This is a genomic window from Microbacterium sp. A84, from assembly GCF_051842815.1.
Classification (GTDB): Bacteria; Actinomycetota; Actinomycetes; order Actinomycetales; family Microbacteriaceae; genus Microbacterium.
Genome location: NZ_JBPXMS010000005.1, coordinates 55747 through 112952, shown reverse-complemented (window position 1 = coordinate 112952; position 57206 = coordinate 55747). Strand labels below are relative to the sequence as shown.

General features: G+C 64.1%; 55 protein-coding genes (2 of these 55 only partly in view). 29 read left to right on the top strand and 26 right to left on the bottom strand.

Translation table 11 applies throughout. The features are described from left to right. Positions 1-1934, bottom strand: the 5' portion of a protein-coding gene (locus ACSU04_RS17375) for an adenylate/guanylate cyclase domain-containing protein (RefSeq protein ID WP_439290440.1). 214 nt of this gene lie to the left of the window's left edge; the window shows 1934 of its 2148 coding nt (coding positions 1-1934); its start codon is at positions 1932-1934; its stop codon lies beyond the left edge, outside the window. Between the two features lie 121 nt (positions 1935-2055). Beyond that, the gene (locus ACSU04_RS17370) at positions 2056-2739 is read right to left on the bottom strand and encodes a GntR family transcriptional regulator (protein ID WP_439290439.1); all 684 of its coding nucleotides are present in this window, start codon (positions 2737-2739) and stop codon (positions 2056-2058) included. A gap of 87 nt (positions 2740-2826) precedes the next feature. On the opposite strand from ACSU04_RS17370, the gene ACSU04_RS17365 reads away from it, so the two are divergent. The 10 genes from ACSU04_RS17365 (at position 2827) to ACSU04_RS17320 (ending at position 14606) form a co-directional block, all read left to right on the top strand. Then, entirely contained in the window at positions 2827-3516 is a 690-nt protein-coding gene (locus ACSU04_RS17365; protein WP_439290438.1) for a Pr6Pr family membrane protein, read from the top strand. Between the two features lie 191 nt (positions 3517-3707). After that, a complete protein-coding gene (locus ACSU04_RS17360; RefSeq protein ID WP_439290490.1) occupies positions 3708-4736 on the top strand; it encodes an AAA family ATPase in 1029 nt (342 codons plus the stop codon). Between the two features lie 35 nt (positions 4737-4771). After that, a complete protein-coding gene (locus ACSU04_RS17355; RefSeq protein WP_439290437.1) occupies positions 4772-5638 on the top strand; it encodes a DUF58 domain-containing protein in 867 nt (288 codons plus the stop codon). After that, on the top strand, positions 5625-6116 hold the full coding sequence (locus ACSU04_RS17350) for a hypothetical protein (protein WP_439290436.1): 492 nt from the start codon (positions 5625-5627) through the stop codon (positions 6114-6116). Before ACSU04_RS17355 ends, ACSU04_RS17350 begins: the two co-directional genes overlap by 14 nt. Further along, on the top strand, positions 6107-7093 hold the full coding sequence (locus ACSU04_RS17345) for a VWA domain-containing protein (RefSeq protein ID WP_439283500.1): 987 nt from the start codon (positions 6107-6109) through the stop codon (positions 7091-7093). The genes ACSU04_RS17350 and ACSU04_RS17345 overlap by 10 nt, the downstream gene beginning before the upstream one ends. Then, positions 7090-8136: a vWA domain-containing protein gene (locus ACSU04_RS17340; RefSeq protein ID WP_439290435.1), complete on the top strand. Its 1047-nt coding sequence runs from the start codon at positions 7090-7092 to the stop codon at positions 8134-8136. The genes ACSU04_RS17345 and ACSU04_RS17340 overlap by 4 nt, the downstream gene beginning before the upstream one ends. Next, positions 8133-8906 carry a hypothetical protein gene (locus tag ACSU04_RS17335; protein ID WP_439290434.1) on the top strand — a complete coding sequence of 258 codons (774 nt, stop codon included), beginning with the start codon at positions 8133-8135 and terminating at the stop codon, positions 8904-8906. Before ACSU04_RS17340 ends, ACSU04_RS17335 begins: the two co-directional genes overlap by 4 nt. Further along, positions 8900-10033: a hypothetical protein gene (locus ACSU04_RS17330; protein ID WP_439290433.1), complete on the top strand. Its 1134-nt coding sequence runs from the start codon at positions 8900-8902 to the stop codon at positions 10031-10033. The genes ACSU04_RS17335 and ACSU04_RS17330 overlap by 7 nt, the downstream gene beginning before the upstream one ends. 168 nt (positions 10034-10201) lie before the next feature. Next, positions 10202-11638, top strand: a complete 1437-nt coding sequence (argG, locus tag ACSU04_RS17325; protein WP_439290432.1) for an argininosuccinate synthase — start codon at positions 10202-10204, stop codon at positions 11636-11638. A 319-nt stretch (positions 11639-11957) separates the two neighbouring features. Further along, entirely contained in the window at positions 11958-14606 is a 2649-nt protein-coding gene (locus ACSU04_RS17320) for a penicillin acylase family protein (protein ID WP_439290431.1), read from the top strand. A gap of 17 nt (positions 14607-14623) precedes the next feature. Here ACSU04_RS17320 and ACSU04_RS17315 read toward each other — a convergent pair whose 3' ends face one another. After that, a complete protein-coding gene (locus ACSU04_RS17315) occupies positions 14624-15385 on the bottom strand; it encodes a GntR family transcriptional regulator (protein ID WP_439290430.1) in 762 nt (253 codons plus the stop codon). A gap of 237 nt (positions 15386-15622) precedes the next feature. Here ACSU04_RS17315 and ACSU04_RS17310 point away from each other — a divergent pair, with 237 nt between their 5' ends. From ACSU04_RS17310 to ACSU04_RS17290, 5 genes are read left to right on the top strand one after another with little or no spacing between them, the layout of a single operon-like run. Next, positions 15623-16540: a transporter substrate-binding domain-containing protein gene (locus ACSU04_RS17310; RefSeq protein ID WP_439290429.1), complete on the top strand. Its 918-nt coding sequence runs from the start codon at positions 15623-15625 to the stop codon at positions 16538-16540. Positions 16541-16550: 10 nt separating this feature from the next. After that, complete coding sequence (locus tag ACSU04_RS17305) at positions 16551-17285, top strand: amino acid ABC transporter permease (RefSeq protein WP_439283485.1); 735 nt, start codon at positions 16551-16553, stop codon at positions 17283-17285. Then, positions 17282-17947 (top strand): ectoine/hydroxyectoine ABC transporter permease subunit EhuD, encoded by a 666-nt coding sequence (gene ehuD, locus ACSU04_RS17300; RefSeq protein ID WP_439283483.1) that lies wholly within the window; start codon positions 17282-17284, stop codon positions 17945-17947. The genes ACSU04_RS17305 and ehuD overlap by 4 nt, the downstream gene beginning before the upstream one ends. A 16-nt stretch (positions 17948-17963) precedes the next feature. Continuing rightward, positions 17964-18746, top strand: a complete 783-nt coding sequence (gene ehuA, locus ACSU04_RS17295; RefSeq protein WP_439283647.1) for an ectoine/hydroxyectoine ABC transporter ATP-binding protein EhuA — start codon at positions 17964-17966, stop codon at positions 18744-18746. 56 nt (positions 18747-18802) lie between these two features. Beyond that, on the top strand, positions 18803-19564 hold the full coding sequence (locus ACSU04_RS17290) for an alpha/beta fold hydrolase (protein ID WP_439283481.1): 762 nt from the start codon (positions 18803-18805) through the stop codon (positions 19562-19564). Positions 19565-19678: 114 nt separating this feature from the next. On the opposite strand, the gene ACSU04_RS17285 is transcribed toward ACSU04_RS17290, so the two are convergent. From ACSU04_RS17285 to ACSU04_RS17250, 8 genes are all read right to left on the bottom strand, one after another. Then, positions 19679-20551 carry an endonuclease domain-containing protein gene (locus ACSU04_RS17285; protein ID WP_439290428.1) on the bottom strand — a complete coding sequence of 291 codons (873 nt, stop codon included), beginning with the start codon at positions 20549-20551 and terminating at the stop codon, positions 19679-19681. A 239-nt stretch (positions 20552-20790) separates the two neighbouring features. Beyond that, on the bottom strand, positions 20791-21594 hold the full coding sequence (locus tag ACSU04_RS17280; RefSeq protein ID WP_439290427.1) for a DUF2510 domain-containing protein: 804 nt from the start codon (positions 21592-21594) through the stop codon (positions 20791-20793). 23 nt (positions 21595-21617) lie between these two features. Further along, complete coding sequence (gene mnhG, locus ACSU04_RS17275; protein ID WP_439290426.1) at positions 21618-22007, bottom strand: monovalent cation/H(+) antiporter subunit G; 390 nt, start codon at positions 22005-22007, stop codon at positions 21618-21620. Next, positions 22004-22273, bottom strand: coding sequence for a monovalent cation/H+ antiporter complex subunit F (locus ACSU04_RS17270; RefSeq protein WP_439283475.1), 270 nt, complete (start codon positions 22271-22273; stop codon positions 22004-22006). The genes mnhG and ACSU04_RS17270 overlap by 4 nt, the downstream gene beginning before the upstream one ends. Then, positions 22270-22839, bottom strand: a complete 570-nt coding sequence (locus ACSU04_RS17265; protein WP_439290425.1) for a Na+/H+ antiporter subunit E — start codon at positions 22837-22839, stop codon at positions 22270-22272. The genes ACSU04_RS17270 and ACSU04_RS17265 overlap by 4 nt, the downstream gene beginning before the upstream one ends. After that, positions 22836-24395 (bottom strand): Na+/H+ antiporter subunit D, encoded by a 1560-nt coding sequence (locus tag ACSU04_RS17260; RefSeq protein WP_439283471.1) that lies wholly within the window; start codon positions 24393-24395, stop codon positions 22836-22838. Before ACSU04_RS17260 ends, ACSU04_RS17265 begins: the two co-directional genes overlap by 4 nt. Next, the gene (locus ACSU04_RS17255) at positions 24392-24973 is read right to left on the bottom strand and encodes a Na(+)/H(+) antiporter subunit C (RefSeq protein WP_439290424.1); all 582 of its coding nucleotides are present in this window, start codon (positions 24971-24973) and stop codon (positions 24392-24394) included. The genes ACSU04_RS17260 and ACSU04_RS17255 overlap by 4 nt, the downstream gene beginning before the upstream one ends. After that, positions 24973-27918 (bottom strand): Na+/H+ antiporter subunit A, encoded by a 2946-nt coding sequence (locus tag ACSU04_RS17250; protein ID WP_439283468.1) that lies wholly within the window; start codon positions 27916-27918, stop codon positions 24973-24975. Before ACSU04_RS17250 ends, ACSU04_RS17255 begins: the two co-directional genes overlap by 1 nt. A 138-nt stretch (positions 27919-28056) precedes the next feature. Between ACSU04_RS17250 and ACSU04_RS17245 the strand changes: the two genes are divergently transcribed. Further along, positions 28057-29565, top strand: coding sequence for a hypothetical protein (locus ACSU04_RS17245; RefSeq protein WP_439290423.1), 1509 nt, complete (start codon positions 28057-28059; stop codon positions 29563-29565). 60 nt (positions 29566-29625) lie between these two features. Here the strand turns inward: ACSU04_RS17245 and ACSU04_RS17240 are convergent, their stop codons facing one another. The 8 genes from ACSU04_RS17240 to ACSU04_RS17205 form a co-directional block, all read right to left on the bottom strand. Further along, complete coding sequence (locus ACSU04_RS17240) at positions 29626-30411, bottom strand: DeoR/GlpR family DNA-binding transcription regulator (RefSeq protein WP_439283464.1); 786 nt, start codon at positions 30409-30411, stop codon at positions 29626-29628. A 4-nt stretch (positions 30412-30415) separates the two neighbouring features. After that, entirely contained in the window at positions 30416-31504 is a 1089-nt protein-coding gene (locus ACSU04_RS17235; protein WP_439290422.1) for a galactitol-1-phosphate 5-dehydrogenase, read from the bottom strand. After that, positions 31501-32241, bottom strand: coding sequence for a glycerophosphodiester phosphodiesterase (locus ACSU04_RS17230; protein WP_439283462.1), 741 nt, complete (start codon positions 32239-32241; stop codon positions 31501-31503). Before ACSU04_RS17230 ends, ACSU04_RS17235 begins: the two co-directional genes overlap by 4 nt. 67 nt (positions 32242-32308) lie before the next feature. Then, positions 32309-33604, bottom strand: coding sequence for an ABC transporter substrate-binding protein (locus tag ACSU04_RS17225; protein ID WP_439283460.1), 1296 nt, complete (start codon positions 33602-33604; stop codon positions 32309-32311). 79 nt (positions 33605-33683) lie between these two features. Next, positions 33684-34589 (bottom strand): carbohydrate ABC transporter permease, encoded by a 906-nt coding sequence (locus tag ACSU04_RS17220; RefSeq protein ID WP_439283458.1) that lies wholly within the window; start codon positions 34587-34589, stop codon positions 33684-33686. Then, positions 34586-35536 carry a carbohydrate ABC transporter permease gene (locus ACSU04_RS17215; protein WP_439290421.1) on the bottom strand — a complete coding sequence of 317 codons (951 nt, stop codon included), beginning with the start codon at positions 35534-35536 and terminating at the stop codon, positions 34586-34588. The genes ACSU04_RS17220 and ACSU04_RS17215 overlap by 4 nt, the downstream gene beginning before the upstream one ends. Then, complete coding sequence (locus ACSU04_RS17210; protein WP_439290420.1) at positions 35529-36548, bottom strand: ABC transporter ATP-binding protein; 1020 nt, start codon at positions 36546-36548, stop codon at positions 35529-35531. Before ACSU04_RS17210 ends, ACSU04_RS17215 begins: the two co-directional genes overlap by 8 nt. Before the next feature lie 198 nt (positions 36549-36746). Continuing rightward, positions 36747-37808, bottom strand: coding sequence for a LacI family DNA-binding transcriptional regulator (locus ACSU04_RS17205; protein WP_439283452.1), 1062 nt, complete (start codon positions 37806-37808; stop codon positions 36747-36749). Positions 37809-37867: 59 nt separating this feature from the next. Between ACSU04_RS17205 and ACSU04_RS17200 the strand changes: the two genes are divergently transcribed. From ACSU04_RS17200 to nucS, 4 genes are all read left to right on the top strand, one after another. Beyond that, positions 37868-39100 (top strand): MFS transporter, encoded by a 1233-nt coding sequence (locus ACSU04_RS17200; protein WP_439290419.1) that lies wholly within the window; start codon positions 37868-37870, stop codon positions 39098-39100. A gap of 182 nt (positions 39101-39282) precedes the next feature. Beyond that, positions 39283-40314, top strand: a complete 1032-nt coding sequence (locus ACSU04_RS17195; protein WP_439283432.1) for a LacI family DNA-binding transcriptional regulator — start codon at positions 39283-39285, stop codon at positions 40312-40314. Positions 40315-40343: 29 nt separating this feature from the next. Then, a complete protein-coding gene (locus tag ACSU04_RS17190) occupies positions 40344-41678 on the top strand; it encodes a serine hydrolase domain-containing protein (protein ID WP_439290418.1) in 1335 nt (444 codons plus the stop codon). A gap of 96 nt (positions 41679-41774) precedes the next feature. Then, positions 41775-42470 (top strand): endonuclease NucS, encoded by a 696-nt coding sequence (nucS, locus tag ACSU04_RS17185; protein WP_439283427.1) that lies wholly within the window; start codon positions 41775-41777, stop codon positions 42468-42470. A gap of 6 nt (positions 42471-42476) precedes the next feature. On the opposite strand, the gene ACSU04_RS17180 is transcribed toward nucS, so the two are convergent. Then, on the bottom strand, positions 42477-42755 hold the full coding sequence (locus ACSU04_RS17180) for a response regulator (protein WP_439283643.1): 279 nt from the start codon (positions 42753-42755) through the stop codon (positions 42477-42479). 178 nt (positions 42756-42933) lie between these two features. On the opposite strand from ACSU04_RS17180, the gene ACSU04_RS17175 reads away from it, so the two are divergent. Then, entirely contained in the window at positions 42934-43626 is a 693-nt protein-coding gene (locus ACSU04_RS17175) for an HAD hydrolase-like protein (protein WP_439283425.1), read from the top strand. A 69-nt stretch (positions 43627-43695) separates the two neighbouring features. Here the strand turns inward: ACSU04_RS17175 and ACSU04_RS17170 are convergent, their stop codons facing one another. The 3 genes from ACSU04_RS17170 to ACSU04_RS17160 form a co-directional block, all read right to left on the bottom strand. Then, entirely contained in the window at positions 43696-43902 is a 207-nt protein-coding gene (locus ACSU04_RS17170; RefSeq protein WP_439283423.1) for a cold-shock protein, read from the bottom strand. A 137-nt stretch (positions 43903-44039) separates the two neighbouring features. After that, positions 44040-45977, bottom strand: coding sequence for an AMP-binding protein (locus tag ACSU04_RS17165; protein WP_439290417.1), 1938 nt, complete (start codon positions 45975-45977; stop codon positions 44040-44042). A 564-nt stretch (positions 45978-46541) separates the two neighbouring features. Further along, positions 46542-48590: an MMPL family transporter gene (locus ACSU04_RS17160; protein WP_439290416.1), complete on the bottom strand. Its 2049-nt coding sequence runs from the start codon at positions 48588-48590 to the stop codon at positions 46542-46544. 95 nt (positions 48591-48685) lie between these two features. On the opposite strand from ACSU04_RS17160, the gene ACSU04_RS17155 reads away from it, so the two are divergent. Both ACSU04_RS17155 and ACSU04_RS17150 read left to right on the top strand, forming a co-directional pair. Beyond that, a complete protein-coding gene (locus ACSU04_RS17155) occupies positions 48686-49177 on the top strand; it encodes a hypothetical protein (protein ID WP_439290415.1) in 492 nt (163 codons plus the stop codon). A 114-nt stretch (positions 49178-49291) separates the two neighbouring features. After that, positions 49292-49465: a CsbD family protein gene (locus tag ACSU04_RS17150; RefSeq protein ID WP_439283641.1), complete on the top strand. Its 174-nt coding sequence runs from the start codon at positions 49292-49294 to the stop codon at positions 49463-49465. Between the two features lie 78 nt (positions 49466-49543). Here the strand turns inward: ACSU04_RS17150 and ACSU04_RS17145 are convergent, their stop codons facing one another. Further along, entirely contained in the window at positions 49544-50098 is a 555-nt protein-coding gene (locus ACSU04_RS17145) for a small multidrug efflux protein (RefSeq protein WP_439290414.1), read from the bottom strand. A gap of 147 nt (positions 50099-50245) precedes the next feature. Here ACSU04_RS17145 and ACSU04_RS17140 point away from each other — a divergent pair, with 147 nt between their 5' ends. From ACSU04_RS17140 to ACSU04_RS17130, 3 genes are read left to right on the top strand one after another with little or no spacing between them, the layout of a single operon-like run. Continuing rightward, positions 50246-51490 carry a sensor histidine kinase gene (locus ACSU04_RS17140; protein WP_439290413.1) on the top strand — a complete coding sequence of 415 codons (1245 nt, stop codon included), beginning with the start codon at positions 50246-50248 and terminating at the stop codon, positions 51488-51490. Beyond that, positions 51487-52092, top strand: a complete 606-nt coding sequence (locus ACSU04_RS17135; RefSeq protein ID WP_439290412.1) for a response regulator — start codon at positions 51487-51489, stop codon at positions 52090-52092. Before ACSU04_RS17140 ends, ACSU04_RS17135 begins: the two co-directional genes overlap by 4 nt. 16 nt (positions 52093-52108) lie before the next feature. Next, positions 52109-52801 (top strand): aspartate/glutamate racemase family protein, encoded by a 693-nt coding sequence (locus ACSU04_RS17130; protein WP_439290411.1) that lies wholly within the window; start codon positions 52109-52111, stop codon positions 52799-52801. Positions 52802-52903: 102 nt separating this feature from the next. Here ACSU04_RS17130 and rarD read toward each other — a convergent pair whose 3' ends face one another. Together rarD and ACSU04_RS17120 are read right to left on the bottom strand one after the other, a co-directional pair. Next, on the bottom strand, positions 52904-53863 hold the full coding sequence (gene rarD / locus ACSU04_RS17125; RefSeq protein WP_439290410.1) for an EamA family transporter RarD: 960 nt from the start codon (positions 53861-53863) through the stop codon (positions 52904-52906). Positions 53864-53876: 13 nt separating this feature from the next. Next, positions 53877-54806, bottom strand: a complete 930-nt coding sequence (locus ACSU04_RS17120) for a DMT family transporter (protein ID WP_439290409.1) — start codon at positions 54804-54806, stop codon at positions 53877-53879. Here ACSU04_RS17120 and ACSU04_RS17115 point away from each other — a divergent pair. The 3 genes in view from ACSU04_RS17115 to ACSU04_RS17105 are tightly spaced (at most 45 nt apart) and all read left to right on the top strand, a layout consistent with a single transcriptional unit that may run on beyond the window. Next, positions 54805-56211: a PLP-dependent aminotransferase family protein gene (locus ACSU04_RS17115; RefSeq protein WP_439290408.1), complete on the top strand. Its 1407-nt coding sequence runs from the start codon at positions 54805-54807 to the stop codon at positions 56209-56211. The genes ACSU04_RS17120 and ACSU04_RS17115 overlap by 2 nt on opposite strands. A 45-nt stretch (positions 56212-56256) precedes the next feature. Beyond that, positions 56257-56502, top strand: a complete 246-nt coding sequence (locus ACSU04_RS17110; RefSeq protein WP_439290407.1) for a helix-turn-helix domain-containing protein — start codon at positions 56257-56259, stop codon at positions 56500-56502. Next, positions 56499-57206, top strand: partial view of a Clp protease N-terminal domain-containing protein gene (locus ACSU04_RS17105; protein WP_439290406.1) — the 5' portion only. Its footprint extends 255 nt past the window's final position; 708 of the gene's 963 nt are visible here — the first part of the coding sequence; its start codon is at positions 56499-56501; its stop codon lies off the right edge, out of view. Before ACSU04_RS17110 ends, ACSU04_RS17105 begins: the two co-directional genes overlap by 4 nt.

Sequence of the window (57206 nt, the reverse complement as noted above, 5' to 3'; positions counted from 1 at the left end):
GCGCCGGTGTCAACTCCGGCGCGGAGCGAAATGTGCGTGCCGTTCTGCGCATTGAAGCGCTCAAGCACGTCCACAAGGCTTCGAGCGAACTCGACGCTGCGACGAACATTGTCGACACGGGGTACAACCAGCCCAGACGACGCGAGGTATCCACCGCGAAGCGTGCGCACCTTTTCGACGCCCGACTTCTCCGCAGCCTCGTCGAAGCCACGCATGAGCGTATTGAGCAGCCCGATCTCCTCTTCACCGCTGAGGCCTTTCGCGAGTTCATCGAAACCAACCATCTCCGCGAACACGACCGAGACGTTCTCATGGGCCTCGGTGATCGCCTCGTCGCCTTGCCTGTACTTGGCCGCGACACTTTCCGGCATGAGTGTGAGCAGCAGCTTCTCGTTCTCGATCTTCTGCTCGTCGATGAGTTCCTGCTTGATGCGCAGGCTCGAGGCCATGTCGTTGAAGGCGCTGCCGAGGTCCCCAAACTCGTCGCGAGAGCCTTGCGGCACCTGCACATCGAGATCGCCCTCGGCGACCCGACGGACAGCCCCGACGAGGCGATGGACCGGACGAGTGAACACCTGTGCGAGCAGCAGGGAGAGAAGCGAAACGACGAGCAGGATGCCCAGCATTGACAGCAGGACGTTCCTGGTGAAATCGGTGACGGGCGCAAAAGCCTCCGAGGAGTCCATCCGCGCGATGATCACCCAGTCCAGGCCATCGATCTCCAGCGGCGCATACGCGGTGACGCTGTCCGAACCGAGATAGCCGATTCCCGTGGTGATTCCACTGCGCCCGGTCTGCGCCTCCTCTACCGCGAAGGTGTTGACCGGCTGAAGAAGGACGTTTCCGTTCACCTGCGCAGCACGTTTCGCGATGCTCGGGGCAGTGCCGCCCTCGATGGCGAGCTGCGCATACTCGTCTGGGTCCTCCAAAAGCTGGCGCGAATTGCTGCGCATGAGATCGTCACGACCGACGAGATACACCTCGCCGGTTTCACCAAGACCCTGCTCGCTCCAGTTTCCGTCGCCGGTCATGACCTCGTTGATCTGATCCGTCGGAACCTGGACTGCCATCGCGCCAATGATGTCGCTGCCCTCGCCGACAGGCGACACGACCCACGAGGTGGGAAGGCCCAGAGAGGGCAGGTAACGCTCAAAATCGGTGGTGACGACCTTGTTCAGAGATCCGCTCAGCATCACCTCATCAAATGCGCCGGCAAGCGAGGAATCCGAATACGGTTCCTCATGGATGTCAACGCCAAGGTCGACACTCTTATAGGCGCTGTATACGACGTTGCCATCGCGATCGAGCAGGACCACATCCTCGTAGTTCAGCGTCTCGACCAGGCTCTGAAAATAGGGGCCGAAGGTTGCATTTGCGGCACTCCATGCGCTGCCATCTCCGGCATCGCTCAGCGCCAGGCCGGCGTCATAGTCGTCGTATGCTCGGCCAGCCGTATAGAAGGACTGCAGATAGGTTCCTGCCGCTGTCGCTGGCACAAATGTTGACGAGACGTACTCCAGTTGGGAGCGATCTTCCAGCGCGGGAACGAACTCATCCTCATAGAACGCTGCAACAGACGCTGCCTGCTCCTCGGTGACTTCGACATCCTTGAGCGCCGCAAAACCGTCGACGAACGCCTTCGTCCCCTCGACGGCACTGGCATTGCGCGAATCCAGTTCCACTCCGGTCTGCAGACTCTGGAACTCCCGTTCGATCGCATCCGCTCGCAACTCTCGAATGGTCGTGAGCTGATCGATTGCCGCGGCCTGCAGCGATTGCCGACCGTTAATGAACCCGATCGCTCCCACGACGACCGAGGAGACCAAGCTCACCCCCAGCAGCATGATGAGGAGCTTCGATTGGATGCTCAGTCCACCTCGCCACCGACTGGACCGTGCATTCGTCGCCACCGCGTCAATACCGCTGCCACTCATATGCTCTCCGCCGTTCTGCGCATCGGAAACGCAACTCAGTCACGACCCTAGCGATATACCGGTACATCGGCGAGAGAAATTATTCCGTGCGGCGCATCGCGGCGCGACAGCGGGACGTCGGTCAGGAGGACATCAAACCCGTGGCGGCGATACCGTGCTGCGCGCGGAACCAGCGCTCCGCGGCATCCGCGTCTCTGGCCAGCATCGACAGACGCATCTTTCGATAGCAATCCCCCCGGAATTCACGGGTGCCCAGCACTGGTCGCGCTTGGCGGAGGTTGCGTTCGGCCAGCAGACTGGCCTCATGCATGACCTTGCCGAGGACTGGATTGCCCGATAGCCGGGTGAGGTACCCGACGAAGATCCGAGACGCGAACATGAGGTCCGCGGCATCCTCGGCGTCGGACGCCTCGATCATGCGGTCGAGCTGAGCGATCGCCTCCGCCAGTTCTGCATCATCCATCCGCCGCACCGCGAGCTGGAGGGCGATGCCTGCTTGGAGGCCGGTGTACTCGAGGGTGCTGGCGATCATCTCCTCGGTGACCTCGGTCACGCGCGTGTACCGGCTCGGCGACATCTCGATCAGCCCTGCCCAGCTCAGTCGCTGCAGCGCCTCACGAACCGGCGTCCGCGAGACACCGAGCGCCTCAGCAAGCTCTTTGTCGCTCACCCGCTCACCGGGGGCCAGCCGCCCCTCGACGATCGCGCCGCTGATGCTCTCGTAGACCCGGTCGCCCAGCGCATGGCCTTGAGCCTCCAGTGCGCCGATTCGATCGCTCAACGGCAACCGCGTGTCCTGCTCCATGTTTTCCCCAGCCTTCCATCGCAAACTCACCCCAATGAGCCACCGATATATCGTAGGTCGTGATCGTACCCAATACAGTGGGGAACCATGACGACTTGGTGGCCATACGCACGACTTGCCGCAGCAGTACTCGGCGCAGCCGCGATCATCACTCAGCTGATGAGAACCCTGCAGAACGGTGCCATCTCGCCGACCGAGTGGGGCGCGCATGTTCCGACGCTCGCGGCGAACTTCCTCAGTTTCTTCACGATCGAATCGAATCTTCTCGCCGTGATCGTCCTCTCGATCGGCGCGATCTGGGCGTGGACCAGCGGTCGAAAGGAAGAGCGCGAACCGGGCTGGTTCGCGGTGCTGCTCACCTGCGTGAGCACGTACATGATCGTGACTGGCATCGTCTACAACCTGCTGCTGCGAAATGTCGAGCTCCCACAGGGCGTCACGGTGCCATGGTCGAACGAAGTGCTCCACGTCGTCATTCCGCTTTTTTTGCTGGCTGATGTGCTTTTCGCGCCGAAGCGGCGCGCGCTCCCGTGGAGCGCCGTGGCGATTACGGCGATCTTCCCCGTCGTCTGGGCCGGTTACACCCTGCTGCGCGCGAATGTCATCATCGCCCCCGCCACAGGTGACGCCTGGTGGTACCCGTACCCGTTCCTCGATCCGCACCTCGTGCCTGGCGGGTACCTGGGGGTCGCCGGCTACATCGTCGGAATCGCTGCCGCGATCGTCGGCGTGGCCGCACTGGTCGTGTGGATCGGCCGGCGCCGCGCGCGCTCATAGGACGCTGGGGTTAGCCTGTTCTGCGGGGGAATGCAGTGGTGTGTCTCCCTGGTGCAATCGAGGAGACACAGATGAACCAGCCCTATCCCGCGTCGAACGGCAGCTCGGCGGTTCCTCCTCCTCCCGCGCCTCCGGCTCCGCCAGCACCCGCAAGCCCGGCAGCGCCCGCAAGCCCGCCAGCACCGGCTCCGATGCCGACACCGGCACCCGCAAGCCCCACACCAGGCTCAGACGCCGGGCCCAGTGCCGCGGAGATGCAGCGTGCCGGCGAAGTACTCAAGGTCATCTCCGACGCGTACTCGGCGAAGATGGTCGGCCAGGAGCGGCTGCGCACCAGCCTTCTGGTCTCCCTCATCGCCGGCGGGCACATCCTGCTCGAGTCCGTGCCAGGGCTCGCGAAGACCACGGCCGCAAGCACGCTGGCCGACACCATCAAGGCCAGCTTCAAGCGCATCCAGTGCACGCCTGATCTTCTTCCCAGCGACATCACCGGCAACCAGATCTACGACGCCGCGACGGGCTCGTTCCGCACCATCCTGGGTCCGGTGCACGCGAACTTCGTGCTGCTCGACGAGATCAACCGCTCCAGCGCCAAGACCCAGTCGGCGATGCTCGAGGCGATGCAGGAGCACCAGACCACGATCGGCGGCGAGGTACATCACCTGCCGAAGCCCTTCCTCGTGATCGCCACACAGAACCCGATCGAGCAGGAGGGCACCTACGAGCTCCCCGAGGCACAGATGGACCGGTTCCTCCTCAAGGAGATCGTCGACTATCCGAGCCCGGCAGACGAGTTTGAGATCCTCCGACGCATCGACTCCGGCATACTCGATCCTGACCGGCACGTCACCAGCGCCGTCTCCCTCGAAGACGTGAAGATGCTGCAGGAGATCGCCAGCCGCATCTACGTCGACGACGCGATTCGCAACTACATCGTCTCGCTCGCCTACGTCACGCGTAACCCGGGCCCGTACATCGGCGAGGATCGCGCCCGCTACATCAAGTACGGTGCCAGCCCCCGTGCCAGCATCGCCTTCCTGCAGGCATCCCGCGCTCTGGCGATGCTCAACGGCCGCACGCACGTCATCCCCGAAGACATCCGCACGCTCCGTCACGTCATCCTCCGCCACCGCGTGCTGCTGACGTTCGAAGCGGATGCTGAGGGCATCCGGAGCGAGGAGATCATCGACCAGATCTTCACCTCGGTGCCGACGCCGTAACGGCATCCGCGTATATGGCAAGCCTGATCACGCAGGTGAAGAGCAAACTCTTCATCCACTCTTCGCAGAAGTCGATGCATGCGCTCGATGGCGCCTACGCGTCGCTTTTGCACGGGCGCAGCCTCGACTTCGAAGACCTGCGCAATTACGAGTACGGCGATCAGGTGCGCGACATCGACTGGCGGGCGACTGCCCGGCTCGGCACCCCACTGGTCAAACGCCATCGCGCGAACCGTATGCATACCGTGCTGTTCGTCGTCGACACCGGACGCGCGATGACCGCGCTCGCGCATGATGAGAAGCCCAAGAAGGATCTGGCCGTGCTGGCTACGGGTGTACTCGGCATCCTGGCGCTCCGCCACGGAGACGACTTCAGCGTCGTTCACGGCGATAGCGAGCGCATCCGTCGCCGCGCTCCTGGACGCAGCGAGGGCGCACTCGAACACGCCCTGCGCACGATCGATCAGACCATCTCCACCGCCACAGCACCCAGCGACCGCGATGCACTCCTTTCCTTCGTCGCGCGAACGATCGCACGACGTTGCATTGTCGTCATCATCACGGATGACGCTCCCGTCACCGACGAGAGCGAACGGATGCTGCGCCGACTCCGCGTGCAGCATGACGTGCTGTGGATCACCCTTCGCGATGCCGACCCAGTGCTCGATCACACGTCCCACGCGGCACGCGCCGATGTGTACACCCGGTGGGCTGTTCCCGACTTCGTGCACGGCGACACGGAAGTTCTCGGCGAGTTGCTCGCGCAATCGCAGGCGGATGCCGAGCACCGCACCCGCCTGCTCGACCGGCTCGAGATCAGCCACACGACCCTCGACACCCAGGACGACGCGGTCCCTCGGCTGCTGCGCATGCTGAATCGGAGGGCGCATGTCAGGAACTGACGAGCTCTACCCTCCCGCCCAGTACGGCTGGGGCTGGATGCTGCTCGCGATCGGCATCATCGCCGTGCTCATCCTCGCCGCATGGCTGTTGATCTTCTTGACCAGGCCCAGACGCGCCACGTCTGTGCAGGATCCGCCACCACAGATCACTCCGCCCACCGGCGAGGTGCTGTCCATGCTGAGAATGGAATATAACGACCGCATCAGCCAAATCGAGGCCGGTTACCGTACGGGCGCGCTCACTGCGCGCGGCGCCAATCTCGAACTCAGTCGCATGGTTCGCCTGTTCGTCAACGAGTACAGCGGCCTGGAAGCGCCAGTGCTCGCGCTCGATGACCTGCAGCGACTCGGCGTGCAACCCGCGCTGATCGACGCGATGAAGAGGCACTACTACCCGAGCATCTTCCGCAGGGAATCCGCGAACGACCCAACCGCTGGCATCGAGGCCGCGCGCACGGTGGTGGCGTCATGGCACTAGCGAACTGGTGGCTCATCCTCATCGCGGTCGCCGTCATCGTCATCGCGATCACTGTCGGTCTTCTCATCGGACTTCGTGGCGGCGCGCGACACCGCGAAACGCCCAGCGCTCCGATCGCGCGTGCCGAGCGGCTGCGCGCGTTACCGTCGTTCCAGCACGCTGTCCGCAGGCGCACAGCGGCCCTCGTCGGAGTCGTCGCGCTCGGCGTAATTGCCACCGCAATCGGCGGAGTCGTGGCCGCCCGCCCGATGTCATCCGAAACAATCCAGCCGATTAATTCGAGCCGCGACATCATGCTCTGCCTCGACGTCTCCGGGTCAATGAGTGACGTGGATGTCGAGGTGCTCGCCGTCTTCGAGGAGCTCCTCGATGGCTTCGAGGGCGAGCGCATCGGCCTGACAATCTTCAACAGTTCGCCGGTGCAGGTCTTCCCGCTGACCGACGACTATGACTTCATCCGCACCCACCTGCAGAGCATTCGGGAAAGCTTCGATTTCATGGAAGAGATCCCCGAGCACTGGGTCGGCACGCTGAATGGTCCAGGTGCCTCACTGATCGGCGATGGGCTTGCATCGTGCGCCATGCGCTTCGACCACCTCGATGAGGAACGCAGCCGCTCGATCATCCTCGCCACGGACAACGAGCTCGCCGGAGCATCCATCGTCACGCTGGAAGAAGCCGCGAACTATGCGGCATCCGTCGGAGTGCGCGTCTTCGCTCTGAACCCGGTGCAGGGCGTCAACACTGAGATCAGTGACGAGCTCGTCACTGCGGCCCAGATCACCGGCGGCGAGGCCTATGGCCTCCGCGAAACGACGACCGTCGCCGACATCATCGCGGACGTGCAGGAGCAGGATGCCGCGGAGCTGCGTGGCCAGGCACAGGTCGTGTGGACCGACACCCCGAACCTGTGGATCGCCGTGCTGCTCGTCGCCAGCCTCGGCTTCATCGTGCTGCTGTGGAGGGTGAGACTGTGATTTTTCAGCCCGTCCTCAATGTCTTCCTGCTCGTGTTGCTATTCGCGCCGGTGGTGTTCCTCGCGGGGTGGATGCTGGTGAAGTCCCTGCGCCCCGTAGCTGGAGCCTCGGCGGGGCCCGCGACCGGCGCCTCTCCGATCATGTGGGTGCTGCGACTGCTGATGCTGCTCGCCTGCTTCATGATGCTGCTGCGCCCAGGCATCCCCGGAGGCGCGACACAGACCCTCGCGACAGAAACCGACATCGTGATCGTGGTCGACACAACGGCGAGCATCGTCGCGGAGGACTGGGGCGACGGCCAGCAGCGACTCGACGGCGTCCGTCAAGACGTGCAGTCAATCGTCGACGAATACCCCGGTGCACGCTTTGCCCTGATCACGTTCGATGCATCGGCCGAGTTGCGTCTGCCATTGACCACCGACACCACCGCACTCATCTCGTCATTGGAGATTCTGCATCCTGAGGTCACCTCGCAGTCGCGCGGCAGCTCGATCGGCATCGCGAACAGGATGCTGAAGGAGACGCTGGCCTCGGCCGCTGAGTCGGCATCCGATCGCTCACGCATGGTGTTCTATCTCGGCGACGGGGAGCAGACGGACAGTCGCGACCCGGAGTCGTTCGCAGGCAGCGCGCAGTACATCGACGCCGGCTCCGTGCTCGGCTACGGCACCAGCGCGGGCGGACCGATGAAGATCACGACGGGTGGCTTCGGCTCTTCGACGGACGGTTCAGCCGGCGCTGACGGATACATCGAGTACGAGGGCCAGCCCGCCATGTCGGTGATCGACGACGCGAACCTGCAGACCATCGCCGGCGACCTCGGCGTGAGCTATCAGCTGCGCTCCGCCGACACCGCGATCGAGCTTCCGGAGGCACCGACCGCGACGAAGAACTACACCGAGTCCGGCTCAGTCGGCAACGTGATCGAGCTGTACTGGATCTTCGCGCTCGTGATGGTGGCACTGCTCGGCGTCGAGCTCGCACGCGCCACGATGCTCATCACGCAGATGCGCGGACTCGCGATTCGGGGAGGTGGCGCGTGACGAATCTCACTGCCCCCTCGCAGGCGGATGCCGCATCCGGTCTGATCCAGGCGAATCGCCGCCGCCGGCGCATCCGCCGCCTCGTCGTCATCGGCACTCTGCCCCTGACGCTGGCAGCCCTGCTGTTCGTCGGCAAGCTGCTGAGTATGTACGCGTTCGCGCACCAGGCGATCACGTCGTATGTCGTCGCGGACTACTCGGGATCCACCGCAGCCGCCGAGGGACAGGAGTTCCTGAACTGGTTCGAACCGTTCAAGGCCCCCTACAACGTCGGCACGGCGTTGGCCGGTGCCGAGGAGCTTGACGGGGCACGCACGAAATTCGAGGAAGCGCTGCCGTTGGCGACCGGGCTCGAGGTCTGCGCCGTGCGCGTGAACCTCGCCATCGTGATCGAGCGGCAGGGTGATTCTTTGGTCGATGAGGGCGATGGGGTCGGCGGCGCCGCGCTCTACGGCGAGGCTCTGCTCGTCACAGCTGAGACGCCGGAGGAGTGCAACAGCGAAGAGGCCGACTCGCAGTCACCGGATCCGGATCGCAGCATGAGTGAGACCCTCGACGAGCTGGAGGACCGCCTGCAGGAGAAGCAGCGGAACCAGCAGCCGCCCCCGCCTTCTGACGGCGAGGACGGTCAGGAAGAGCAGCCGCAGCAGCCCGATCAGGGCAAGCTCGACGAGATCCAGGAGAAGCTCGAGCAGGGCGCCAAGGAACGCGAGCAGAACCAGCAGGACGATCCAGATAGCCCAGGCTCCGGGACGGATAAGCCATGGTAGAGCCCGAGAAGCAGCGCGCACGTTATGTGGCCGGCACTGAGGGTGCACCCCCGCTGCCGCCGCCCGGCGGATATCACGGCGCCCGCCGCGCGCAGGCGCCCAGTACTTCAGACAGTGCTTCCTACGGCGGCCCCTACGGCGCCCCGACTGCACCGATCATCGGCTCGGCCACGGCCCCCGCAGACAAGCAACCGGCGAACGCGATCGGCTGGAGCGCTCTCGTGGTCGCGATCCTGTTCGCACTGACGCTGCTCGGCACGCTGCTCGCCGGCTTCACCGACACGCTCTACGGCGTCACGCTGCTGACACTGCAGCTGGTGGTGATCGGTGTCGTGATCGCGGCGCTCGTCACGCCGCGCGGACGGGCGCTCGGCGCATCCGCTCTTGTCATCACGCTGTTGCTGAACGTCGCGACCGTCGGTGCGATGAGTGCGCTGCAGACGTCGGCATCCGGTAACTATCAGGGCGAGAAGGCTGCCGAACAGAAGCATGAAGAGGCATACCCCGGCATCAAGGATGTCCCGCCGAGCACGATCCTGTCCCAGATGTCACTGGAACAGGTCCGCGCGCTCAGTGATGAGGCGCTGGCTGAGATCCGTGCGCGGCTGAGCGATGAGTTCGGGTACACGTGGACCGAGGTCGCGGAGGAAGATCTGCGCCCCGAGCGCAACGGCTACGGTGGCGAGTCGATGCTCGTGCAGTACATATCGGTGCCGTGGATGACGAACGAGCCGATCCAGGATTACAACCGCAAACGTCAGGTGATGGGCATCATCGAAGAGGTGCTGTACGACTACGACATGTACAGCCTGTACTCGTTCAACGATCCGTCATCTGGCCTGGATGACACGATCCTAGAGAAGTTCTACGGCAGCACGGACCCTCGTACGCAGAACACATGGGAGTGGTACACCGACAACTACCCCGACCCGATGCGTTTCTACGCGGTGATGTACGACCTCTCGAACGACCGCACTGGGGAGTTCCTCGGCGAGCGCGAGGCACAGAGCGCGCGTACCGGCGAGCCGCTGGAGGGTCTGCAGATCTACTTCCTGGCCCCCGAACTGCTCAACGAGGCCGATCAGGAAGAGTTCCAGACGCGACTCGAGGAGTACCCGGGGCTCTGAGCGGGGGCATCCGCGGAATCGCCGCCCGAAATCAGGAACTCAGCCCGAGATCAGGACATTTCCCGAGATTCCTCCTGATCTAGGGCGATCGTCCTGATCTCGGGCGCGCCCAGTGCGCAACCCACCCGCGAGCATGGCGACACGCCGCGCGCCGGTAGAATGGAAACCATGTCCAAGGTCCTTCAGTCTCTTCCCGTCGGCGAGCGCGTCGGCATCGCCTTCTCCGGTGGTCTTGACACCTCCGTCGCCGTCGCGTGGATGCGCGAAAAGGGGGCAGTGCCGTGCACCTATACCGGCGACCTCGGCCAGCCCGACGAAGACGACATCGACTCGATCCCCGGCCGCGCCCTGGAGTACGGCGCTGAGATCGCTCGCCTGGTCGACTGCAAGACCGCGCTCGTAGAAGAGGGCCTGATCGCGCTGCAGTGTGGCGCGTTCCACATCCGCTCCGGCGGCAAGACCTACTTCAACACGACGCCGTTGGGCCGTGCCGTCACCGGCACCATGCTCGTGCGCGCCATGAAGGATGACGGCGTCGACATCTGGGGCGACGGATCCACGTACAAGGGCAACGACATCGAGCGGTTCTACCGTTACGGTCTGCTCGCCAACCCTCGCCTGCGCGTGTACAAGCCGTGGCTCGACGCTGACTTCGTCACCGAGCTCGGCGGTCGCCAGGAGATGAGCGAATGGCTCATCGAACGCGGCTTCCCGTACCGCGATTCTGCGGAGAAGGCATACTCGACCGACGCCAACATCTGGGGTGCCACGCACGAGGCGAAGACCCTCGAGCACCTGAACGTCTCGCTCGAGACCGTCGACCCGCTCATGGGCGTCAAGTTCTGGGACCCCTCGGTTGCCATCGAGACCGAAGATGTCACCGTCACTTTCGAGGGTGGCCGCCCTGTGGCTCTCAACGGCGTCGAGTACGCCGACCCGGTTGCCCTGGTGAACGAGGCGAACACGATCGGTGGACGCCACGGCCTCGGCATGAGCGACCAGATCGAGAACCGCATCATCGAGGCGAAGTCACGCGGCATCTACGAGGCTCCGGCCATGGCGCTGCTCTTCATCGCCTACGAGCGCCTCGTCAACGGCATCCTGAACGAAGACACCCTCGCGACCTATCACGAGCAGGGTCGCCGCCTCGGCCGCCTGATGTATGAAGGCCGCTGGCTCGAGCCGCAGTCGCTCATGCTGCGCGAGTCGATCCAGCGCTGGGTCGGTCTGACGATCTCCGGCACCGTCACCATTCGCCTGCGCCGCGGCGACGACTGGACGATCCTCGACACCACCAGCGCAAACCTGTCCTACGGACCGGAGAAACTCTCGATGGAGCGCGTGGGTGACGCCGCCTTCGGACCCGTCGACCGCATCGGACAGCTCACCATGCGCAACCTCGACATCGCAGACTCGCGTGCACGCTTGGAGCAGTACGCGAGCCTCGGCCTCGTCGGTGGCGCCACCGGCGACCTCGTCGGACGCGTCACCGCAGGTGAAGCATCCGAAATTACCGAGGGCACGCTCTCGGCAGAAGACGAGAAGCTCGCGGACGCCGTCGACTCGGCATCCGAGGGCGCAGCCTTCGACTCCGGCACCGACTGACACTGCGGTTTTCTACTGACACTGCGGTTTTCTACTGACACTGCGGATTTCTGAGGGGCGGATGCTGCGGCATTCGCCCCTCACTCGTTCCATCCGGCAGCCCCTGTTGCCTGACAGCCCCTGTTGCAAATGACGGAAGCTGTTGCAAATGACGGACTAATCCCGCAGATTCCTCCGTCAGGTGCAACAACCTGCGCAATCTGGAACACGGGAAGGTTCGCAACGCAACGCGCGCCCGGATAGGCTTTCACACGCGCGCCCGAAACGCGTACCGGGGTCGGTGAAACCGAGTCCCACCGACGACCCGAAAGAACTCTCAATGACGACTGCATCCTCGGAACCTGTTTCGCGCCGGAGCCTCGGCCCGAAGATCGGCCGCATCGCGTTCGGCGTGATCGCCGGCCTGCTCGTCATCGCTGTTGCGGTCGCGTTCTTCGTCGTCTGGACGATCCAACGCTCTTTCCCGCAGACCACGGGTGAACTCGAACTTTCCGGTCTTGAAGCCCCGGCCACAGTGCAACGCGATGAGCTCGGAGTGCCGACGATCACCGCCGACTCGACGCACGATCTGTTCTATGCGCAGGGCTTCGTGCACGCGCAGGATCGCTTCTTCGAAATGGACTTCCGCCGCCATGTCACCGCTGGTCGAGTCGCCGAGATGTTTGGCGAATCACAGGCCGGCACCGACATGTTCCTGCGCACTCTCGGCTGGCGGGACGTCGCAGAGCAAGAGGTTGAGGCACTGGATGAAACCACTCGCGCGTACTACGACGCATACGCCGATGGAGTGAACGCGTATCTCGCGTCGAACGACGGCGCAGAGCTCTCATTGGAATATGCCGTTCTCGGAATACAGAATCCTGATTATGAAGTAGAACCATGGGAACCCGCGGATTCAGTCGCCTGGCTGAAGGCAATGGCCTGGGATCTGCGCACAAACATCGAGGATGAGACCGAGCGCGCCCTCCTGGTGGCGCAGGTGGGCGATGATGCCGCCCCCGCCGACAGCATGTCGATGCTCGAGCAGCTCTACCCCACGTATCCATTCGATAAAAACCCGGTCATCGTCCCCACGATCTCCACCGTTCCGGCGCTGGAACCAGAGACAGACGCCGAACCTGCATCCTTCAACCTGAGCAGCGAAGACGAGGCACAGGCGGCAGTGACCACGATCGAGTGGGAAGAGGCGGGCAGCGTCATCGAAGCTGCCAGCCTGCTGCTCGGCGACGTCGGCGAGGGCATCGGCTCGAACTCCTGGGTTGTGTCCGGTTCGCTGACCGAAAGCGGGATGCCGCTGCTCGCGAACGATCCACACCTCGGCGCCGCGCTTCCCTCCGTCTGGTATCAGGTGCAGCTGAAATGCTCCACGGTCAGCGCTGAGTGCCCGTTCGACGTGGGCGGCTTCTCCTTCTCGGGACTTCCCGGCGTCGTCATCGGGCACAACAGCCAGGTCGCCTGGGGCTTCACGAACCTCACTACCGATGTTGCAGACCTCTACATCGAGAAGGTCGACGGCGACCAATACTGGCGCGACGGTGCCCTCGTTCCTCTCGACGTGCGCGAGGAGACCGTCAAGGTCGCTGGCGGAGACGACATCGACCTCACGATCCGCTCCACCGTGCATGGTCCGATCATCTCCGGGCTCACCGATGACTTCACTGCCATGGCCGATGACCTGGTCATGGCCGACGGCGGCGCACTGGCACACGGCGAGACGGATGCCGCAGGAGCCATGTCGGGCGAGTACGCCGTAAGCCTGCGCTGGACGGCGCTGGATGCCGGCACCGCCGCCAGCGCGATCTTCGCCCTGGACACGGCCCAGAACTTCGAGGATTTCCGGCGCGCAGCATCGCTGTTCGATGTCCCCGCGCAGAACCTCATCTATGCGGATGTCGACGGCAACATCGGCTATCAGGCACCCGGCCGTTTGCCGATCCGCGGCGCCGGTGACGGATGGATGCCACAGCCGGGGTGGGACAGTGCATATGACTGGACGGGATTCATCGAGTTCGAAGAGCTCCCCGTTTCGTATAATCCGACGTCAGGATTCATCGTCACCGCGAACAACGCGATCGTTACTGACGACTACGAGTACTTTCTGTCCCGCGACTGGGACTACGGCTACCGCGCCGCACGCATCGCGCACATGATCGAGCGTCGCGCCGCGCTCGCACCGCTCACTGCGAAGGACATGCGCGACATCCAGAACGACAACGAGATGTGGATCGGCAAGAAACTGGCCACCGTGATGGGCGATGTTGAGGTGTCGGGTAAGGGTCCGCAGGAAGCCGTCGCGCTGCTACGCACCTGGGATGCCCAGAACAATGTCGACTCGGCCGGTGCCGCGTATGCGAACGTGCTGTGGTCAAACCTGGTGCTGAACGTGTTCCAGAACCGCGAGGAGCCGCTGCCTCACGGCGGTCAGGCGCGCCTTTTCACGGTCGTCTCCGCTCTGCTGGACAATCCCGACGATCCCCTCTGGATCAACGAGAGCATCGGTGTCAGCACCATGGAGGAGATGCTCGCGCTCTCCGCTGAGGACGCGTACGACGAACTGGTCTCGCTGCAGGGCAACGTCACGGCTCGATGGAACTGGGGCAGCCTGCACGCGATCACGCTGACCAGCGACACTCTCGGCTCGTCCGGCATTGCGCCGATCGAAGCACTGTTCAACCGCGGACCGTACCCGGTTGGTGGCGGCCCATCCGTCGTCAACGCCACGGGTTGGGAGCTTGGCGAGTCCTATGCGACGACGACGGTGCCCTCGATGCGCATGGTGGTCGATCTGGCAGACTTCGACACCTCAACGTGGAACAACCTGACCGGAGCATCTGGTCATGCATTCCACCCGAACTACGTCGATCAGACCGAAGACTGGGCTGCGGGCATCCAGACGCCATGGGCGTTCAGTACGGATGCCGTCGACGATGCGACCGTCGACACCCTGGTGCTGACCCCGAAGGGGTAATGCGCCGAAGGGGTGACTCAGACCTCTTCGACGAACTCGATCGGACCGATCGCGGGCGGTTCCTCGTCGGCAGGTGTCTCGACTGTCTCGACGTTCTCGTCCCGGCCGGTCAGCCGCGCGATGGCCTCGGCGAACTGACGTTCCAGCGCGACGAACGCGGCCAACACGTCACCTGCGGTGAGCGCGTCGAGGAGCGTGCGATAGGTCTCGGAGACTGAGCGACGCACGGTGTACCCGTTCGGATCGCTGAGACTGGCGATGCGTGTCTCGATCGCGAGCGTCGCCATGTAGTGAGACAACCGGCGGCTGCCTGCGGAATCGACGAGCAGCCGATGAAACTCGATATCCGCATCGCCGATGGTGCGCGCATCCGTGCCTGCACTGGCTTCGACGAGCTCGGCGTACGCGCGCTCAAGATTGTGGATGGCCGATACAGAGCCAGACTTCACGATAAGCCTGACGGCCTGACCTTCGATGGCGAGGCGCGCGTCATACACATCGGCGACATGCTCGGGTCCGATGACGCTCACGCGCATGCCGCGGCCGGGGGATGCCGTGAGCAGCCCTTCCTGCACGAGTCGCTGCGTCGATTCCCGCAGCGGGCTGCGGCTGACGCCGAGCTGGGACGACATCTCGACCTCTCCGATCGGACTGCCGACCGGCAGCGCTCCGGTGAAGATGGCCTTGCGCAACTCGGCGGTGATGAGGTCTACGGTCGACGGTCGCGCGACGCGCACCATCGAGATCGGAGATACCGCACGAGGGGTGTGTGAAGCCATTTGCATCCCTTCAAGCTGTCGCGCGAAACCGCGAACATCTCATTGTCGATCCTCCGCGCCGAGAAGCGAAGTCGACGCCGGTTTCTCAGTCTGCCGCATGATCACGTTTTTGTATACGTGTCGACAATATGCGCGTCTGACTGTACATCGCTCGACAGATTCCCTAGTCTGGGGCACGGTCAAAGGCGCCCGTGCGGAGCGCCCGAATAAGGAACCCATACGGAACGCGAGGACATCATGACGAAGAGAACGACACGAATCGGCATCGCCACAGTAGCCATCGGGGCCCTGAGCCTCGGTCTTCTCGCCGGATGCGCATCGGGCGGCGACGCTGGAGACACGGGCGGCGAGTCCACCGGTGACGCCGGCGACATGACCACGCTCGAGAAGGCGCAGGAAGACGGCACGATCACCCTTGCGATCGCTTCCGAGCAGCCTTACTCGTGGGTCGAGGGCGGCGAGCCTACCGGCGCCACCATCGCGATGCATGAGCAGATCTTCCAGAACCTCGGCATCGATGACATCAAGATCGAAGAGGTCGACTGGAACTCGTTGATCCCCGGCCTGAACGCCGGCCGATGGGATGCCGTCAGCGCCGGCATGTCGATTCTCCCTGACCGCTGTGAAGAGGCGGCGTTCAGTGACCCGGAGATCATGTACACGACCACGCTCGTCGTGGCTGCGGGCAACCCCAAGGGCCTCAGCGACCTCGACTCGGTCGCCGCCGCCGATGGCGTCACGCTCGCAGTGCAGTCGGGCGCGATCGAAGAGGGCTATGCCACAGACCTCGGCATCTCGGGCCTCGTTCAGGTCGACAGCGCACAGGCCGGCATCGAGGTTGTTCAGGCCGGTCGGGCGGATGCCTTCGCCCTCACCGCCGTCTCGCTGAACTGGATGACGGAAGACATGGACGACGTCGAGACGACTGAGGTCTTCGTGCAGGAGATCGACGGGGTCGAGCAGATCGGCGCCGGCGCCACCGTGTTCCGCCAGGCGGACACCGACCTGCTCGAGGCATACAACGCTGAGCTCGCCAAGATCACCGCCGATGAGAAGGCTTACCTCGACCTGGTCGAGCCGTTCGGCTTCACCGCCGAGAACCTGCCCCCGGCAGATCTGACCACCGAACAGCTCTGCTCCGGCGACCTGGGCTGATCACACTGCTGTGACTGAGAATTTCGAAGCGCTCTGGAGGGCGCTGCCGCAGATCATCGACGGGGTCCTGATGACCCTGCAGTTGACTGCTGGCGGCGCCCTCCTGGCGTTCGTCGCCGCCATCGGCCTCGGCCTGCTGGCACGATTCGACAACATCCTGCTGCGCGGCACCGCACGCGTCATCATCGAGCTGTTCCGCGGCACCTCGCTGCTGGTGCAGCTCTTCTTCATCTTCTTCGTGCTGCCACTGCCGCCGTTCAACATCGAGATTCCCGCCGTGCTCGCCGGCATCATCGCCCTGGGCATGAACTATGGCGCCTACGGCGCCGAGGTCGTGCGCGGATCGATCAATGCGGTATCGATCGGCCAGTGGGAGGCGACGACCGCGCTCAGCCTGTCGCGCACCCAGCGTATGTGGCGCGTGATCTTCCCGCAGGCCTGGGTGCTGATGGTGCCTTCGCTGAACAATCTGTTGATCCAGTTACTGAAGGGCACCGCAGCCGTCTACTTGATCACGATCGTCGATCTCACCGCGGAGCTGAACAAACTTCGCATCCAGACCGATGTGTTCTTCGCTTACTCGCTGGGTCTGCTCATCTATTTCGCGATCGCATACGCGCTCACCCTCGGCATGAACGCGCTCGAGACCCGCGCCAAGCACCGCCTCGGGTACGGCGGAAGGTGGCGCGACACCGCCACCACCACCCCGATCCCGGATATGAAGGGGGCGGGTACCGCCGGATGAACGACGACAATAGTTTCTGGAGCTGGGACCACGCATTCGCCGTGCTTCCCGAGCTACTGCTCAAATTCTTCACCGTCACCCTCGTGGTGACGATCATCGGCAGCATCATCGCCGCTGTGCTCGGATTGCTCATCGCGCTCGGGCGCCGCACCGCACCGCGCCCGGTGAGCGCGATCATCACCCTGCTGATGAACTTCGTGCGCATGACTCCGCTCGTGGTCCAGCTGCTGTTCGCCTACTACGTGTTCACCTCGGTGCCGCCACTCGTGCTCGGCACCGTCATCATCGGCATCCACTACGCGACCTACATGGCCGAGGTCTACCGCGCGGGCATCGACGCGGTGCCGCCCGGTCAGTGGGAGGCGTCGACCGCGCTGTCGATGTCGCGCGGACGCACCTGGACCGCGGTGATCATCCCGCAGGCGCTGCGCTCGACGCTGCCGGCGCTGGGCAACTACGTCATCTCGATGTTCAAGGACACCCCGTTCCTCATGGTCATCACCGTCGTCGAACTGGTGCGCCAGGCACAGCTCTATGGCGGAAAGAACTTCCGCTTTGTCGAGGCGATCATCCTCGCCGGCCTCATCTACCTGGTTGCGAGCTACGTGAGTTCACTGCTCACCAGGCGATTGGAGAAACGTCTTGAATACACCACCGCTTGATACGCACACCGGCGCGATCACGCTGGACGACGGCGACGTGCCCGCCATCCGTCTCGACAAGGTCGAGAAACGCTTCGGCGATCACGTCGTGCTGCACGATCTCGACTTCACGGTGCGCAAGGGTGACCGCGTCACCCTGATCGGGCCCAGCGGCTCGGGCAAGACGACGATCCTGCGCCTGGTGATGACCCTTGAGGAGGCGAATGCCGGGTATATCTTCATCGACGGCAATCCCCTCACGCACTATCTCCGTGATGGCAAGCGCGTCGAGCTGAAAGAGAAGCACAAGAACGAGATGCGCAAACGCATCGGAATGGTGTTCCAACAGTTCAACCTGTTCCCGAATATGACAGTCATCGAGAACATCATCGAGGCGCCGGTGCACGTGCTGGGGATGCCGAAGCAGGAAGCCCTGACGAAGGCACGTGCCCTGCTGGAGAAGGTCGGCTTGCCCGACAAGGAGAACGCTCATCCCACTCAGCTCTCCGGTGGTCAGCAGCAACGTGTCGCGATTGCTCGCGCACTGGCAATGGAGCCGGAGATCCTGCTGCTCGACGAGGTCACCAGCGCACTGGACCCCGAGGTAGTCGGCGAGGTGTTGAACATCCTCCGCGACGTCGCCCGCGACACTGACGTGACGATGCTGATCGTCACGCACGAAATGCAGTTCGCCAGGGACGTCTCGAACCGCGTGCTGATGTTCGACAGCGGACGCATCGTCGAAGAGGGTTCGCCGGAGCAGATCTTCAGTAATCCACAGGAACAGCGCACGCGCGATTTCCTGTCGGCGGTGCTCTGAGGGGTGCCGCGGGCGCCCGTCGGGTGCGTGCCGGCGGGGCGCTATAGGCTCGAACCGTGCCATCTCGTCTTCTCGCCCCTCAGGGCATGCCGGCATCCATCGTCGAGTTCACCCATGGCGGGGCTACCCTCGTCGCCGAGTCCTTCGGCGTCGGCCGGCGGCCATTCGTGCTGCTGCACGGCATTGGCATGGGGCGCAGCGTCTACCTCGACCTGATCGAGAAGCTGCCTGGCCGCATCATCGGCCTCGATCTGCCGGGTTTCGGCGAAGCGCCTGAGCCGACCCGCACGCTTACGATGCAGCGGCATGCCGATCTCGTGGCCGCGTATCTGCGCAGCGCCGGCGTGACCGAAGCCGTGATCATCGGGCACTCGATGGGCAGCCAGATCGGGGCGGAGCTCGCTGCGCGGCATCCGGATCTGGTCGCGGGTCTCGTGCTCGCAGGCCCTACCGTGAACAGCGCCTCGCGCAATATCCGCGCCCAGGCGTCGTACCTGCTGCGCGATCTCATCGGCGAGCGTCCGATCGTACTCTGGCGCGGTGCGCGTGAGTATCTGCGCGGTGGGCCGCATCTCATCCGCAAGATGCGCGCGACGATCGTGCATGAGCCGGAGAAGGCCTATGCGAAGGTGCACTGCCCCACGCTCGTGCTGCGCGGAGAGAGTGACCCGCTGGCACCGGAAAGCTGGTGCCAGGAGATCGTCGACGCGATCCCCGGTGCCGAACTGCGCACCATCCCTGACCACGGCCATGGCACGCTCATCAGCGACGCCGGGCTCGCCGCAGCGCTGATTGCGGGCTTCGCGGACCGGTTGTGAGCGGGGCCCGTCTCACGGTTGTGAGGCGCGCCCGCGCCGCATAACTCCGGAGATCTCGCCGGATAGCACCCGTTGGATGCCTCTTCGTGGCGTTCTGCTGTGGATATTCCGGAGTTATGCCGACCGGACACGTGAGAACCGAGGCCCAAGAGTGTCGATGATCTCGGCGATTGCCTCTCGCACCGCGATCTCACGGCCCAGGATATCGGCGGCAATGGGTCGAATCGTCACATATCCGCGGCGGGCGGCCTCGATGTCCCGCGACCGATCCTCCATCTGCTTGTCCCACCCCTCGTGGTACTCCTTGCTGTCGCACTCGATGATGAGCCACCCATCGACGAGAAAGTCGACTCGACCGACGCCTGGGATCTTCACCTGTGCTTCGAAACGCACTCCGAGAGCACGCAGCATCAGTCGCATGTATGTCTCTGGTCCGGATTCCGCGATCCCATCGACCAGCGCCAGAAGCGCACGGAACCGAAATGGAAGGTCGGCAAATACGTCCCGAAGTTCGCCGAACGACATCAACCGATGGTGGAGCACGCTATCCAGCGTCGCGATGCTCGCTCGAGGCTCCTGGCACCTGATCGCCTGGCTCAGCGCATCTCGCAGCGGAACGACGTGCCGCAACGATTTCTCTCCCGACCACGCTCCCCAGTGGAGTCTGGTGCTGTCAGATCGTCGAGGCCGGGTTCGCGATGCATGCGGCGGAAGATGCACATGCAGCCCCGTGCAGGACAGAACGAATATGCCGATCATCTGCAACAACGTCAGGCACGCCACACGACCACCAATGCGGACAGCCTCCGCCACCTGAGCATCGACGCCAGGGGCCGCGTAATGATCTCGCCGCAACCTCAGAAGACTGCGCTGTTTCACCGCACGAGTGATGTCTTCCCCCGTCGTGCCGTCAACGAGGAGTTCAGCTCTCGAGAACACCGTGGGTGCATATGTCTGCGCAAAGCGCTCGGATATCGTCTGCTTCATCCACGAAATCGTGCCTGATTCGCAGGTCGCACATGAGCGGCAGACCCACGAACAGTGAGTAACCTCGTCCATCGGTCCGCTGTGCAGAAGGAGTGCGGTCCGCACAACTCCGGAGATCTTGGCTGATTCAGCCGTCTGAACCGCGCCCAGCGTGCCTCGGCACCGGATTCTCCGGAGTTGTGCGCCGCGACAGGCTCGCACCGGCCCGGCCCGGCCCGCCCGACCCGGTCAACACCCCGTCACCGCAGCGGCGGCGGCCCGGGCGGCAGGATCATCGCGAAGCGGCGGAACCGGGTCAACAGCAGTATGAGGCCGCCCATCAGCACCATGAACACCCCGAAGATGATGATGGCGACGCCCCAGATGGCGCCCAGCGCGCCGATCAGCGTGATGCCCAGGAGCACGCCCAGCACACCGAAGCCAGCGAGGACCCCTCCCGCGATCACCGAGATGAGATACCCACGCGGGCCCGCATGCCCAGGACGCACCCCGAACTTCTGCCCGATGTACCAGCTCCACCGCGTTCCGGTCCACCACCGGGTCACCTGGCCAGCGACCGGATACCAACCGGCGCCCACGCCTTCGACCTCGCCGGGCAAAGGTCTGGCTGACGGATCGAATACGGCTGCGGTCTGCGGGACCGGCAGCTTGCGCAGCTGACTGGTGTGGACGCCGCCGATGAGCCAGATCGCGCCAGCCGCGAGGGTCAGCACCGGAAGGAATGCGGAGTTCGAACTGCTCGACACGCTATACAGACCGAACTGCATCAGCCCGAGGGCGATGAACAGAACACCGAGCATGATGCCGGTCTTCGAAGGCTCGATGGCGAGGGCATCGGGTCGGGGCCTACCCGCGCGGATGCGATACGGGGTCCATCCGGCGCCATCCCACCAGCGCACATCCGAAGTGTCGCCGACCGAGTACCATCCTGTGGGCGGGAGCCGTGCTGCCACCTCACGCTCATGTGCCGTCCACTGAAGGCCGTCCCACCAGCGCTCTCGCCCCGGAATGCCCGCGTCATACCAACCAGGCTGTGCGCCCATCTGTCCCCCGAGTGTTCCGTGGCTCAGCCCGCGCCGGGCGGGGTCTGCTTCGAGTCTGCAAGATCGTCAACGACGAGCCGACGCTCCTCAGTCGAGCCGTTTCGATACGCCTGACGTCCGACCATGTGCGCCGACAGTGGCGCGGTGGCGAACTGCATCAGCACGATCGGCGCCACCAGCGCGAGGCCGAGCAGGATGCCCCCGACCGAGCGCTGCGAGAGTGCGATCGCCAGGCAGATCAGGATGACGCCGAGCACCTGCGGCTTGGTCGCAGCGTGCAGGCGAGAGGGCACATCGCGAAAGTGCAGCAGTCCGACCGACGCCGACAGGCACAACACGGCGGCAAGCAGGATCAGTACCAGTACCGCAATGTCGATGACGGAATCCGGAATCTCAAGACCGAGCATGTTCATGATGTCGTGTTGTCCCTTCGCGCCACGTAGCGGGCAACCGAGATCGATCCGAACACACCAACAGCGGCAATGATGAGCAGCACGGGAATGTTGCGGGTGTGTCCGTTGATCGCCATCTCGGCACCCAGCACGCACATGACCTCGGTGAGGAGGACGTCGGATGCCACGGCGCGGTCAAGAATCGACGGACCGCGGATGATCCGGAACACTGCCAGAATCGCCGCGAGCCCGAACACCACCACGATCAAAGTCATCAGGATGCTCATCGCTCACCTCCTGCGCGCTCGTCCGCCTTCAGCGCGCGATACTGCGCCGGGCTGCCGAGCGCCCGCACGATTCTCTTCTCCCAGCGCAGAACACCCTCACGCTGTGCATCGGCATCGGCCCGTGTGCGCACGCCGATGATGTGCAGGTAGAGGATGCCTCGGTCACGATCCGTCTCGACCACGAGCGAACCGGGGATCAGAGAGGAGGTGACAGAGACGTGCGTCATGATCAGGTCGTCCGCGTATTTCAAGGGCACGCCGATGATCGCCGCGCCCGGCTGACGGCGGAAGTTGAACACCTGCAGGGTGACGGCGATCGCGCCGGCGAACACGGCAAACAGGAACTGCACGACGAACAGCGCCGCGTACCAGAGGTTGATGCGCCCCGAGAGCTCGATCGTCGGCAGCCGGAAGACACGGGTGACGAAGATCGCGACGACGAACCCGGTGACGAACGACAGCACCGTGAATTGGCTCCACAGCAGCATCCAGAGCAGGACGAGCCAGGCGAGGAACGGCATCTGCAGCCACACATCACGCAGCACGTGGCGGGCGTCGGGACTCACGGTGCCACCTCCTCTTCCAACTGGACGAGGTTCACGGGCTGCAACAGCGAGTCACCAATGCGGTCGCATAGCGCATAGAGAGGACCGGCGAAGATCGTCAACAGCAGTGTGACACCGACCATGCCGCCGGTGGCGACAGTCATGATCCGCGGGATCCTGCGACGCTCCTTCTGCTCGTCGGCCGCGGGAGCGTTGTCGAGGTAGGAGATGCGGCGGTCAGCATCGGTCTCCGTCGAGTCCGCCTCCTCGCGCCAGAACGCGAGGTTCCATGCGCGCATCAGCGCGTACAGAGTGAGCAGCGAGGTCAGGATGCCAGCGAAGATCAACACGATCATGAGCGGAGTACCCACGGATGCCGCGGCTTCGAACAACGCGAACTTGCCGATGAACCCTGAGAACGGTGGCAGACCGCCGAGGTTGATGGCGGGAACGAAGTACAGCACAGCGAGCAGCGGCGCCGCCTTCAGTAGTCCGTTCACTCGCAGAATCGATGTGCTGCCTGCTCTGCGCTCGATGAGACCCACGGCAAGGAACAGGGTCGTCTGCACGACGATGTGGTGCACGATGTAGTACACCGTCGCGCCGACGGCCGCAGGTGTCGCGATGGCGAGGCCGAAGATCATGTATCCGACGTGGCTCACCAGCGTGAACGAGAGTATTCGTTTCAGCTCGGCCTGCGCCACGGCGCCGAGTACGCCGATGACCATCGTCGCCAGTGCGACGATCAGCAGCAGCGTGTTGATGCTGTTGTCTGGGAACAGCTGCGTCTCGGTCCGGATCAGCGCGTAGACACCGACCTTCGTCAGCAGGCCGGCGAAGACGGCCGTGACAGGTGCAGGGGCCGTCGGGTAGGAGTCAGGCAGCCAGAACGACACCGGGAAGATGGCCGCCTTGATACCGAATGCCACGAGGAGCATCAGGTGCAGCACCAGTTGGGTCTCCTGCGGCAGCTCGGTCATGCGTTCGGCGATCTGTGCCATGTTCACGGTGCCGAGGGCGCCGTAGATCATTGCGATCGCCGCAAGGAAGATGATCGACGAGACCAATGAAACGACGATGTAGACCGCACCAGTGCGGATGCGAGACTCGGTGCTGCCGAGCGTGATCAGCACATACGACGCGACGAGCAGAATCTCGAAGCCGACGTAGAGATTGAACAGGTCACCCGCGATGAAGGCGTTGAAGATACCAGCGGCAAGAATCAGATACGACGGGTTGAAGATCGAAATCGGTGTCTCATCCGTGCCGTCTGCCGCACCCTGGCCGATGGAGAAGAACAGCACCGCGAGCAGCACGATGCTCGAGATCAGCACCAGCAGCGCGGCCAGTCGATCGACATAGAGCACGATGCCGAACGGCACCGGCCAACCGCCGACGGATACCGCCAGCGGAGTGCCGCCGTCGACCGCGATCAGCAGCACCGCGGCGATCACCGCGACGGCGACGAGGGTGGCGACGCTGACGAACACCTGCAGCCGCGGGCTGCGCCCGAACACGAGGGTGATCGCCGCGCCCAGCAGCGGGAGTGCGACCAGAAGAGGAACGAGCGCGGTCACGTGCGATCCTCCTCTCCGTCGCCGGATGCTTCGTCGTCAGGTGCTGCTACGTCGGATGCTGTGGTGGTGTCCGGCGGCGTCCACACCCTGTCCACGGGTGCGTCGTCGTGAATCGCGGGATGATCGCGCATCTGCAGCACCGTGATCGGAGAGGTGCGCACGTCGACGAAGTCGGTTGTAGCATCCTCGTCCTCGGCAAAGTCCTCGTCGTCCAGGACGTCTTCGTCGTCGTCGGTGCGCTCACGCAGGGCGATATCGGCCTCGTCGTCCTCAACGGTGTCTGCCTGGCCCAGCTGCCAGGAGCGATAGATCAGCGCCAACAGGAATGCTGAGACGGCGAATGTGATCACGATCGCTGTCAGTGTGAGGGCCTGAGGCAGCGGATCGCTGATGTCGGTCTCGCCGTAGAACGGCGCATTGCCTGGTACGCCCATCACGATCATCAGCAGCAGGTTCGTGGCGTTGCCCAGCAGCAGGAAGCCGATCAGCACCCGGGTGAGGCTGCGCTCCAGCATGGCGTAGACGCCGGCCGCGAAGAGCACCGCCATGACGAGGATGAGCGTGAGCGAGACGTCCATCAGCGGCTCACCCCCCGCATGCGCAGCTCGTGCGCCTGCTTGTCGACCTCGGCACCGAGACTGCGCAGCACATCGAGGACGAGCCCGATGACGACGAGGTAGACGCCGACGTCGAAGATCGTGGAGGTGACGAATTCCATGTGTCCGATACCGGGGATCTCCCACTCCCAGAACGAGCTCGTCAGCGGGGCCAGACCGAAGAACAGCGGCACCACTGCGGTGCCGACGGACAGAATGAGTCCGGCGCCGAGGAGGCGACCGGCATCCGCCGGTGCGGCGGCGCCCAGTTCCCAGCGTCCGCCGGCGATGTATCGCATGACGAGAGCCATGCCCGCGACCAGGCCGCCAGCGAAACCGCCGCCGGGACCGTTGTGTCCGGCGAACAGCAGATATATCGACACGACGATGATCGTATGGAACAGGATGCGCACGATCACCTCGAGCAGGATCGAGCGGTCCTCGGGCTTCATCTGCTGGCCGCCGACCAGCCAGGCCCGCGGGTTGCTGCGGTTCTCGGCGGTCTGGAATCGGATGCCTTCGGTCGTCTCGACGAGTGGTGCGATCCGCACCTTGCGCTTGACACGCTTGGGCAGCGAGGGCCGCTGGGAGAGCATGTCATCGCGATGGGTGACGAACACGAGGGATGCCACGCCTGTGGCGGCAAGGACCAGCACCGAGAGTTCGCCCATGGTGTCCCAGCCACGGAGGTCCACGAGGGCGACATTGACGACGTTCTTGCCGTGACCGAGTTCGTACGCGAGTTCTGGGAAGGAGAGCGAGATCGGGTCAGAGATGCGTGCCTGTGTCGCCACGACAGCGATGCACGCCATCGTGACGCCGACGCCGATGGCGAGAACCGCGCGCGGGATGCGCGACACCGAGGCGTTGTGCTCTCCCATGCGAGCCGGCAGTCGGCGCAGCACCAGGGCAAAGGTCACCAGCGTGACGGTCTCGACCAGGATCTGCGTGAGGGCGAGGTCTGGTGCACCGCTCGTCGCGAACAGTACGACCATGCCGAGGCCCGTGACAGAGACGAGCACGACGCCGGTGTAGCGCTTGCGCGCCTGCACGGCGACGACGGCGGCGATGGCCATGATCGGGGCGACGGCGATCTGGGTCGGGGTGTGCCACGCGGAGAGATTGATGCGGTCGAGGTCGCTGGCGAGGAGGGCAGTGGTCTCGGCGACCACGAAAACGATGAAGATCGTGCCGACATAGACGGGCAGTGAACCGCGCTGGGTGAACGTCGTGATGATGACCGAGAGTCGGTCGACGCCACGCATGACCAGGGCATACACGTCGGCGGCCGTGAACTTCAGCAGACGCGGCTTGCGATCCCATCCGGTGCGGCGGGTGAGCAGAAACAGTACGATACCGAGCAGCACCGAGAGCACCGAGATACCGAGAGCGGGCTCGAATCCGTGCCAGAGGGCGAGATGGCCCGGCCCTTCGACAGCCTGGCCGGCGGCGTCCAGGCCCGGAGTGGCGGTGACGGCGTAACCGTGCAATGCCACGTCGATCGCCGGGGCGCCGATGCCGGCGGCGAGCGTCAGACCGCCGAGGATGATCGGCGCCGACAGGAAGCCGACCGGGGGGTCAGGCCAGACCGTGTCCGGCTGAGGGGCGCCGTGCGTATCGCGCTTCTTCCAGAACGCGCCCCACAGGAATCGAACGCCATATGCCGCGGTGAGCATGGATCCCAGAATCACGCCGATCAGTGCCACCAGCGCCCACGTCGAGCCGCCCAGCGCATCGTCGAGAAGACCGGTCAGCGCTGATTCCTTGGCTACGAAGCCGATGGTCGGCGCGATACCGGCCATGGAGGCCACCGAGATGAAGGCGACCGTCGCCATCACCGGTGCCTGTCTGCCGACGCCGGAGAGTTCGTTGATATCTCGCGTAGAGAGCTGACGGTCGATGACACCGACGATGAGGAAAAGCGCCGACTTGAACAGTGCATGACCGATCACCAGTGCGAGGCCGGCGAGTGCGGTCGCCTGAGTGCCATAGCCGACCACGACGGTGAAGAACCCCAGTTGGCTCACCGTGCCGAACGCGAGGATGCGTTTGAGGTCAGTTTCGCGCAGCGCCTGGATTCCGCCGAGCAGCATCGTGAACACACCGAGCGAGACGACGATCGGTCGCCAGGGATCAGACAGCGCGAAGATCGGCGCGAACCGAGCGATGAGATAGATACCGGCCTTGACCATCGCCGCCGCATGCAGATACGCGCTGACGGGCGTGGGAGCGGCCATGGCTCCGGGGAGCCAGAAATGGAACGGGAAGATCGCCGATTTGCTCAGCGCGCCCACGAGCAGCATCACGATCGCCGCGTTCACGACGGGACCGGTCGGCGCGAGTTCGAGCATCTCGGCGATGCTCGATGTTCCCGTATCGACCACCAGCAGCACGACGCCGACGAACATCACCAGTCCACCGAGGGTCGTCACCAGAAGCGCCTGAAGCGCCGCACGACGACTGGCCGCGCGACGACGATAGTGACCGATCAGGAGGTAGGAGAGGATGCTGGTGACTTCCCAGAACATCACGAGCAGGACGAGGTCGTCGGTGAGCACCAGGCCGTACATGGCACCCGCGAAACCGAGCAGGACGCCGGCGAACTGACCGAGATCGGTGGAGTCGTCGAAGAAGTACCAACGGCAGTAGAGCAGCACGAGCGCACCGACACCGGTAACGATGAGAGTGAGCACCCACCCGAGCACATCCATGTGCATGGAGAGATTCAGCCCCAGCTGCGGGATCCACTCGATCGTCTCGAACGGCGCCGGATCAGCAGCCAGCACCTGCGGCGTCAACACCAGCGCGTGCACAAATGCCGCAGCGGGAATGAGTGCGGCGATGGCAAACGCCTGCGCTCCGAGCCAACGGACCAACACGGGAAGAAGAAGAGCCCCGAGAAGGAACACGACGAGGAGCACTAGCATCGGCGGCTCCTCAAAGGGCTCGTCGGCCTTGCGGCACAGGCGGGCAGGGGTTTTTCACAGTTTACCCGCCGCATAGTCACGCCATCCCCAAAATGGGCTTCGGCCTTCCGACCGGGACCAGCATGAAAGAGTGGACAGATGCGGCGCACGTGGACACGAGAGACCAGTGGCTGGATCGCCGCTATCCTGATCGCGATCGCCACGGTGGCTCAGATCGCGTCCACGGCGCGCGCGGAGCTGGTCTTCCGTGACGGAGACTCCATGGCCGTCGCGCTGCTAGTGCGGTCGATTGCAGATGGAGAGCGCTTCGACTGGGCGATGTCGAGCGTGCTCTTCCTTCCCGAGATTCTCGTCTTCGGTGTGCTCTGGATGCTGGGCCAGCTGCTGTCCCTCGACATCAACGTCGTGTTGGCCGCAGGCGCAGTGGTTAATCTGGTGGCGCTGTACGGCGCCGTACGCCTGGCCGCTGGGCGCCGACGCAGCGGCTATGCCCCCGTCGCGTGGTCTGTCATCGCGATCGCGACCTTCTGCCTGATCGCCGCCACTGAGACCACAAGCTCGCGTGATTCTCTCGAGCTGGCATCGCTGTTGACGACGACGACGTACTACTCGGCGACCGTGATCGCGGTCGTACTGAGTGTCGGCATCATCCGGCGCAGCTTTGACCGACCGATTCTGGGCCGGGCACTTCCCGTGTGGCTGGGCGTCGTGGCTGCCGCATCCGTGCTCTCAAATCCACTCTTTGCCGCATGGGCAACGGTGCCGCTGGGCATCATGCTCGGCGCAGCTGCCGTCTACGCCGCATCTCGGCAGCGCGCGCTGATGCTTCTTGGCTGGCTCGTCGGCGGCACAGTGCTGGGCTTCATCGGACGCATTCCACTTTCAGCATGGATCACTAAAACCGGCGCCGAGTACGCCCGACCCGCGCTCTGGCCCGAGTCTGTGCGGTACTACGGAGACCTGCTCGCCGACCGTCTCTCTTCACCGCTCGGTGCGATCAGCTGCGCCGTGCTGCTGGTGCTGTTGCTGTTCGCCGTGCGACAGACGCTGCGCGCCGAGAGTGTGGGAGCCCGGCTCGTCGCTGCATCCGCCTGGGTGATGCCGGTGCTCGTGACGGTCGGTGCAGTGGCACTGGGCACGCACGCCGCTCGATACCTTGAGCCCGCTGCCTTCGCCCCGATACTCGCGCTGGTCGCATCGCCTCGCGCCGTGCGGATGCCGCGACGCACCATGACGGCGATCACCGCGGCCGTCGGCGTCGTGCTTGTCGTTGGTGGGGGCCTCAGCGTCCCGCGTTTGGCGACAGCGGCGCAGCATCCGAACGATGACTTGGCGTGTGTAAACGACTGGATAGGCGCATCGGGCCAGACCGGCGCCGGACAGTTCTGGACCGTCCGTCTTCCGAAGCTGCACCTCGATGACCCATCGCAACTGGTGCAGGTCGACCACCAGCTGAACGCCTACGCGTGGCTCGTCAATCGCACGGACTTCGAGGTGGGCGAGGTGACGTTCCTGATCGAGGATGCGCAGAGCGTCGCCTGGGGGCTGCACACGAACGCGCTGCCGACCGACGTGATCGAGTGCGGTCAGTACACGATCTACGACTTCACGCCGGTCGCGCCGCCGCTGGGTCCGCCGCGCTCCTAGCTGCCTTAGCTCGTACTCCGTCGACCGTCATCACGAACAGGTGGGGTTTCGTTCTCCTGTTCAGACGACGCGTACCTCGATTCCGGCCGCGCGCAACCGTTCGACCTCTTCCACGGGCGCTCCGGCGTCCGTGATGATCATGTGCACACGCTCCGCCGGCGTGATGCGGTAGAACGCGGTGTGCGGGAACTTGCTGTGGTCTGCGAGCAGAACCACGCGGCGAGCGCTGTTCATCATGGCGCGCACAACACGAGCCTCGTCCATGTTCGGGGTCGTGAGCCCGCTCTCCAAGCTGATGCCGTTCGTGCCGATGAACGCGAAATCGCACATCACACCATCCAACGAACGCTCCGCCACCTCGCCGATAAGACCAAAGGTACGAGGGCGGATCGTTCCTCCGGTGAGGAAGACATCCACACCATGAGGAAGGAAGGCGGTTGCGACGTTGACGGCGTTGGTGACCACTCGCAGACCTCCACGGCCCGCCAGCATCGCCGGCAGCCGACCGACGGTCGTGCCGGTCGCGAGCGCGACGATGGAATCGTCACCGACCAAGGATGCCGCCTCGGCGGCGATCGCTGCCTTCTCTTCGGCGAGCTGATCATCCTTCTCCACGAATGAGGGTTCGATGAGAAGTCCGGCGCTGAGAACGGCCCCACCATGGCTGCGCACGATGAGCCGCTCGATCTCAAGCTTCTCGAGGTCCTTGCGAACTGTGACCTCAGAGACACCGAGCTCCTCTGAGAGAGCCGACACCTCAACGCTTCGGTGCTCGCGGAGCAGATCCAGGATCAGCTCCCGCCGTTCGATCGCCAGATAGCGACGACGTTCCTCTTTGACCATCATCCGATCACACCCTCCCGGTCGCTAAGTACCCTGCATCGCACAACAGCACTTTCCCACGAACTGGTTCATCTGCGCGAAAAAGATCAAAGGCCTGATCTGCGTCGTTCAGCGGTACACGTGCTGCGACGAAGTCTTCGCACACCAACCGTCCACTTTCGAGCTCGCTTATGGTCTCGGTCCATTCCAGTCCAGGGAACGGGTCGCTGTATGACATCCAAGAGCCGACGATCTTCGCCTCTTTGCGATTGAGGAGCTCGAACACGCTTGGTTCGAAGGAGACCGCTCGGGTAGGCGTGCCGACGAAGGCGATCTGCCCCTTCTTCGCGACCAGTTGCAGAGTCTGGGCGAATATCTCCGCAACGCCGGACGATTCGATCACAAGATCGAAGCCGTGGCCCTCCGTGGCGTTCAGCCAGAGATCGCTCTCTTGATCGGGCCGCACGACCAGATGCGCGCCCAGTTGTGTTGCCGTCTGCAACCGTAAGTCGTCGACATCGAACGCGGTGATCTGCTCGGCACCGAGAATGCGCGCCCACTGAATCGCCATGACCCCGATGTTGCCCGCCCCTACGACCGCGACACGACCGCCACCGGCATATTCGGCCAGCGAGAAGGCGTGGCGCGCGACGGAGGACGGCTCGATCATCGCAGCCGACTCGAACGAAATGCTGTCCGCGATTGGCAGCACGTTGGTCTCCGGCACGACGACGTATTGCGCCCACGCACCATTGATGCGCGATCCGAGAAAGGAGTACTGCCCGCACTGGCTGAAGTGACCGCGTTCGCAGTGCTCGCAGTCCCGACACGGCAGCAGCGGCGCACCCGCCACGCGAGTGCCGACAGCTGTCGATACGCCGGCGCCGCGCTCGGCCACGATTCCCGAGAACTCGTGGCCGAGGACGAGTGGATAGAAGTGCGCGCCGCCTGCGAGCACGCGTGGCAGGTCGGATCCGCAGATTCCGCTGACCATGACGCGGACCAATACCTCGCCGGGCCCGGGAGCTGGTCGCGGAATCTGCTCGACGCGCAGGTCGTTCGGACCGTGCAGCACAGCTGCGGTCATCATCGGCTGGTTGGCATCGACGACCGTCATGCCGTTCCCTCGCGGTGCAGCTCCGGATGAGACAGATAGAACTCAGACCAACGCTCCAGCTCGTCGGTCGTGATCAGCGTGTCGGGATAGGAAGCAGCAATGAGCTCCATGTCCGAGATCGAGTTGACCACCCACGGACCCACGATGTGTCCGCGCTCAGAGATCATACGGGCGTACTCCGGTGTCAGCATTCGCACCGGCACGCCAAGCAACTCGCACCGCGTCTCGTCCATGAAGTCAAAGACATATGGCATAGCGCAGCTGCTGGTCAGCCCGAGCGGGATGTCATCGTCGAGGCGTCGCAGTCGCTGAATGGCGAAGTGATCGAAGCTGATGACGATGCAGTCATCGGCTACCCCCGTCGAGTGCAGCAACTCGAGGGTCTTCTCCTCAAGCCTGGGATACAGGTGGCCTGCCTGCTTGATCTCCACCATCGCGGTGATCCTGCCATGGACGAGGTTGAGCGCGTCCTCCAGCGTCGCCACACGCTCACCCTCGGCAAGCTCAAATGACTGCAGCTCGGCCAGCGTCAGATCAGCTACTGCACCTGCCCCCGGGCGACCGGCGATCCTGTCGACCGTGTAGTCGTGCATCAAGACGGGGATGCCATCGCGTGTCAGCTGCACGTCGAACTCGACGTGGCTGTAGTTCAAGTCCACCGCTGCCCTCAGCGCGGTGAGTGTGTTCTCGGGGTGCTTGCCCGAGTATCCGCGGTGGGCGATGCCTCTGATCTTCATTGCTCTTCCGTTCATCCGGGCCCGGGTGGGCGGGCTCACGCCCACCCGGGCCGCCTGCGTAGACTGCTCAGTCGGCCAGGATCGCCTGTGCGCGCTGACGGAACTCGGCCAGCGACCCCTCGATGTCGGCGTCGTCGTACATGATCGCCTGGATCGTGCTGAGGAACTCTGCGTCGACCTCAGCGAAGTGTGCACTGTTGTTGGTGTCGATCGAGTTCGCGAGCTGCTCGTACGCCACCTCACGCTGCGGCTCAGCCTCGAACAGCTCCTGGAACGCATCGGACTCCGCCATCGCAGGCGTGAAGGGAACATAGCCGGTGTCCATGATGAACTGAGCGCCACCCTCTGGGTCCGTCACCAGCCATTCGAGGAACATCCACGCGGCATCCTTCTTCTCAGACGCATCTAGCATGATGAGATTCGCGCCTCCGGTGGGTGCCGCTGCACGCTCACCCTCGGGGAGGAATGCTGTCTGGTAGTCGAAATCGGCACCCTCGATATAGCCGCCGATGCTGCCACTGGAGTTGATCACCATCGCGACTCGGTCGCTCAGGAACATCTGCGACACCACCGTTCCGGAATCGGTCGTCGGCGGGTAGTACAGCGCGTCGGTCTCCTGCATGCCCTTGATGAAGTCGAATGCCTCCACCCCCTCTTCATCGAAGCCGAGGTCAGTAGCGTCCTCGTTGAAGAAGCCACCACCCTGCTGAACGATGAGCGAGATCGGCCACCAGCTTTCATAGTTCATCGTGACGCCGTATCGGGAGACCTCTTCGCCCTCCTTCACCACAAGCGCGTTGGCGACCGTCTCGAGTTCCTCCCATGTCGTCGGGATCTCAAGCCCAGCCTCGTCGAGCGCCGTCTTGTTGACATGCAGCATCGGGCTCGAGCGGTTGAACGGGATGGCATTCAACGCGCCGTCGAAGGTGACGTTGCCCATCAGCCCCTCGACGAAATCGTCTTCCGACATGCCGGACGATTCGAGGTACGGATTGATATCGGCGAGCACCTTGGACTCCGCCAGAAGCGGCACGAACGCACGCTCGAGCATTGAGATGTCCGGCGCGGTTCCTGCGGGAATCGCCTGCTGCAGCTTGGTGAGCGCCTCACCGTAGCCGCCCTGGAATGTGGCGACGACATCGACATCGTCCTGCGACTCGTTGTACGTTTCGACGACGCGATCAAGGCTCTCACCGTTCGCGCCGCCCATCGAGTGCCAAAATTGGATCGTGACAGGGCCGTCCGACGACGACTCCCCGTCATTGCCGTCATTGCCGCCGCTGCTCGAGCAACCGACGAGCGAAACCAACGAGGCCACAGCCACGAGGCCAAGGCCTGTGCGTACCGCCTTCGAGATCTTCATGGATTTCCTAACTTTCGTGATGTGCGCAAGCGCGCGGAACAGGGATGTTTCAGGGAAAGGAATGGTTCAGGGGGGACGATCATTTGATCCCGGAGTATGCGAAGGCACGGATGATGTGCTTCGCCGCGAAGAAGTAGATGATCAGGATCGGCACGACGAGGATGACGTTTCCGGCCATAATCACGTTCCACTGGCTGATGCCCTCGGTCTGGCGCAGCATCGCGATACCGATCGGCAACGGCCGCACATCTGCCGAGTCGGTCATCACCAGAGGCCAGAAGTAGTCGTTCCAATGGGAGACGAAACTGAACAGCACGACGGTTGCCAACGCGGGGATCGACATCGGGACCATGATGCGGAGCATGATCCGCCATTCGCTGGCGTTGTCTAGACGCGCAGCCTCGATGATCTCCTTGGGCACCTGCATGAAGTACTGACGAAGCAGGAAGACGCCGAATGCGTTGGTCATCGCCGGCACGATCTGCGGTATCAGGGTCTGGATCAGGCCCCAGTCAGCCATCATCAGATATACCGGAATGAAGGTCACCTGGCCCGGGATCATGAACGCCAACAGGACCACGCCGAACAGGATCTTCTTGAACCGGAATTCGTACAGGGCGAAAGAATATGCCGCCGGGATCATGAGCGCCAACTGCAACACGATGATGCTGCCGGTGACCACAACCGAGTTTCGGAAGTACGTCAAGAAGGGGCCGGCGGTCATCGCATCGACATAGTTGCTGAACTGCGGCACCTCGGGAATCAGCGTCAACGGGAACCGCATGGTCTCATCTGTCGTCTGCAGCGAAGTCGACAGCATCCAGAGGAAAGGTCCGATGAAACTCAACAGAAGAAGGACCTTGAGGATTACGGCGAGCACACGCCCGACAGCCGCCAGGACAGGCTTGCGCGGGGGGAGGATGACGTCGCGCTCAGGCTCCGCCGGCTGCGCGACGAGAACAGGTTCCTTGATGTCGATGCTCATTGGTAATGCACCTTCTTCGAGAGAACGCGGAAGTAGACCACGGTGAACACCGCCACGATGAGCATGAGAACGATGCCGGACGCCGAGGCATAGCCGATGTTGCTCGTGCGGTTTTGGAAGATGTAGTAGGCGAGCGTCGTCGTGGAGTTGTTCGGACCGCCTCCGGTCATGATGTTCACGGTGTCGAAGACCTTCAATGCGCCAATGGTTGAAATGATCAGCATGAAGAACAGCTGCGGAGACAGCATCGGCAGCGTGATGCGGAAGAAGACGCGGAAGACACCGGCGTTGTCGAGCGCGGCCGCTTCGTAGATCGAAGCGGGGATGGAATGCAACGCGGCGAGCACGATGAGCGTGAAGTACCCGGTGCTGTGCCAGACAGAGACGATGATGATCGAGAGCATCGAGGTTTCCGAACTCTGAAGCCACATCGAGGTCGGCAACCCGAGCGACTTGAGCACGGTGTTGATCAGCCCGAAGCTCGGCTCCATCATCAGCAGCCAGACCAGGGAGATCGACACGATCGAGATGATGTGGGGAGTAAAGATACCCGCCTGCACGAAGGAGTTGAACGCCCCGTGCTTCTTCAGGAACAGTGCACAGATGATCGAGAAGGCCAGAGTCAGCGTGACTGTGCCCAGGGTGTAAATCAGGGTGTTACCCAACGCGACATAGAAATCGCCGCGCGAGAATATCTCCAGGTAATTATCGAACCCGATGAACTCATTCATCGCCGGGTTGAGCAGGTTGTAGTCCTGCACGCTGAGAAGGCCCAGGTAGATGATGGGGTACAAGACGAACAAGCCGACTCCGACGAGCACCGGCGCGACCATGAGATATGGCCGCAGGCGGGAGCCCACTGTCCTCGAACTCGTGATCCGCTTCGGCGCTCTCCGGTTCGCCTGCTCCCGGTGCGCGGTTTTTTCCGTCACCACGTTCTCAGGCATGGATGCTCGCCGCATTGGATGCGATCCGGATGCCGTCCGTGCCGAACCGCACCAGGTTCGCGGCGGCCACTGCGAGGTTCACCTCTCGGTCGACGTCAAGACTCGAATCAGTCGACTTGACCATGAAGACTTGGTTCTGCGTGCGCACCTGGTAGACCGTCTCTGAACCGAGCATCTCGCGTGTCACGATGGTGCCTCGCGTCGAGAATTCCTCAGTCGCGGGGCCGTAGGAGAGCAGGGCATCCTCGGGCCGGAATCCGATGCGGATGCCGTCGACATCGGCGTCGGCGACGTTCATCGGCGGGATCCCCATGAACTGCGCGGTGAAGACATTCGCCGGATGCCGGTACATCTCCTCTGGTGCGGCCTGCTGTTGCACCGCCCCCGCGTCCATCAACACGATCGTGTCTGCCATGGACATGGCCTCACCCTGATCGTGCGTGACGTAGACAAACGTGGTGCCGAGAAGTTTGTGCAGCTCGATGAGCTCCACGCGCATCTGGAATCGGAGCTTGGCATCCAGGTTCGACAGCGGCTCGTCCATGAGGAAGACACCAGGCTTTTTGACCATCGCGCGGGCGAGCGCTACCCGCTGCCGCTGACCGCCGGAAAGTGTGCTCGGGCTGCGTTCGAGGTAGTCCGCGAGGCCGACGGTCTCGCTGATGCTTTCAACAAGCTCGCGGCGTTCAGCGCGTCCGACTTTGTTGTTCTTCAAGCCGAATTCAATGTTGCCGCGAACGGTCATGGTCGGATAGATCGCGTAGTTCTGGAAGACCATCGCGATGTCCCGCTCACCTGGGCGAGTGTGCGTCGCGTCCCGCCCGTCGATCAGAAGCTGTCCCGAGGTCTGAGTCTCGAGTCCTGCGATCATCCGCAGAAGCGTGGTCTTGCCGCACCCGGACGGACCTACGAGAACCGTGAACGAGCCATCTTCGATTTTCAGATTCAGGTCATCGATGACCGTGTTGTCACCGAAACTCTTCGTAATCCTTCGAAACTCAATCGATCCCACGCGGCGTCCTCCACCCAGATTGCTGACCTGTACCTCTCTAGAGATACCTGTCCATCCGGCCGAAAGATGCTTCGTTTGAGTGAGATTGGCTGAGACGTCATCTTGCGTTTACTTATGAAGTTGCATCTTCATGTTGCGTTTAGTTTCGAAGCTACGAATTCAACGCCATTGACACCCAAGAACGAAACATCGCGAAACTCAGGCGGGCGCCGCCGTCGTCGTGCCCGCGCGGAAACGGCATGTGAAGTGCAACGATGACGAGGGTTCGTCACGGAGCATCCGCGCGACCTGCTCCCCGGCGGCGCGCCCCTTCTCGACGGCAGGCTGCACCATCGTGGTGAGAACGTGCTCACCGATGCCGTCGACACGGATGCCGTCGAAGCCGGCCACACTGAGATCTTCTGGCACGCGCAGCCCCAACTCCTCCGCTGCGCGAATCACGCCCGCCGCAAGCAGGTCACTCTGCGCGAGTACGGCCGACGGCCTGCTGGTGGGATCGGCGAGCAACGCACGCCCGGCGATCACACCCTCGTCGATCGAACTGCCGCCGGCCGAAATCGCCTGCACATCGGGGAAGACTCCCCGTACGCCAGCGAAACGATCACGCGTGACGTCGACTGTTGCCCGCTTCCATTGATCCGGGCTGATCGGCCCGCGCACGCGATCGCTGTCGAGGGCCAGAGTCACGGTGGCGACGCGTTCATGTCCGAGGCTCTGCACGTACCGCGCGATCTCAGCGGCCGCCTCACCATTGTCCAGAGTGATGCGCGGGACGCCCTCCCCCGCGTCCCCTTCGATCACGACGACCGGCAGTCCGCGACTTCGCACGAGCTCCAGCGACTCGCGAGTTCGTCCGGAGCATCCGATCAGCACGACAGCGTCCACCGGCGCCGTCGTCAGCGCTGAGGCCTCGTCATCTTCCGGATCATCTCGCAGCAGCAGCACACCGGCCCCGAGCGAGGCAAGCCCATCCGTGAGCCCATCCATCATCGCAATGGTGACCGGATCAAGGAAGGCGGCGCGTAGTTGACCCTCAAGCACCACCGCAACAATGCCGCTGCGGCCCCTGCGCAGGGACGCAGCCCTCGGGTCAGGACCGGCGTAACCCAGCTTCGTGGCCGCGACGAGGACCCGTTCGCGCGTCGCATCCGAGACTTTCGTCTTGCCACTGAACACAACGGATGCCGTCGATGTCGACACTCCCGCCTCGCGGGCGACATCGGCGATGGTCGCACGTCGTGGTGCAGAGTCAGCGGTCATATCCCGAGGATAACCCGAATTCGTTGGCGTAGATCGAATCGATTCGATACGCTCTGTGCATGGACTTTGCCCTCACCCGCTCGCAGTACGTTCGCTGGCGCAACGCGATCTTCGCGATCTTCCTCGCCAGCGGCGTCTCGATTGCCACGTGGGCCTCACGCGTACCCGACATCAAGCTCACACTCGAGATCGATAACGCACAGATCGGCTTGCTGCTGCTGGGCATGGGTATCGCCTCGATTCTCGGCATCTCGACGAGCCCCGCCGTCATGGCGCGCACCGGCGCGCGACGAGGGATGCTCGCTCTGATGATCACGCTCTCGATCGGCATCGCCCTGATCGGTGTGGGCACGACCGTGCTCGCGTCGTTCCCCGTCGTCATCATCGGTCTCGCTCTGTTCGGTTTCGGCAACGGATGCCTGGACGTCATGATGAACGTCGAGGCCACCGCAATCGAGCAGGAGGCGGGCAAGACGATCCTGCCGCTGTTCCATGCGTTCTTCAGCTTCGGCACAGTCATCGGCGCGGGCGCGGGGTGGGCTGCGACGAACTGGCACATCAGCGTCGCCACACACGCACTCGTCGCCGCCGCGATCATCTTCGTCGGTGCGTTCGTCTGCATCGCGAACGTGCCGAACCGCGAGGCCACACTCGATCCGGCAGAGCCCGGCGAGAAGCCGCACTGGCGTGAGCGAATGCACGTCGCACTGTCGGCCTGGCGCGAGCCTCGCACCTACGCGCTCGGGGTCGTCATGCTCGGCATGGCGTTCGCCGAGGGTGGAGCGAATGACTGGCTCGCGCTCGGTGTCTCTGAAGACCATGGCGGCGGAACGGCCATGGGCGCCGCCGCACTCACCGTCTTCTCGGTGTGCATGACTGCGGTACGGATCTTCGGCGGCCCACTGGTTGACACGTTCGGCCGCGTGCTCGTGCTGCGCATCCTCGCTGTCGCCGCAGCGGGAGGCATTCTGCTGTTCATCCTCGCGCCGTCGCTCCCCCTCGTGTTCGTGGGTGCGGCGCTCTGGGGCGTCGGCGCCTCACTCGGGTTCCCGCTCGGCATGTCAGCGGCAGCCGACGAACCGGAGAAGGCGGCCGCCCGCGTGAGCGCGGCCGCGACGATCGGCTACGTTGCATTCCTCGGCGGTCCGCCGATTCTGGGCCTGATCAGCGAACACATCGGGCTGCTGAACACGCTGTTCATTCTGGTCGCGCTGGTCGTGGCATCCGGTCTCTTCACGGGAGCCGCGAAACCGCTCAACGCAGATACGAAGGTGGGCCGCGGCACGAAGTGAACGTGGTCGCGGAAGAGGGGTCGAGGAGTTCGAAAGTTTCGGCACATAGTTCGAAACATTTACATCCGTCGACACTGTGAAAACACGGCGCTGCCGTCAAGCCCTTTCGTAAAGTTGGTGAAAGACGTGACAATCACCACACGACTTGGATACGCTTTACCGATAGTTTCGAGGGGTGCACAATGGCGAATGGCCGTCCGACGATCGCCGAGATCGCCGCCGAGGTGGGCGTGTCCGCGCCCACCGTCTCTAAAGTCCTCAACGGACGCACCGATGTTGCAGACGCCACCCGCGCGCGCATCGAGGCTGCACTTTCCGCCCACGAGTACCGCAAGCCGGTTGCGACAGCGCGCGGCAACGGACGACCCCGCACGTCGGCACGACTGCTCGATCTTGTCTTCCACGAGGCGGACAATCTCTGGGCGCAGGAGATCATCGCCGGCGTCGAGCGCATCTCCGGCCCCGCCAGGGTCGGCGTCGTCCTCTCCGAGCTCGGCGGATCGCACCGTCCGACCCAGCAGTGGCTCGACGATGTGATGGCCCGCCGCCCGCTGGGTGTGCTGCTCGCCCTCTCCGATCTGGATGAGGCTCAGCGCCACCAGCTCAGTGCGCGCTCCATCCCCTTCGTCGTGCTCGACACCCAGGGCAAGCCGCCCACGGATGTCCCCACGGTCGGGTCGAACAACTGGAACGGCGGCCTCATCGCGACCCAGCATCTACTCGAACTCGGCCACACGCGCATCGCCGTGATCATGGGCCCCTCGGATGTGTTGTGCTCCCGCGCCCGCGTCGACGGATACCGCAGCGCGCACGATCAGGCCGAGGTCACGTGGGATCCGGCACTGGTGCGTTGGGGCGAGTTCGAGGCGGTGAACGGTTACCAGCACGGTCTCGATCTACTCTCACGCCCGGATCGTCCGACCGCGATCTTCGCGGGGTCCGACGAGATCTCACTCGGCGTAACCCGCGCGGCACGCGAGTGCGGCCTTCGCATCCCCGACGACCTCTCCCTGGTCGGCTACGACAATTTGCCCATCACCGCATGGCTGAATCCTGCACTGACGACCGTCAACCAGCCACTGCGGGAGATGGGCGGCCTCGCCGCACAGATGCTGCTCACCCTCGCCGACGGCCGCGCCCCGTCGTCGACCCGGGTGGATCTGATGACAGAACTCGTCGTGCGCGAATCCACAGCTGCCCCCGCGTCTCTCTGATCCCCACCACACCCGAACCCGGAGCAACGATGCCCCTGCCCACCGCGTCCCCTGAGCAGCACGGCCTGCGCTCGGCCGACCTGCTGCACCTGATCGACTCACTAGAGAACGCCGGGCTGGATCCACACGCGCTCACCGTCATCCGGGGCGGTCACGTGCTGTTCCGCGGAGCGTGGCAGCCATGGGCGATGCATCAGCCTGCCCTGGTCTACTCCGTCTCGAAGACCTTCACCGCCCTCGCGATCGGATTCCTCGAAGCGGAGGGGCTCGTCGATGTCTCCGCCCCCGTCGACCGGTATCTCGATACACCGAATCCGCATGGCATCACAGTGCGCCACCTCCTTACGATGAATACCGGGCACAGCCGCGAGCAGACGCTGGAGCTTTCGTTCGATATCGAGGCGGTGCTGACGATTCCGGCCGCACATGCGCCCGGCGCATCCTTCGCTTACAACTCCCCCGCCACCTACGCACTCTCCGCCATCGTGACGACGGTGAGCGGTCTGTCGTTGACCGAGTACCTGACGCCGCGGCTGTTCGAGCCGCTGGGAATCACACCCCGCTGGTGGATGAAGCTGGACGACCTGGAGCAGGGCTTCTCCGGGTTGCACCTGAACGTCGACGACCTCAGTCGAATCGGAATCGCCCTCGCCGATGAAGGACGCTTCGGTGGACGCCAGGTGATTCCGGAGGCGTTCATCGCGGATGCCACGCACCCGTGGTCGGATACGACCGATGAAGGCGGCGGCGACTGGGCGCTCGGCTACGGCTATCAGCTGTGGCGCAGCCGGTACGGCTTCCGCCTCGACGGGGCCTTCGGCCAGTTCGTGCTCGTGGTCCCCGAGCGCAACATCGTCATCGCTTACCAGGGCGCGACGACGGACACCGGCGCCGTCCTTGACGCATTCTGGCGACTGGTGGACGCCATCGACAACACGGCGGTCGCCGATGATGCTTCCGCGACGGCTGCGCTCGCGACGCGTGCCGCCAGGCTTGATTCCTGGGATGCGCGGGCCACTCTTTCCGTCACCACTGCCGTGGAGGATCCGACAGGGTGGGCGCTCGTCGATACCGAGTCCGGCCAGTGGGAGCTACTGACGCCCTACGGCGTCATCACGGTGCGCGCCGACGGCTGGCAGCGCACAGTGGTAGGCGACGGCGACGAGCTGCTTGTCCTTGTCACACGTGGTGAGCAGCGCGCAGACGGCAGCGTTCTCGTTCACGTCGTCGTGCCAACCTCACCGCACCGGCTCATCGTCACCCGCGACGGCGATGGCCTCCATATCGGCTGGCACATCGCACCGCTGTGGCGCGCGTCGCTGACCACCCTCCTCGTGCCGCCGCTGGTCGCCGAATCTCGCTGAGTGGAGGGACCAGGTGCGGACATATTTCTTCCGTAAGTCTGGCGTCCCTGACGCGGCAGGTCACGTGATCTACTGACGACGAAGTAGGCTCGTCGGGTGCGTCTCGTCATTGCCCGCTGCTCCGTGGATTACACCGGGCGGCTCAACGCCCACCTCCCCCTCGCCACGCGTCTGCTCGTGCACAAGGGTGACGGCAGTCTTCTGGTGCACTCCGACGGCGGCAGCTACAAGCCGCTGAACTGGATGAGCCCGCCGTGCACCCTCACCACCGAGGAGCCAGGAGAGGGCGAAGGCAGCGCAGGCGTCGTCGAGGTGTGGCGCGTCACCCACAAGAAGACCGGCGATGCGCTGCGCGTACAGATCTACGAGGTCATCCACGATTCCTCACACGAGCTCGGCATCGACCCCGGACTGCAGAAGGATGGCGTCGAAGCCGACCTTCAACGTCTGCTCGCCGAGCAGGTCGAACTGATCAGCGAGGGCGCGACGCTGGTACGGCGCGAATTTCCGACCGCGATCGGTCCGGTCGACCTGATGGTGCGGGATGCGAATGGTGCCGCCATCGCGGTGGAGATCAAGCGTCGCGGCGACATCGACGGCGTCGAGCAGCTCACGCGTTACCTCGAACTCCTCGGGCGCGATCCACACCTGGCCCCGATCACCGGCATCTTCGCCGCTCAGGAGATCAAGCCTCAAGCGCGCGTCCTGGCCGAGGACCGAGGCATCCGCTGCCTCGTGCTCGACTACGACGAGATGAAGGGCATCGAGTCCGGAGTGCCGCGCCTGTTCTGAGCCCGATCAGCGCGTCGTGACGAGACGCGGCGCGGGACCCTCCAGTCGCGCGATCGCGATCTTCACCTCTGTCAGTTCCTGCTCGACACGACCCAGTCGATCCTCGACGCGATCGAATCGGTCATCAACGCGGTCGAACCTCGCATCCATCCGCGCATCCTGCGCCGCGAACCGCGCGTCCACCCGTTCGAATCCGACGTCCATTCGGCGAATCATCCACGCGAACCCGCCGAAGAGCGCGACGAGGATTGTCGCGAGACTCGCGAGCATCGTCACCACATCCATTGACACGAACACACCTCCATTGTCTCCCTGGTTGTTCAGATTGTCACGAGGATCCGATAGCCATCGGCGCCAGAGACGTGTTCTGTGGATAACCGCAATGAGATCGAATTGGTGCAGACTAAGAGGTCCCGTCAGCCATCGGTCCGAGGGAACGACCACCCGCGCCTAGGCTGGAAGCATGCCTCACTCCCCTTATTCCTGCGTGCTGTGGGATGTCGACGGCACCATCGCCGACGCAACGCCCGGCATCTTCCCTCGACTCCTCGAGGTGCTCGCATCCTTCAATGTTCCGGCGCCGGATCCCACCGCGTTGTCACGCTGGGTCGGTCCACCGATGTACGAATCTTTCCAGCTCCTCGCGGGTCTGAGCCCAGAGCAGGCCGAGGATGCGCTCCGTCGCTACCGCGAGCTCGCGGCGCGTGATGGATACGCGGAATCCGTCGATATCTACCCCGGTGTCCCTGACGTGATCCGCGCCGTGGCAGCGGCCGGCATTCCTCAGGCAACCGCGAGCACGAAGCCCGAGAACCAGGTGCGGGCGATTCTCGATCACAACGACCTGACCGACCTGTTCACCGCGATCTCGGGCGCGCGCAGTGGCACCATCGGACGCAGCGACAGCAAGTCCGACGTCGTCGGCTGGGCCCTCGAACGCCTACAGGCCGCGGGCGCCGACACCTCGAAGCCTGTGCTCGTCGGTGATCGTCATCACGATGTCGAGGGCGCCGCACGGTTCGGCATCCCCGTCATCTTCGCCGAATGGGGATTCGGTGACTCAGCAGAAGGCGACCCGGCCGCGTTCCGCGCCACGGACGCGAAGGCACTGCGAGCGCTGTTGCTCCCGCAGAAGCAGGCGCAGTTGACCGCGTAGAAAACACAACACTCCCCGCCAGCGCACGAGGTGACGCGCGCCGGAGCGGGGAGTGCGGTGTTATCGCCCTTAGATGGGGTGAATGTTCTCGGCTTGCAGGCCCTTGGGGCCCTGCGCCACCTCGAACTCGACGCGCTGGTTCTCGTCGAGTGAGCGGTAGCCGCTTGCTTCAATGGCGGAGTAGTGCGCGAAGACGTCAGCGCCGCCGTCATCGGGGGAGATAAAGCCGAAGCCCTTCTCCGAGTTGAACCACTTAACCGTGCCTTGGGTACTCATGTACTGCCGTTCTGCTGGAATGTTGTCGACGCAGGGTGCCCCGACGAAGCCCACATTATCGGCGTAGCGCCTGAGTGGAATAGCTCTCGCAAGAAGGTAATCCAAATGTTGCACGAGCGATACGCCGCGGAAGCACGTCAGCGATTGCGGGTGGCGTTCAATCGCAGAGCGGCTTCCCGGATGTCATCAATCACGCTCATGTCCTCGATCGTGGGAGGGATCTTCACATCCTCGACCCCGTCGACGATCTCGCGAATTGTCTTACGCAGCATCTTGCCCGACCGCGTCTTCGGCAACCTGGCCACGACGACCACGTCTCGAAACGCGGCCACCGCGCCAATGTCATCCCGCACGCGCTGCACGAGCTCGCGCACCAGCTCAGCCTCGCCCTGATCGATGTTCGCCTTCGTCACGACGAAACCCACCGGAACCTGGCCTTTCAACGCATCCGCGGCGCCGACGACCGCGCATTCGGCGAGCGCAGGATGCTCCAGCAGCGCCTGCTCCATCGTCCCCGTCGACAGCCGGTGACCGGCGACATTGATGACGTCATCCGCACGACCCATCACGAACAGGTAGCCATCTTCGTCGAGGTAACCCGAGTCGCCCGTCGCGTAGTGGCCGGGGAAGGCGTTGAGGTATGACGATACGAATCGATCGTCACCACCCCACAGCGTCGACAGCGCTCCTGGTGGCAACGGGAGACGAATCGCGATGTTGCCCTCTTCGCCCGTCGGCAGCGATCGGCCGTGCTCGTCGAGGATGTCGATCTGATAGCCGGGCACCGGTACCGAGGGCGATCCTGGCTTGACCGGCATCGGGTCGAGCCCCTGCAGGTTCGCTGATATCGACCAGCCGGTCTCGGTCTGCCACCAGTGATCGATCACCGGCTTGCCGAGCAGCTCCTGCGCCCATCGCAGGGTATCGGTGTCGAGTCGTTCGCCGGCAAGGTAGAAGGTACACAGCTTCGACAGGTCGCGTCCCTTCGCGAACACGCCTTCCGGGTCGACGCGACGGATGGCGCGCAAGGCAGTCGGTGCGGTGAACAGCGCCTTGACGCCATGCTGCTCTGCCACCCGCCAGAACGCGCCCGCATCCGGGGTTCCGACCGGCTTTCCCTCGTAGAGGATCGTGGTCGCGCCGACGAGCAGAGGTGCGTAAACGATATAGCTGTGGCCAACGACCCATCCGATGTCGCTGGCGGTGAAGAAGACGTCACCGCGTCCGATGTCGTAGATGTTCTTCATCGACCATGCGAGCGCGACCGCGTGCCCACCATTGTCACGAAGTACACCCTTCGGCGTACCTGTCGTGCCAGAGGTATAGAGAACATAGAGCGGATCGGTCGCCCGCACCGGGATGGCGGGGTACGGCGTGGTCGGAATCGACCTGCTCGCCCAATCCCACCATCGGGTGCCTTCGGTGGTGCCCTCGAAATCCGCCGCGGAACCCGGAATCTCGGGTCGATCTTTCACGATGACCGTCTCGACCGTGTGTGATGCCAGGGCGAGCGCGTCGCGGATAGTGGGGAGATACTCCACGGTGCGGCTCGGCTCGATACCGCCGGATGCGGTGATGATCGCCTTGGGTCGAGCATCATCGATGCGCACAGCGAGCTCCTTGGCTGCGAACCCGCCGAACACGACGGAGTGCACGGCTCCCAGACGAGCGCACGCGAGCATCGCGACGACTGCCTGCGGGATCATCGGCATATAGAGGATGACGCGATCCCCCTTCGCGACTCCGGCATCCGCGAGCACGTGCGCGAAGCGTGCGACTCGGCCGAGCAGATTCTCATAGCTGTACTCGCGCACCTTGCCGACGACGGGGGAGTCGTAGATGAGAGCGACGTCGTCACCGTGCCCAGCCAGCACATGCCGATCAAGCGCGTTGTAGCTGGTGTTCAGCTCACCATCGGGATACCAACGCCCGTAGGGACCACTGTCAGGATCGAACGCACGGCTCGGTGCGCGGTACCAGTCGATCGCTTGTGCGGCGTCAAGCCAGTATTTCTCGGGGTCCTCGACACTTTTCCGGTAGGCCTCGCGGTAGATGTCGCCTGCTTTGTTCATCATCGAACTCTCCTTCGCGTGCGGCGATTCTGACACACCAACCCGGATCTTGTGCATACACAGAGACATGGAATCGCCGAAACTACCCACTTTCGGGGGGAGTTATCGCCTGCAATGTACACATCGTGGCGCACGACGGCAGAGAAGAGGACGGCCCTCATCGCGGGGGGAGCGATGAGGGCCAAAGACGACCGGAGGGTGCGTCAGAAAACACCCTATCCCTAAATGGTTACTCTTGTCCCCCATATGGGGGACAAATTCGAAAAAACGTGGGAGGATAACGCGAAAGCGGCCCCCTGGAATAGTCCGTTGGGGAATGAATTATTCACGAGGGCCCACTCGCATGCGCGGATCGTCGGGCTTGAGCTGGGGACGACGGTGACGGTCAAACCCCGTGCGCATGCACCTCACATTAGGGGAGGATGCATGACTCGTCCACGAAGTATTCGGGGAGTCGAGTCCGGCAGAGGTCGGGGACTGATCCCGTAGGGATCGCAGGTTTCGGGATGAGATGGGACGCACAGCACGGATCTGATCCGGCGCCTCGCCTCTCCCGAAACTGCGGGATCACCTGCGCGGCCACCAGATGCGCTCGCCCAGCAGCCCGAACAGCGCCGGTACGACCACGGTGCGCACGATCAGAGTGTCCACTACCACTCCGACCCCGACGATCAAGCCCAATTGCCCGAGCGTGACCAGTGGCAGCACTCCGAGTGCGGCGAAGACAGCGGCAAGCACGATCCCCGCGCTGGTAATGACAGCACCGGTGTGCGTGACCGCCTGCACCATGCCTTCTCGCGTGCCCAGCGTCTCGGCCTCAGCGCGCGCACGATGCACGAGGAAGATCGTGTAGTCAATCCCCAGCGCGACAAGGAAGAGGAAGGAGAGCAGCGGCACCTGCAGGTCAAGTGCAGGCTGATCGAACAGCACCCTGCTCAGCCAGGCGCCGGCGCCAATCGCTGCGACGGCGCTGACCAGGTTGACCAGCAGCAGCACGACAGGTGCGAGCACAGATCGCAGCAGCACGAGAAGCACGATGAAGCTCACGGCAAGCACCAGCGGCGCAATGAGCAGAAGGTCCTGCTCATTTCCTGCCCTGGCATCCAGATCCGTGGCGATCGCTCCGCCCACCAGAGCGTCGGCGTCCGGCACACCGTGGGCCGTCGTCCGTAGCTCTGTCACGAGCGCAAGGCTCTCGGCCGTACCGGGCGCATATTCACCGGTGACCATGATCTTGGTGAGCGAGCCATCGTCGGTCTCGCCAAGCGGATGCGCGCGCAGCACACCGTCGACATCGGCCACAGCAGCCACCACCTCGTCTGCGTGCGTGCTGTCGGCAACGATGAAGATCGGCTGAGACTCTCCCGGCGGGAAGTGGTCGGCAAGCACCTCGAGTCCGGCAGCAGATTCGGATTGCACGCGGAACTTCTCAACCTGATCGAGACCGATCGACGTCCCAAAGAGTCCGGTGGCCATGATGGCGAGGAGGGCGAGGCCACTGACCAGGCCCACCACCGGTCGCCGCATGACCCGTGTCGCGATGCCGTGCCAGATCGTGTCACGCGCGGTATCTGCTCCGGCCATAGACGTGAACGGCTTCGGCATGAAGGGCCAGAAAACCCTCCGGCCGCACAGAGCCAGCACCGGCGGAAGCGCGAACAGCACTGCGGCGAGCGCGATCAGCAGGCCGACGGCAGACGAGACACCGAGCCCTCGGGTACCGGGGATCACTGCGAGCGCGAGCGTCAGCATCGCGAGCACAACGGTGATGTTGGATGCCACGATCGCGGGCACGGTCTTGCGCCAGGCGGCGCTCAGGGCCTGGCGATGGTCTTCGTTCACTGCGAGCTCTTCCCGGTACCGGGAGATCAGCAGCAGGGCGTAGTTGGTGCCGGCACCGAAGACGAGCACGCTGATGATGCCGGCGTCGAACTGCAGATCGAGCCATGCACCGACGGCGCCAGTGACTTTGCCAGCGAGCTGATCTGCGAACGCGACCACGGTCAGCGGCAGCAGCCAGAGGATGGGGGAGCGGTAGGTGATGATCAGCAGCAGCGCGACGATGATGATCGTCACCAGCAGCAGCGTGAAGTCGGCGCCATCGAACGCGGAGGTGATGTCGGCGCCGAAGGCCGGCCCGCCAGTGACCTGCAGGATGATGCCGTCTGGAGCGAGGCCCGCGATCGAACCGCGCAGGTCCTTGATGACGGTGGCCGTCTCGGCGTTGTCGGCGCCGACAGTGATCGGGGTGACGATCACCGCTGCCTCTCCGTCATCGCTGATGCTCGGACCGGACGACGCCAGGCCGGTGTGCGCGCCCAGCACGCGAGCGACTTCCTTCAGCGCTTCGATGTCGGAATCGGTCAGGATCGTGGCATCCGCCCGTGAAGCAACCACCAGAACCGACTGCTCGTCAGCATCCGGAAATTTGTCCAGCAGCGCACTCACGCGGGAGGATTCCGAGTCGGCGGGCGCCGCCTCGTTTGCGGAGGGGGCATCGATCCGGCTGAACAGGCCGAACAGCGCGGTGAAAACGATCAGGACGATGCCGAGCGAGATCCATGCACCGCGCCGCGAGGTGAGTCGGTCGGAGAAGCGCGCGCGAGAAGTTGTCATGCCTCAAGCTCACCAAGCAGTTCACTCGATGGCATCGCTCAAAAGGTGGAGACCGCGAACTCGCCCGCAGACGAACAGCGCAATAGGCTCCGGGTATGTCGCTCGAAACTTTTCTGCTGCGGGTAGATCGACTCGCCGGCGGCCGCGGGGCCGGAATCATGATCTCCGAAGATGCACGCACCCATCCGAAGACAGCGCGCGCATTCCGCTGGATCACGTGGCTGCTCGTCGTCGAACTCGTGATCGGCGTCGGCGCCCTCGTCGTGGCCATGCTGCTGGCGACCAACGGTGAATCAGTGGGCTTCGCAGTCTGGATGCGCACGGTCGTTGTGCTCGGCATGACCGTGACGCTGTTCTACTTTGCATGGCGTGCGAAGCTCGGCTGGCGGTGGGGCTATCAGCGTCTTCGCCTGTTCGCACAGATCTTCCCCGTGATCACACTGGTGATGGCGGCGATTCCTGGCCTGTACCCGGCGTGGATGGTCACCGAGCAGATCATCTTCAGCCTGATCATGATCGGCATCGCTGACTTCCTCACGAGCGACCACATGCGCGAGGCCTACCGCAAACCCGCCCCGACGACGTAGGCGTAGTCGCAATACATTCCCCGCCACCGCACGTCAACCCCGTCGGCCTACCTCGAGATCCGTGTGACAGTCGATGGCATGGATCACCTGATCCCCGACGAAAGGAACGGATCAATGGGTATTGGAGACAAGGCGAAGCACGTCGCTGAGGACATGGCCGGTCACATGAAGGAAGCCGCCGGCAAGCTCACCGACAACGAGAAGCTGGAAGCAGAAGGCAAGACTGACCAGGCCAAGGCCGATCTCAAGAAGGCCGGCGACAACGTCAAAGACGCCTTCAAGAAGTAGGTCGACGCCTTCAAGAAGTAGATCGGCTGGGCAGCGCCATCGGTGCGGCGCTGCCCAGCGATGCTGGCCCGATGATGCTCAGCTCACCGCGTGGACGACGCCGCCGACGATCACCGCGAACACGGTCGTCCAGCCGATGATCGCAATGGCCTGCCAGATGAGGATGCGCGCCTTGCCGACGCCGACGGCAGCGAGCATGGTCGCGGTGAACTGGGTCGGCAGCAGCAGCGGGCCAAGCAGGCTCACACCGGGAACACCGTAGCGCTCCAGCGCCCGCAGGAACTTCTGGCGACGCGCCGTCTTGCGCTCGCTCCCGTCTTCGGCCGCAAGCGCCTCGGCTGCGGCATCCAGATCGACGCTGCCGTCTGATCCGGCGAGCACGCTGGCACGGCGACGGTTCACGACCGCGGTGCGTGCACCCGAACTGAGCAGCACGAGCAGTGCGACCGTGAGGAAGTTTCCGGCGATCGCCGCGATCGCCGCGATGACCGGGTTGATTCCACCGAGGATGCCGATCGAGACGGCGCCCTCTCCCTCGATAAAGGGGATCGCGCCGGCCAGCACAACGATGAGGGGCTGTACGATTTCGGGCACCTGGCCGACGAGGTTCTGGAAGATCTCGATGAGGTTCATGATTTGCTCCTGCCGTTCTGCACCGGATCTCGGTGTGAAACCAGTCCATCGCTTCTCATCGATTGCGGGAAGTGTCGTTCTGTCACCTCTTGCAGGGTGCTTTGCATGGCTGATGGGTGACATGTGTCACGCCCGTAGGCTGGAGGCATGAGCAGCAAATCCACCCCGGTGCCGGCCGGTTCATCGGCTGTGGCCGAGCGCGGCTCGCTGCGGCTCGCACGCGGTGTGTCGGCCACCTGGTGGTACACGGTCGCGGCCCTCCTCTTCTTCGAACTGGGGATCGTGCTTGCCACGCTCCTCGTCGTCGCCTCCTCCCCAGCCCAATCGCCCGTCGCGATCGCTGGAGTCGGCCTCGGCGGTCTGGCGTGGGTTGCAGCGACGGTGGCGCTGCTGATCGATTACCGGCATCGGACGGACTCCGCACCGCTGGTGCGGTGGCGCAGGCAGCTGCTGCCACTTTTGTTGTCCGCTGCATATGGAGTGACGGCCGGCGCGGTCTGCGGATTGTGGATCGTCGGTGCTTTGCCGCTGCTGCAGTCGCTCATGCTTCTCAACTGGCAGTCAGGCGTTCGGGTTCGGGCATTGCTCGCCGCAACTGGCCTGCTCGTCGCACTCGCCGTGATCGACGCGAATGCGACAGACGTCGGGACCGCGGCGTCGGGCTGGGGGCCACTCGTCTCCTTCTCCGTCATTCTTCCCGCGATGACCGTCGCCTCGTTGTGGTGGTGGGATGTGCTGGCCCGGCTCGACCGGGCACGAGCCTCCGAGAGTCGCCTCGCCGCAACCCAGGAACGTCTGCGGGTGGCGACGGACGTGCACGACCTGCAGGGACACCACCTGCAGGTGGTCGCGCTTCAGCTCGAACTCGCGGAGCGCCTGATGACGAAAGACACGGATGCTGCGCTGGAGCAGCTGCGCGCGGCGAGAGCCAGCGTGGCCGAAGCCCAACAGGGCACGCGCGACCTCGCCCTGCGCTTCCGCTCTGTACCGCTGCGGGATGAGATCGCCAACGCCGTCGATCTGCTGCGGGCGGCGGGTACGGCAGCGGAAGCGCGCGTGGATGAGGATGCAGATCGTGCACCGGCATCCGTTCTGGGGCCCGTGATCCGTGAGACGACGACGAACGTCCTCCGCCATGGCGGGGGACATTGGGCGCGTCTTTCACTCGTGCGGCAGGCGGAGTCCTGGCGCTACGAGATCTCGAACGACGCAGCATCCGACACCTCCGCGAGCGACGATGGATCCGGGCTGGACGGCATCAGCCGCCGCACCGCAGAAGTCGGCGGGTCCGTCGATGTGCAGCGAGGCAAGAATGAGTTCACTGTCGTCGTGAGCGTGCCAGCAGTGGTCGATGCAGTGGCCGATGTGACTGATCCGGGGGAGCAGCGATGATCCGCGTGCTGATTGCCGACGATGAGGCGATGATTCGCTCCGCCCTGGCGGCGCTGCTGCGGCTCGAGGACGACATCGACGTGGTCGCAGAGTGTGCCGATGGCGAGCAGGCGGTCGTCATGGCCGAGAGGCTGCAGCCCGACATCTGCCTGCTCGATCTGGATATGCCTGGGCTCGACGGTGTCGAGGTGGCCGAGCGGCTGCGCCGCACACTGCCGGCGACGCGCTGCGTAGTGGTGACGCGGCATGCGCGTCCTGGCGTCCTGCGGCGAGCGCTGGCATCCGGAGTCGCCGGCTTCCTGCCGAAGTCTCGCGGTGCGAATGAGGTGGCGGAGGTGATCCGTCGGGTCGCTGCCGGCGGGCGCTATGTCGACCCAGAGGTCGCCGCCGATGCTCTGAGTGATGAGCGAAGCCCGCTCACCGATCGCGAGCTCGACGTGCTGCGCGCAGGGCGACGTGGTGAGACGACCGGGCAGATCGCGCGCTCACTGTTACTCGCACCGGGCACCGTGCGCAATCACATCTCGGCGGTGCTCGCGAAGCTCCACGTCGCCACTCGCCAGCAGGCGGTTCTGAGGGCCGAAGAGCGTGGCTGGATCTGACTCGAAAGGTAATGCCATGAAGACGATCGGAGTGCTCGGCGGGATGAGCTGGGAGTCGTCGCTGGAGTGGTATCGCCTCGCGAACGAGCGCGTCAGGGAGCGTCTGGGCGGGCACCATTCCGCCCGAATTCTGCTGGATTCGCTGGACTTCGCGGACATCGAGGCGATGCAGGCGCGAGACGACTGGGATGCCGCCGCACAGCTGCTCGCCGGGCGCGCCCGAGCCCTCGAAGACGCGGGAGCCGAGTTGCTGGTGCTGTGCACCAACACCATGCATCTCGTGGCAGAACGGATACAGGATGCCGTCAGCATCCCGTTCCTGCACATCGTCGACGTCACGGCCGAGGCGATCCACCCCACCGGTGTGCGAACCGTCGGGTTGCTTGGCACGGCTTTCACCATGGAGCGGCCGTTCTACGCGGATCGACTCGGTGCTCACGGCATCCGCACGATCGTCCCCGACGCAGAAGGGCGACGGGTGGTGCACGACGTGATCTACGACGAACTCGTGCACGGCGTCGTCCGGGAGGAATCTCGGCAGCGCTATCAACGCGTCATGGAAGACCTCGTCGATCGCGGTGCCGAGGGGATCATTTTGGGCTGTACAGAGATCGAGTTGCTCATCGGCTCCGACGATGCGGCAGTGCCGGTCTATCCCACGACCTCGCTTCACGTCGACGCCGCGCTCACCGCCGCACTGGGGGACTGACGGCGGTGTTCGGACTCTTCGGATCGATGTGGCGCCCGATGCGCCACCGACGCCGCGGCGTGCGCGGCATCCCGTTCGCCCGACTTGACCTGTGATGCGAAGTCAGAGCGGCGGCTCTTCCAGATGGATGCGCGATCTGCCACGGTAACGACGCCCGCTCATCCCGAGCAGCGCGAGCGCGATGACGATGGGGATGTAGACGAACGCATCGTTCACCGTGAACGATTCGCCCAGAAGAAGCGCTGCGCCGAGCAGCAGCACCGGCTCGAGATATGACAACAGGCCGAACAGCGAAAGCGGCAGCAGGCGCGAGGCAAGGATGTAGAGGGTCATCGCCACGCCACTGAGCGATGCCATCAGCAACATCAACGGCCAGGTATCCGGAATTGTCCGCGCGGGATCGGACGCGTAGGAGACGACGATCACGACGACCGCCGGCACGATGAGCACGATGATCTCGATCAGGAATACCTGCATCGAATCGAGACCCGTCCAGCGGCGAAGAGCGAAGTAGATCGGGTAGAGGCCGGCGATGATGGCGACCGGCCAGTTCACGCCCCCGGCGATCAGGAACTGCGCGAGCACGCCTACGCACGCGGCCGCCACAGCGGACCACTGCATCCTGTTCAGCCGGTCCCGGAAGAACACGCGCCCCACGACGACCATCGCCAGCGGCAGCAGGAAGTAGCCAAAGGCGATGTCCTGCGCGTGCCCGTTGGCGGGCCCCCACATGAACACCCACAACTGCACCCATATGATCGCGCTGTTGACGAGAACGATCAGCAGCAGCTTCGGGCTGCGCGTGATACGCACGGTCACGGCTTTCAGTGCGGTGCGCGCCCTCGAGGACGCGTGCACCGCGAGGAGCGGGATCAGGATGAACAGCACACGCCACGCCGTCGTCTCCGCCGGCGCGAAGCCGTCGAGATGGCCGCCCAGCACGCTGATCACGCCGAACAGCACGGATGCCAGAAGCGATGCCGCGATGCCGCGACCGGCAGCCTGGGAGAGAACAGAACGAATGATGAGGCACTCCGTGTGGTGAGGGGAGGTGTGCTGCAAATCTACTGCGCGCTCATCGTCGCCTGAGAACTCTGGCTCGCACGGCGAGCAGGGCGCAGGCGATGACCGCGGCGCCACCGAGGATGGTGGGCCACCCGATCTGCTCGCCGAGCAGCAGCGCCGCCCAGCAGATGGTCATCACCGGCTGCGCGAGCTGCACCTGACTGACCTGCGCCATCGGACCGATCGCCAGCCCCCGATACCAGGCGAAAAACCCGAAGAACATGCTCACGACGGCGAGATACCCGAATGCGCCCCATTCGATCACCCCTCCGGTCGGCGGATGCTGAATGATCGCGAGGCCGGTGAGAATCAGCGTCAGGGGTGAAGCGACGACAAGGGCCCAGGAAATCGTCTGCCACGATCCCAGCTCACGGGAAAGGAGACCGCCCTCGGCGTATCCGATCGCGCACGCGATGACGGCAGCGAACAGCAGTAGGTCTGACCAGCTCAGCCCTACGATGTCACTGCTCTGGACCAGGGCGAACCCGATGGCGGCGACCGCACCGAGTGCGGCGGCGATCCAGAATGACCGGCTGGGTCGCTCTTTGCCGCGCAGCACTGTCATCACCGCGGTCGCGGCGGGCAGCAGGGCGATGACAACTGCGCTGTGACTGGCCGATGCCGTGGTGAGAGCGTACGAGGTCAGCAGGGGGAATCCGAGGACAACGCCGCCGGCGACAATCGCCAGTCGAAACCACTGGGTGCCCTGCGGCATCCGCTGACGGGTGAGGCGAAGTGCGGCGATGGCGAGCAGGGCGGCAACGACCGCGCGCCCGGCGCCGACGAACAGCGGCGACATATGACCGCCTTCGACTGCGAGGCGGGTGAACGGCACGGTGAACGAGAAGGCGGTAATTCCGAGCAGGCCCCACCAGAGCCCGGCGCGCGCGCTCGATATCGGAGGCGAGATTTGCAGAGTAGCGCTACTATGTTGCTTCATGTCCGACAGTAGCAGTGAGCGAATCGCGCAGCGACTCCGCGAGTGGGTGTCGAACGCACCTGCGGGAGCGCAGCTGCCGTCGACGCGTGCGCTGGTCGCTGAATTCGAGGCCAGTCCGGTCACCGTACAGAAGGCATTACAGACCCTGATCGGACAGGGGCTGGTGGAGACCCGGCCCGGCGTGGGCACCTTCGTGCGCAGCATCCGCGTGGCGCGCCCGCACGATTATGGCTGGCAGACCGCGGCGCTCGGTTCACCTCAGAATCGCATGCCGCACGCCTCAGCCGCACTGCGCGCGACGCCCAACGATGTGATCGCCTTGCACTCCGGTTACCCGGACAGAGAACTGCTCCCCGAACGACTTGTGCGCGCTGCGCTCACCAGGGCTGCGCGCGAGGATGCAGTGATGAGCAGGACTCCCGCCGCGGGTCTGCCCGAGCTGCAGGCCTGGTTCGCATCCGAGCTCGGCGCGCACACGCCGGCGGGACTCACACCTCCGACCGCGAGCGATGTGGTGATTCTGCCGGGGAGCCAGAGCGGCCTGAGTACCCTCTTTCGCACACTCGTCGGAGCCGGCAGACCCATGCTGATCGAGTCACCGAGCTACTGGGGCGCGATTCTCGCGGCCGCCCAGGTGGGAGTGCAGCTCGTCCCGATCCCCAGCGGACCCCACGGCCCAGACCCCGATGAGATTGATCGGGCATTCGCCCAGACCGGTGCGCGTGCCTTCTACGCCCAGCCGAACTTCGCGAACCCGAACGGGGCGCAGTGGTCTCCTGACCTCGCCGACTCAATACTGCGGATCGTGCGCGAACGAGGTGCATTCCTCATCGAGGACGACTGGGCGCACGACTTCGGCATCACCACCACAGCCGCACCGCTGGCGGCCCGCGATGACAGCGGACACGTTGTGTACCTGCGTTCACTGACCAAGAGCGTCTCACCGGCGATCCGCGTTGCAGGCCTGATCGCGCGCGGACCTGCGCATGACCGCATCCTCGCCGACACGCAGTCGCAGGCGATGTATGTCAGTGGAGTACTCCAGACCGCCGCACTCGATGTCGTCACCCAGCCCGCCTGGCGCACACATGTGAAGTCGCTACGGCAGCAATTGGCCGCACGCCGTGATCTGCTTGTCGACTCGCTGCGGGAGCATGCGCCTACCGCGCACCTGGAGTCCGTGCCCGCCGGCGGCCTGAATCTCTGGCTGCAACTACCCGATGAGACCGATCTCGTACGGTTCGCGCGCGAATGCGAAGTCAGCGGAGTCATCCTCGCGGCAGGCGACGACTGGTTCCCCGCCGAACCGACTGGCCGGTACCTGCGCCTGAACTACTCCGGACCGAATCCCGGCGCGTTTCCCGAGGCCGCGCACATCATCGGCCAGGTGCTGGCGAGGCACTAGCAACCCAAGTTGACAGCATCCGCATAAGCAACGTAAGTTGACAACATGGAGTCAACAGCCATCGCGGCCGTCGCCGCCGACCTCAGCGATCCCCGGGCAGGTCTACGCGCGGTGTCATCGCTGCGCGTGCTCGCCGACACCCTCGAACTCAAGCAGGTCGAGGCCGCGCTGCGGGCGGGCATGAGCTGGCAGGAGATCGCCGATGCGCTCGGTGTGAGCCGGCAGGCCGTACACAAGAAATACGCCAAACGCGTCGATCCGACCATCCCCGTCCCGAGGAGGACCTCATGAGCCGCTTCCTTACCGCCGCCGCGACCATGCAGACGCTGAGCGCCACTGCCATGGAAGAGGCATCCCGCGAGGGTCGTCGTGAGGCCGACATCGAACATCTTCTGCTCGCGCTGGTGCTCAGCGAGCAGAAAGCAGGTCAGGTATTGCGAGGGCTGGGCATCACTCTGGATGCTGCGCGCGACGCCACACGAGAACAGCACGCCGCGCAGTTACGGTCGCTCGGCGTCTCGATCGCGCAGGATGAGCCGGGTCGCATTACATTCCATGAGACCGAAGGGTACGAATGGAGTGAGCGAGCGCTGGGAATCATGTCCCGTGCCGGCGAGGGCCGGCGCACAGGAGATGCAGCCGCGATTCTGCGCGGGCTGCTGACGGAACCGAGCGGGCTGATCGCGGGCATCCTTCAACGAGTAGGGACGACACCAGCCGCTGTGACCGAACGCCTCGATGATGCCGAACGAATTCCCGAGCATCCGACGTCGTCAAAGAACATGGTGCAGGGACGATTCGAGACTTTTGTCCCCGCTGCGATCGCGGAAGTGTGGGCACTCGTCTCAGATGCTGAGCGGATGCCGGAGTGGGAACCGCAATCGGGAACCGTCGAGGCGGAGACCGCGGACACCTGGATCGTCCATTCACGCACCGAGTACCCCGATGGCAAGCCTGCCAAGATCAAGGAGTCGTTTCGGCGGCGACGGGTCACG

Bases quoted from the DNA above. Each gene is read 5' to 3' on its own strand.
- ACSU04_RS17160 (WP_439290416.1), bottom strand. From the start codon at position 48,590: ATGACAACTTCTCGCGCGCGCTTCTCCGACCGACTCACCTCGCGGCGC.
- ACSU04_RS17310 (WP_439290429.1), top strand. From the start codon at position 15,623: ATGACGAAGAGAACGACACGAATCGGCATCGCCACAGTAGCCATCGGG.
- ACSU04_RS17315 (WP_439290430.1), bottom strand. From the start codon at position 15,385: ATGGCTTCACACACCCCTCGTGCGGTATCTCCGATCTCGATGGTGCGC.
- ACSU04_RS17220 (WP_439283458.1), bottom strand. From the start codon at position 34,589: ATGAGCATCGACATCAAGGAACCTGTTCTCGTCGCGCAGCCGGCGGAG.
- ACSU04_RS17145 (WP_439290414.1), bottom strand. From the start codon at position 50,098: ATGAACCTCATCGAGATCTTCCAGAACCTCGTCGGCCAGGTGCCCGAA.
- ACSU04_RS17215 (WP_439290421.1), bottom strand. From the start codon at position 35,536: ATGCCTGAGAACGTGGTGACGGAAAAAACCGCGCACCGGGAGCAGGCG.
- mnhG (WP_439290426.1), bottom strand. From the start codon at position 22,007: ATGAACATGCTCGGTCTTGAGATTCCGGATTCCGTCATCGACATTGCG.
- ACSU04_RS17155 (WP_439290415.1), top strand. From the start codon at position 48,686: ATGTCGCTCGAAACTTTTCTGCTGCGGGTAGATCGACTCGCCGGCGGC.
- ACSU04_RS17240 (WP_439283464.1), bottom strand. From the start codon at position 30,411: ATGATGGTCAAAGAGGAACGTCGTCGCTATCTGGCGATCGAACGGCGG.
- ACSU04_RS17280 (WP_439290427.1), bottom strand. From the start codon at position 21,594: ATGGGCGCACAGCCTGGTTGGTATGACGCGGGCATTCCGGGGCGAGAG.
- argG (WP_439290432.1), top strand. From the start codon at position 10,202: ATGTCCAAGGTCCTTCAGTCTCTTCCCGTCGGCGAGCGCGTCGGCATC.
- ACSU04_RS17250 (WP_439283468.1), bottom strand. From the start codon at position 27,918: ATGCTAGTGCTCCTCGTCGTGTTCCTTCTCGGGGCTCTTCTTCTTCCC.
- ACSU04_RS17320 (WP_439290431.1), top strand. From the start codon at position 11,958: ATGACGACTGCATCCTCGGAACCTGTTTCGCGCCGGAGCCTCGGCCCG.
- ACSU04_RS17170 (WP_439283423.1), bottom strand. From the start codon at position 43,902: ATGAGTACCCAAGGCACGGTTAAGTGGTTCAACTCGGAGAAGGGCTTC.
- ACSU04_RS17285 (WP_439290428.1), bottom strand. From the start codon at position 20,551: ATGAAGCAGACGATATCCGAGCGCTTTGCGCAGACATATGCACCCACG.
- ACSU04_RS17230 (WP_439283462.1), bottom strand. From the start codon at position 32,241: ATGAAGATCAGAGGCATCGCCCACCGCGGATACTCGGGCAAGCACCCC.
- ACSU04_RS17175 (WP_439283425.1), top strand. From the start codon at position 42,934: ATGCCTCACTCCCCTTATTCCTGCGTGCTGTGGGATGTCGACGGCACC.
- ACSU04_RS17245 (WP_439290423.1), top strand. From the start codon at position 28,057: ATGCGGCGCACGTGGACACGAGAGACCAGTGGCTGGATCGCCGCTATC.
- ACSU04_RS17130 (WP_439290411.1), top strand. From the start codon at position 52,109: ATGAAGACGATCGGAGTGCTCGGCGGGATGAGCTGGGAGTCGTCGCTG.
- ACSU04_RS17115 (WP_439290408.1), top strand. From the start codon at position 54,805: ATGTCCGACAGTAGCAGTGAGCGAATCGCGCAGCGACTCCGCGAGTGG.
- ACSU04_RS17365 (WP_439290438.1), top strand. From the start codon at position 2,827: ATGACGACTTGGTGGCCATACGCACGACTTGCCGCAGCAGTACTCGGC.
- ACSU04_RS17140 (WP_439290413.1), top strand. From the start codon at position 50,246: ATGAGCAGCAAATCCACCCCGGTGCCGGCCGGTTCATCGGCTGTGGCC.
- ACSU04_RS17195 (WP_439283432.1), top strand. From the start codon at position 39,283: ATGGCGAATGGCCGTCCGACGATCGCCGAGATCGCCGCCGAGGTGGGC.
- ACSU04_RS17270 (WP_439283475.1), bottom strand. From the start codon at position 22,273: ATGAGCATCCTGATGACTTTGATCGTGGTGGTGTTCGGGCTCGCGGCG.
- ACSU04_RS17370 (WP_439290439.1), bottom strand. From the start codon at position 2,739: ATGGAGCAGGACACGCGGTTGCCGTTGAGCGATCGAATCGGCGCACTG.
- ACSU04_RS17330 (WP_439290433.1), top strand. From the start codon at position 8,900: ATGGTAGAGCCCGAGAAGCAGCGCGCACGTTATGTGGCCGGCACTGAG.
- ACSU04_RS17165 (WP_439290417.1), bottom strand. From the start codon at position 45,977: ATGATGAACAAAGCAGGCGACATCTACCGCGAGGCCTACCGGAAAAGT.
- ACSU04_RS17110 (WP_439290407.1), top strand. From the start codon at position 56,257: ATGGAGTCAACAGCCATCGCGGCCGTCGCCGCCGACCTCAGCGATCCC.
- ACSU04_RS17345 (WP_439283500.1), top strand. From the start codon at position 6,107: ATGGCACTAGCGAACTGGTGGCTCATCCTCATCGCGGTCGCCGTCATC.
- ACSU04_RS17120 (WP_439290409.1), bottom strand. From the start codon at position 54,806: ATGAAGCAACATAGTAGCGCTACTCTGCAAATCTCGCCTCCGATATCG.
- ACSU04_RS17135 (WP_439290412.1), top strand. From the start codon at position 51,487: ATGATCCGCGTGCTGATTGCCGACGATGAGGCGATGATTCGCTCCGCC.
- ACSU04_RS17350 (WP_439290436.1), top strand. From the start codon at position 5,625: ATGTCAGGAACTGACGAGCTCTACCCTCCCGCCCAGTACGGCTGGGGC.
- ACSU04_RS17225 (WP_439283460.1), bottom strand. From the start codon at position 33,604: ATGAAGATCTCGAAGGCGGTACGCACAGGCCTTGGCCTCGTGGCTGTG.
- ACSU04_RS17200 (WP_439290419.1), top strand. From the start codon at position 37,868: ATGGACTTTGCCCTCACCCGCTCGCAGTACGTTCGCTGGCGCAACGCG.
- ACSU04_RS17205 (WP_439283452.1), bottom strand. From the start codon at position 37,808: ATGACCGCTGACTCTGCACCACGACGTGCGACCATCGCCGATGTCGCC.
- ACSU04_RS17190 (WP_439290418.1), top strand. From the start codon at position 40,344: ATGCCCCTGCCCACCGCGTCCCCTGAGCAGCACGGCCTGCGCTCGGCC.
- ACSU04_RS17255 (WP_439290424.1), bottom strand. From the start codon at position 24,973: ATGGACGTCTCGCTCACGCTCATCCTCGTCATGGCGGTGCTCTTCGCG.
- ACSU04_RS17150 (WP_439283641.1), top strand. From the start codon at position 49,292: ATGGGTATTGGAGACAAGGCGAAGCACGTCGCTGAGGACATGGCCGGT.
- ACSU04_RS17235 (WP_439290422.1), bottom strand. From the start codon at position 31,504: ATGACGGTCGTCGATGCCAACCAGCCGATGATGACCGCAGCTGTGCTG.
- ACSU04_RS17360 (WP_439290490.1), top strand. From the start codon at position 3,708: ATGCCGACACCGGCACCCGCAAGCCCCACACCAGGCTCAGACGCCGGG.
- ACSU04_RS17180 (WP_439283643.1), bottom strand. From the start codon at position 42,755: ATGGATGTGGTGACGATGCTCGCGAGTCTCGCGACAATCCTCGTCGCG.
- ehuD (WP_439283483.1), top strand. From the start codon at position 17,282: ATGAACGACGACAATAGTTTCTGGAGCTGGGACCACGCATTCGCCGTG.